Here is a 42,763-nt window from a genome sequence, read left to right as displayed (position 1 = left end):
GGGCACGTCGCAACGCAGCCGGTGCAAGTTCCTTGTGAAGGCGATCGCCCACCGCCCAGCCCACGACCCGTCGGGAGTACAGATCGAGGACCACCGCCCGGTACAGCCAGCCCGGTACAGCCAGCCCTCCCGCGTCCAGACGTAGGAGATGTCCGCGCCCCACTTCCGATCCGGCCCCGCCGCCGTGAAGTCCTTGGCGCGCCGGTTGGGGGCGACTGGAAAGGCGTGACTGCTGTCGGTGGTCGACCGGAAACGGCGCGGCTGGCGGGCCTTGAGCCCGTTCTCCCGCATCAGCCGGGTCACGCGCCGCCGAYGTGCCGCCCAACCCTGCTCGCGCAGCTCGTGTGTCATGGGCGGGCTGCCGTACGTCTCGTGCGAGAGCGTGAGGGCGGACCGGACGTGGGCAAGCAGCACGAGAGCCTCGCGCTGCCGCGTCGATGCCGGGCGGTTCTTCCAGGCGAAATAGCCGCTCGGGCTGACGGCGAGGACCTTGCACAGGCTCGCGACGGGGAAGTCCTTCCTCGCCGCGTCGATGAGGCGGAATCTCATCGACTTCCCTCCTTGGCGAAAAAAGCTGTGGCCCGCTTCAGGATCTCCCGTTCCTGACGCAGCACCTCGTTCTCGCGCCGCAGGCGCTTGAGCTCGGCGGCCATGTCCTCCTGCCGATCGGCCGGCGGGTGATCCATCTCCCGCTCACGCCGGCCCTCGATCCAGGTGCGCAGCGTCGAGAGCCCAACGCCGAGATCGGCGGCCACCTCGCGGCGGGACCGCCCGCTCGTCTGCGCTCATCGCACCGCCTCAGCGCGAAACTCAGGGGTAAAGGTCTGCTTCCGGTCCGCCATCGGAAACCCCCTCCTTCAGGAAAAGAGCTCTCCACTTTCGCGGGGCAAGTCCAATCGCTCGAGGGCGCCAGGCCTCTCCGCGCGCGCCGTCACGCCATCGCCACCACGGCCGCCACCACCGCCAACCCGACCGCCAGCCACGTCGCATAGTCCCCGATCAGGCCGCTGTGCAGCACCTCCAGGGTGCGCGTCGGCGCCGATTGCGTGACGCTCACGGGACGGACCACGAAAGCCGGCAGCCTCCTCCGGAACAGACCGTACCCCGCGCCCGCCAGGGCGAGGACGACGGACGTCCACGGCAACCACGCCGGCCCCTCCGCAAGTGCCCCCGCCATCGGCCGGTGCATGAAGTCCGATGTCGCCCGCGGCAGGGCGTGCGCGATCAGGTCCGCCGGAAGCCCGACATCGAGGGCGAGCAGCACGCAGCAGGGTGCGAGCATGAGCCAGAGGGGCCGGTTGGCCTTCTCGCGCTCGTCCTCGCTCGGCGCCCCGGCCTCGTCGCCGGGATCCGGTCCGAGGCCGAGGAAGATACGGCCCGCAGCCCGGAGCACCGCCGCCCCGGTCAGCGCCGCGCCGACGGCACCGGCGGCCAGGGCGATTGCGTGCCCCTGCTGGATCAGAGCGCCCTGGACGAGGCGTGTCCCCTGGTCGAGGATCCCGATCGGCAGGCCGCAGAGAAGGAGCCCGGCCAGCCCCATGGCGATCCCGGCCGGCCCGATGCCGCGCCCGAGGCCGCGCAGGGCGATCTCGTCGATGCTCGCCCGGGTGGCCAGCAGGATCCCGGCGATCATGAACAGGGCGCCCTTCACCAGCCCGTGGCCGACCACGTAGACCAGCATCCCGCCCGTCCCACCCGCCGAGAGGGCACCGAGGGCGGTGAGCATGATCCCGGCATGCGAGATCGTCGAGAAAGCGAGCATCCGTTTCAGGTGGCGCTGCAGCAGGGCCATCCAGCCGCCAAGGAGAGCGGTGAAGCCGCCGAGGGCAGTGAGCAGCGCCGGCAGCGCATGCTGGACCTGTTCGGCCCCCCCGAACACGACGGCGCTGACCTTCGCGAGGCCGAACAGCCCGAGCGAGACCATCGAGCCGGAAAAGATGACCGAGACCGGGCTCGGCGCCACCGCGTGGGCGTCGGCGAGCCAGAACTGGAACGGCACGATCGCGCCCTTGATCATCAGCGCGACCGCCACGAGGCAGAAGGCACCGGCCACGACCGGGTCGCGGCCGGCGCGCGCCACCGCGGCCGCGATCCCGTCGAAATCCAGCGTGCCGGTCTGCGCGTAGATCAACCCGATGCCGCCGAGCATCAGGAATCCGGCGAGGCTGTTGACCACCGTGAAGTTGATGGCACCAGCGAGCGCGGATTCCGCCAAGTGGTAGGCCGTGAGCGCGAAGGCGGCGACGCTCATCACCTCGAACCACACGAACATGTTGAACATGTCCCGGGTGAAGCAGAACCCGACCATGGCGGCCAGGAACAGCAGCATCAGGATGTGGAAGTGCCCGTGGGTGCGGCCGAAGAAGCCCCAGGCGAACACGAAGGTGAGGGCATAGAGCAGGCCGATGAAGGCCGCGACCCAGCCGCTCACCGCGTCCACCGAGAAGCCGATCCCGAGATGGACGCCGTCGCGGGGCTCCCAGCCCCCGAACCAGTAGACGAGGGGACCGTCGGCGGCATTTGTGGCGATCACGCCGGACAGGATCGCGACGCCGAGCGCGGCGAGCGTCGCCAGGATATCGGGGAGGCGGCCCGGCAGCAGATGGGCGGTCGCCAGCATCGTGGCGCAGACCACGAGGGGAAGGGCGACCGGCAGCGGGAGGAGCGCGGCGGGGAAGGCGGTCACGGGGTGGTCCGCTGGCTTCCGTCCACCCGGCCCGCTTCCTTGCCGCCCGGGGAGGGGCCGCCGGCGCGCATCGGCCGGAGCTTCTCCGGATCCAGGCTGCCGCCGCGCTTGTAGGCCTGGATGGTCAGGACGAGGAGGAGGGCGGTCAGCGTCGCGCCGACGACGATATCGGTGAGCACCAGCGCCTGCATCACGGGATCGACGGCGGGCGTGCCCGGCGGATGGTCATAGAAGATCGGGGCGATGCTGCCCCACCGGTAGCCGAGGCCGAGCAGCAGCACGTAAGTCGCGGACTGGCAGACGCCGAGGCAGCCCACGAGGTGAATGAAGTTGCGGCTCGTGGCGATGCCGTAGAGGCCGACGCCGAACAGCCACGCGGCAACCGCGTAGGGCAGCATACTCACGCGGATTCCTCTCCGGGCTCTTCGGGTTCGTCCGCCGCGCGGGTCTCTTCCATGAATTCCAGGAAGAGCTGCGTGAAGCCGCCGGCCACCGCCAGGGCGACGCCGAGGTTCTCGACCAGCATCAGGCCGCCGGAGAACAGGTCGCGGAAGGTGCCGAGCGGCAGGACGTTCTGCATGAAGGCGGCGCCGGTGAGCATCGGCGCCAGCCCGCACAGGGCGAAGAGCAGCGCTCCGCCGCCCTCCAGGGCGTCGAGCCAATGGCTGCGGATGGCGTCCCGCCAGCCGGCGTAGCCCTCGCCGAGGTAGATCAGCAGGGTCCCGGAGGCGAGGATCACGCCCCCCTGGAAGCCACCGCCGGGGGTGACCGTCGCGTGCAGCACCACGTAGAGCCCGAAGAGCGCCGTCAGCGGGCCGGCGATCCGGCAGGCGAGCACCGTGGCCTCCGAGCGCGGGATCACGGCGCGGCCGGGCCGGTGGAGGGCGCGCTCCGTGTTGCCTTCGCCACGGCGGCCCCGCAGCAGGACGACGGTGCCGGTGATGGCGGCGAGGAGCATGAATTCCTCGCCGAGGGTGTCGAGGCCGCGCAGGTCGAAGTTGATCGCGCTCACCATATTGGCGACGTGGCGCGCCTCCGGGGTGATCGCGTTGATGCGTTCGCCGTATTGGGCGATCGTCGCGCCGAACGGCGGCAGGCCGGCGATGACCGCGGCGGCGCCGGGCAGCAGGACGAGGGCCGACAGCGCCAGCAGCGCGACGCGGAGGCGCGGACTCACGATTCCTCCTCGGGCGGCTGGTTCCGCACGGCCATGAGCGCCACGAGGAACAGGAGCGGCACCGCCGCCGAGCCCACCGCCAGCTCCGACAGGGCGACGTCGGGGGCCTGCAGCGCGTCGAACAGGATCGCCAGCACGAGCCCGTTGACCGCGATGGCGAAGACCTGCCGGGCCGGGTCGCGCACCAGCACCACCGCCGTGCCGGAGACGGCGGTGAACAGGAAGAGAAGCGGCAGGATGACGGTCATCGGAGCGCTCTCATGCCGAACGGCCCTCGCGCATCAGCAGGGCGCGGCCGGACACGTGCGACAGCACCGCGGCCCAGACGAGGAAGACCACCATCATCAGCAGGATCTTCAGCGACCGTCCCGAGATGCCGTCCGCCAGGAAGGCCGCCACGGTCACGAAACCCGAGGCCGCGACGTTGAGGAAGGCGAGGGCGTGAAGCCGGTCCAGCGCCCGGGGCAGGCGCCAGAGGGCGAGCGCTGCGAGCCACGTCGCAGCCACCGTCAGGCCGAGGAGCATGCCGATCACGACGCTCATATCCAGCGCTCCAGGAAAACCGCGAGCAGCATCGTGCCCGGCAGGTTGAGCAGGACCAGGGTGAGGGCGAGATCGGTGATCGAGGCTTGATCGGTGGCGAAGGCGAGCAGCGTCAGGATCAGGACCGTGATGCTGCCGGCGAGCTGGTAGGCGGCGAAGCGCTGGCCGGGGCGGCCCCGCCACGCCATCGCCGCTGCCAGGGCCAGCGGGGGCAGCAGCGCCAGGATGGCCGCCGTCCAGATCGTCATCGCGCCACGTCCTCAAGGGCATGCGTCGCCACCGTGCCGTGGGTACGGTCGAGGGTCAGCACGTAGCTGTCGGGGGCAAGGGCGGCGGCGAGCAGCCCGACGGCACGCGCAGCCGGTGCCGTGTCCCCGGTGGGCGCCGCCCAGTCCGTTTCGGAGACGCTGCGCTCGCGGGTGACTCCACCCTCGGCGGAACCGAGCGCGACCCTCGCCAGGTGGAGGCCGACCCGTGCGGTCTGGCGGGGCATCCCGAGGAGGGCCGGCCCCATCGGCCGAAGGGCCGCCCGGTCGAAGCGGAACCGCACGCCGCCGCGCCGCCCCACTCCCCACCACCAGACCGTTCCGAGGGTGGCACAGCCGACGGCCGCCAGCCCCTCGTTCAGGCTCACCGAACCCGCGAACACCATGTAGACCAGGGCGAGGGCAATCCAGATTCCGACGCCGTCACGCGTCGATCGCTCGTGGAGGCTGCTGATCGGTCCTGCCCGCATCGAACCTGCTCACATCGATCCAGATCGGAGCGCGGCCTCCGGAAGCGTGCCCGTGCGCATGCCCCAGAAAACGGAGCCGCGGGCGTCGGCGTTCCCGGAACCCGACGACACGGTTCCGTGTAAGGACCTCGGTACCCGCTCAATGCACGCGGTCTGAACCCGCGACACCAGCCTGATGCCGACGCAGCGCAGCTGCGGCCTCGAAAGGTCTCGGGCGCGGGTTGGATTTCGGCGATCGAGCAGACCTTGCAGGCACAGGGACAAGCGATGAAGGCCGAGATCCTCGACATCCGGTTCGTGCACGAGGGCTGGAGCCGCTTCGGGATCGCGCGGGTCCGCCTCGCCGACGGCGCGGTGGTCGAGCGGGAGATCGAGGATCACGGCAATTCGGTGGGGATCCTGCCCTACGATCCCGCACGAAAGGTCGCGACCCTGGTGCGCGAGCTGCGGGTGCCGCCCCTCTTCGCGGCGGGCGAGCAGGTCCAGCTCGAGGCGCCCGCCGGCCTGATCGACGACGGCAGTCCGGCGGACAACGCCCGCCGGGAGGTCCTCGAGGAGGTTGGCTTGCGTCTGCACGATCTGGAATTCGTCGGCGCCACCTATTCCTGCGCGAGCCTGACCACCGAGAAGATCCACCTCTACCTCGCGCCTTATGGCCAGGCCGACCGCGCGGAGGCGGGCGGAGGCGCCGAAGGCGAACACGAGAACATCCGCGTCGTCGAGATGCCGTTGGCCGACCTCGCCGCCCTGGCCGACCGGGCCGCGATCACGGACCTGAAAACGCTTACCCTGCTTCTGGCGCTGCGCGCGCGTCATCCTGAGCTGTTCCCCGCGTGAGAATCCGCTATCGCGTGATCGCTCAAGGGTTGCTTACTGCACTGGTGCTCGCCGGAGCCGCGTGGATCGCCTTCCACCTGCGCTGATGGTCGGCGGAGACCGGGCTTCAGGGATCGATGGCATGAGCGAAGACGCCGGACACACCGAACCGCACGGGCTCGACCGCGGCCTGACCAATTACGGCGATCGCGACTTCGCCCGCTACCTGCGCCGCTCCTTCGCCCGCTCGATGGGCCTCTCGCCGAGCCTGCTGAGCAAGCCGGTGGTCGGCATCGCCATGACGCCGTCGGGCTTCAACAACTGCCATCGGGGCATGCCCGAGCTGGTTGAGGCGGTCTCCCGCGGCGTGCTGGCGGCGGGCGCCCTGCCGCGGCCGTTCCCGACGGTGTCGCTCGGCGAGGTTTTCCTCAACCCCACCAGTATGATGTACCGCAACCTGATGGCCATGGACACGGAGGAGATGATCCAGGCCCAGCCGATGGATGCCGTCGTGCTGATCGGCGGCTGTGACAAGACCGTGCCGGCCCAGCTCATGGGCGCGGCTTCGGCCGGCCTGCCGGCGATCCAGCTCGTGACCGGCCCGATGTCCACCGGCCGCCACCGGGGCCAGCGGCTCGGCGCCTGCACCGATTGCCGCGGCTTCTGGGCGAAGTACCGGGCCGGCACCGTCGACGCGGAGGAGATCGCCGAGGTCGAGGGCCGGCTTTCCGTGACGGCCGGCACCTGCGCGGTGATGGGGACAGCCTCGACCATGGCGTGCATCGCCGAGGCGCTCGGCATGTCGCTGCCGGGCACGGCCGCGATCCCGGCGGTGCATTCCGACCGGCTGGTGGCCGCGGAAGAATCGGGGCGCGCGGCGGTCCGGCTGATCCAGTCGAAGATCGTGCCCTCCCAGGTCATCACCCGGAAGTCGGTGGAGAACGCCGTCCGGGTGCTGATGGCGGTCTCGGGCTCGACCAACGCCATCGTGCACCTCACGGCGATCGCCGGGCGGCTCGGCATCCGCATCCCCTACGCGCGCTTCAACGCGATCTCCGACGAGACGCCGGTGCTGGTCGACCTGAAGCCCGTGGGCGAGGGCTACATGGAGGATTTCCACGCGGCCGGCGGCATGGGGGCGCTGCTGCGCGAGTTGCGCCCGCTCCTCCACCTCGACACCGTCGACGTGGAAGGCAGGACGCTGGCCGAGCGGTTGGACGAGCCCGCGGGCTGGGTCGACCGTGCGGTGATCCGCGCCTTCGACAACCCGGTCTCGGCCGTGGGCGGGCTGGTGGCACTCACCGGCAACCTCGCCCCCGAAGGGGCCATCTTCAAGCGCGCGGCGGCGACCCCGGAGCTGTTCGAGTCCGAGGGCCGGGCGGTGGTGTTCACCGGCCTGGAGGACCTGAGCCGGCGGATCGACGACCCCGACCTCGACGTGGCGCCGGGCGACGTGCTGGTGCTGCAGAATGCCGGGCCGCACGCGGCCGGGATGCCGGAGGCCGGCTACCTGCCCATTCCCAAGAAGCTCGCACGGGCAGGGGTGAAGGACATGGTGCGCATTTCCGACGCAAGGATGTCCGGCACGGCCTTCGGCTCCATCGTGCTGCACATCGCCCCCGAATCCGCCATCGGCGGGCCGCTGGCCGCGGTGCGCGACGGCGACCGGATCCGCCTGTCGATCCGCGACAAGCGCATCGATCTGCTGGTCGAGGACGACGAGATCGCCCGCCGGCTCGCGGACCATCGGCCGCCGCCGGTCCCGAGCCGGGGCTACAAGGCGCTCTACCGCCGCACCGTCACCCAGGCCCCCGAGGGCTGCGACTTCGACTTCCTGATGGGGGAGGAGGGCGGGAACTGAAGCGTCCGGCTTGATCGCCGGCCTCGGCAGCCCCATCGTCCGGACAGGACTCGGGAGGTCACGGAATGACGCGCGCCTGCATCGTGGGTTGGGCTCACACCCCCTTCGGCAAGCTGGAGGAGCCGGATGTCGAGGGTCTGATCGCCCGGGTCTCGGGCGAGGCGCTGGCGCATGCCGGGGTCGAGGAGGCCCAGGTCGACGGCATCTACGTCGGCTCGATGAACACCGGCTTCTCGAAGCAGGGTTTCGAGGGGTCCCTCGTGGCGGTGAACCGGCCGGGCCTCGCCCATGCGCCGGCGACCCATTTGGAGAACGCCTGCGCCACCGGCTCGGCGGCGCTCTATGCCGCCCTCGACTTCGTCGACAGCGGCCGCGGCCGGATCGCCCTGGTGATCGGCGCCGAGAAGATGACGGCCAAGACCGTGACCGAGACCGGCGACATCCTGCTCGGCGCCTCCTACCGCAAGGAGGAGGCCGAGATTGAGGGCGGCTTCGCGGGCGTGTTCGGGCGGATCGCGGCGGGCTACTTCCAGCGCTACGGCGATCGCAGCGAGGAGCTAGCGCGGATCGCCGCCAAGAACCACCGCAACGGCGTCGGCAACCCCTACGCGCAGCTGCGCAAGGATCTCGGCTTCGATTTCTGCAACCGGGTCTCGGAGAAGAACCCCTACGTGGCGGCGCCCCTGCGGCGGACCGACTGTTCCCTGATCTCGGACGGGGCCGCGGCTCTGGTGGTGGCGGACGCCGAGACCGCCGAGGGGCTGGAGCGGGCGATCGGCTTCCGCGCCCGGGCGCACGTCAACGACATCCTGCCCCTGTCCCGCCGCGACCCGACGGAGTTCAAGGGCGCACGGCTCGCCTGGGAGAAGGCGCGCGCTCAGGCCGGGATCGGCAACGACGACCTCTCCTTCGTGGAGACCCACGATTGCTTCACCATCGCCGAGCTGATCGAGTACGAAGCGATGGGGCTCGCCGCCCCCGGCGAAGGCTACCGCGTGGTGCGCGAGGGTCTGGCCGAGAAGGGCGGCCGGCTGCCGATCAACCCGTCCGGCGGCCTTAAGGCCAAGGGCCATCCGGTGGGTGCCACCGGCGTCTCGATGCACGTGATGGCCTGCCTGCAGCTCATGGGGGAGGCCGGCGAGATGCAGGTGCCCGGGGCGGACCTCGCGGGGATCTTCAACATGGGCGGGGCGGCTGTCGCCAACTACGTGTCGATCCTGGAGCGGCGTCGCTGAGGGGGCGTTTGCAGCGGCGTCGAAGAGCTAAGTGAGTCTGACCGGTGGCGTCTTTGCGAGCGCAGCGAAGCAACCCAGTGACGCCATGCCGACCAGACGCGCGGTAATCTGGGTCGCTTCGCTGCGCTCGCGATGACGGAGCGGGCGGAGGAATGCACGCGCCCGTTGATCGCGGGTGCCCCGCTCAGCCCAGCTTGTCCAGCGCCTGAACGAGATCGGCGATCAGGTCGGCCTCGTTCTCCAGCCCGATCGACAGCCGCACGGTCTCCGGCCCCACCTGCGCGGCGGCCTTCTCGTGCTCCGGCAGTTGCCGGTGCGTGGTGGAGGACGGGTGGATGGCCAGCGATTTGATCTCGCCGATGTTCACGAGGTGCGAGATCAACTCCAGCCCGGCGATGAACGTGAGCGCGGCCTGCTCCCCGCCCTTCAACGCGAAGGTGAAGATCGAGCCCGGCCCGTTCGGTGTGTAGCGCCGTGCGAGGTCCTCCCCGGGCTGCCCCGGCAACCCCGGATAACTCACCCAGGCCACCGCCGGGTGGTCCTTGAGGAAAGCCGCCACCGCCCGGGCGTTGGCGCAGTGACGCTCCATCCGCAAGGGCAGCGTCTCGATGCCCATCAGCGTCAGGAACGCGTTCATGGGCGACAGGCCGGGGCCGAGGTCGCGCAGGCCGAAGAACCGGCAGGCCGCCGCGAACGGCGTCGCCGGGAAGGCCTCCGTCAGGACGAGACCGTCGTAATCCGGCCAGGGCTCGGTGATGAGGTTGTAGCCGCCGACCTTCGCCCAATCGAAGCGGCCGGCATCGCAGATCACGCCCCCGATGGTCTGGCCGGAGCCGCCCAGGAATTTCGAGGTCGAGTGCACGACGATGTCAGCGCCGTGCTCGATCGGCCGGATGAGCGCCGGGGAGGCGAGGGTGTTGTCCACTACCAGCGGCAGGTTGTGGCGGCGCGCCACCGCGGCGATGCCGGCGAGGTCCATCACGGAGGCGCAGGGGTTCACGATCGATTCGCAGACGATCGCCCGGCAGTCCGGCGTGATCGCCGCCTCGAAATCCTCCGGGGTCATGCCGCGGGCGAAATGCGGTTTCAGGTCGTAGCGGCCGTCGAGGCGCCGCATGAGGCCGAGCGAGCCGCCGAACAGGCGCGGAGAGGCGACATAGGCATCGCCGCTCTTCATCAGCGTCATGAGCACGAGCAGCATGGCCGACTGACCGGACGAGACGGCGACCGCCGCCTTCGCGCCTTCGAGGTCGGCGATACGCCGCTCCAGGGCCGCCACCGTCGGGTTGGAGCCGCGCGAATACGAGAAGCCGGTCCGGCGTCCGGCGAAGATGTCCGCCGCCTGCTCGGTGGAGTCGAACACGAAACCGTTGGTGAAATAGATCGGCTGGACCCGTGCACCCGTGGCGGGATCCGGCGCGGCACCGGCATGGATGGCCCGGGTCGCGAAGCGGTGCGGTCGGTTCTTGTCCGTCATGGCTCTCGGTCGGGTGTTGCAGGCCCGGACCGGGGGTGACCCCGCGCGCAACCGGGCGTCACGCCGCGCGGCGTATGAAGGCCTGAAGGGTTCGGACCAGGGTGGTCGGCTCGTAGGGCTTCGGGATGAACCGCGCGCCCTCCGGCATGTCGTTGGGGCCGGGCGTGCCCATGCCGGACACCACCAGCACCGGAATCGACGGCCAGCGATGGGCCACGAGGCGGGCGAGGGCGAATCCGTCCATCGAGCCCTGCGGCATGTCGACGTCGGTCATCAGGACGCCGACGTCGTCGCGATTCTCCAGGACCTTGAGAGCCTTGTCGGCGTGGGTCGCCTCCACGACGGTGAAGCCCGCATCCGCGAGAGTGTCCGAGGCCTCCATCAACAGGAGGCCGTCGTCTTCCACCAGGAGCACCACGGGTTGGTCGGACGGGCTATCTGACATCAGACCTGCGAAGGTGAGTCTCAAATTCCGAAGCCCGCGCCGTATTCCCACGGGGCTCCCCGCGTCAAGGCAGGGGTCCCGGCTGCGTCAGGCTGCCTCTTCACGCTTGCCGAGGCGCTTATCGAGATAGGTGTCCACCGTCTGGGTCAGTTCCTCGACCTTTCCGTCGAAGAAGTGATTGGCTCCGTCGACCATCTGGTGCTCGATGATGACGCCCTTCTGGGTCTTCACTTTCTCGATCACCGGCATGACTTCGCGGGCGGGCGCCACCCGATCTTCCGAGCCATGCACGAACAGGCCCGAGGACGGGCAGGGCGCCAGGAAGGTGAAGTCGTAGCGGTTCGCCATCGCGGCGATCGAGATGAAGCCCTCAATCTCCGGCCGGCGCATCAGCAGCTGCATGCCGATCCACGAGCCGAACGAGACGCCGGCGATCCAGCACGACTTCGCCTCCGGATTGACCGACTGCACCCAATCGAGGGCCGCGGCCGCGTCGGATAGTTCGCCCGATCCGTGATCGAAGGAGCCCTGGCTACGGCCGACCCCGCGAAAATTGAAACGCAGGGCTGCGAAGCCGCGATTGGCGAAGGTGTAAAAAAGATTGTACACAATTTGATTGTTCATCGTGCCCCCGAACTGCGGGTGCGGGTGCAGGATGATCGCGATCGGCGCGCCGCGCTTCTTGGGGGCTTGATAACGGCCTTCCAGGCGGCCGGCCGGGCCGGTGAAGATGACTTCGGGCATCGCTCGTCTCTCGCTGTCGAGATCGCCAACCGGGCGATCGGCGCGGCGGCGCAGCAGCCTTGACTCATCGCGCGGGCATCATAAAAGCGCTCTTAGAATAGTTCTAGTCGATTAGAACTATTCTAAAAAAAGCCGCTCCGGCCCATCGCGTTGGCTGTCACGCCGACCGAACACGGCCGGGCGGGATTTCATTTTGTCGGCGCGCCTTAGCACGGCGAGCCGCCGCGCGGGCAAGGAATTGTGACGCGCCGCAACAGAGGCCTTAACGGAACACGGATGAGCCGGGCACGCGCCTATCTCGATTACAACGCCACCGCCCCGGTCCGCCCGGCCGTTGCGGACGCTGTGGCGCGCGCGCTGATGCTCCCCGGCAACCCGTCCTCGATCCACGCGGAGGGCCGTGCCGCCCGGGCCGCCCTGGAGGCCGCCCGCGCGCAGGTCGCCGCCCTGGTGAACGCACGGCCCGACCAGGTGGTGTTCACCAGTGGCGGGACCGAGGCGGCCAACGCGGTCCTGTCGGGGGCGCTGCGCGGCCGCGGGCAGCCCGGCGCGACGCGCCTGCTCCACGGGGCCACGGAGCACCCCTGCGTCGCGGCCGGCCACCGGTTCCCGGAAGCCGCCGTGGAGGCCTTGCCGGTCAACCGCGACGGTGTGATCGACCTCGCCGCGCTGGAGTCCCGCCTCGCGGAACTGGCGGAGGAAAGCGTGCTCCTCTCGGTTCACGCGGGCAACAACGAGACCGGTGCGGTCCAGCCGCTGGCCGATGTGGTGGCCCTGGCGCGGGCGCACGGCCGGACGCTTGTCCACAGCGACGCGGTCCAGGCGGCCGGCAAGATCCCCCTGGACATGACCGGTCTCGGCCTCGACGCGCTCACGCTGTCGGGCCACAAGTTCGCTGCCCCGAAAGGCGTCGGCGCCCTGGTGCTGGCGGACGGCGTCACCCTGGAGACCGCTTTCCTGCGCGGGGGCGGCCAAGAGCGCCGGCAGCGCTGCGGCACCGAGAGCCTGCCGGCGATCGTGGGCATGGGCGAGGCGGCCCGGATCGCCCGCGAGTCCCTCGACGCGGAAGCGGCGCGGCTGTCGGCCTTGCGCGACCGGATGGAGGCGCGCGTGCGGACTCTGGCGCCCGACGCCGTGGTGTTCGCCGCGGGAGCGCCGCGCCTGCCCAACACCCTGAGCTTCTCGGTCCCGGGCCTCGACGCGCCCGGCGCCCTGATCGCCCTCGACCTCGCCGGCGTGGCGGTGTCGTCGGGCTCGGCCTGCTCCTCGGGCAAGGTCACGCGCTCGGCGACGCTCGCCGCTATGGGCGTCGGTCCGGATCTCGCCGGGGGGGCGCTCCGCGTCAGCCTCGGCTGGAACACGGTGGACGAGGAGGTGTCATGCTTCCTCGACGCCTTCGAACGGGTCTTGCAGCCCCTATATAAGCGGAAAGGGCGCGCGGCCTGAACGCGGCCGTACCCCTCCGCTTTCCGACAGACGCTTCCCGGTCCTTGACGCCGGAGATGCCTAGGAGACGCTGATGCCTGCCGTGCAGGAAACCATTGACCGGGTCCGCTCGATCGACCTCGACCAGTACAAGTACGGATTCGAGACCACCATCGAGATGGAGAAGTCCGAAAAGGGCATCTCCGAGGACGTCGTCCGCTTCATCTCGGCCAAGAAGAACGAGCCCGCGTGGCTCCTGGAATGGCGCCTCGACGCCTACCGGCGCTGGCTGACCATGAAGGAGCCGGAATGGGCGCGGGTCTCCTACGACAAGGTCGACTACAACGACATCTACTACTACGCGGCGCCCAAGCGGCCGGCGGCGATGTCGCTTGACGAGATCGACCCCGAGATCCTGAAGACCTACGAGAAGCTCGGGATTCCGTTGCGCGAGGTCGAGGTGCTGGAGGGCATCGCGCCGGAGCGCCGCGTGGCGGTCGACGCCGTGTTCGATTCGGTCTCGGTGGCCACCACCTTCAAGAAGGAACTCTCGAAGGCCGGCGTGATCTTCATGCCGATCTCGGAGGCCGTGCAGGAATATCCCGAGCTGGTGCAGAAGTACCTCGGATCGGTCGTGCCGGTGACCGACAACTTCTTCGCCACGCTGAACTCGGCCGTGTTCTCGGACGGGTCGTTCGTTTACATCCCGCCGGGCGTGCGCTGCCCGATGGAGCTGTCGACCTATTTCCGCATCAACGAGCGCGACACCGGCCAGTTCGAGCGCACGCTGATCATCGCCGACAAGGGCTCCTACGTCTCGTATCTCGAGGGCTGCACGGCCCCGAAGCGCGACGACAACCAGCTCCACGCCGCAGTGGTCGAGCTCGTCGCCCTGGATGACGCCGAGATCAAGTACTCGACCGTCCAGAATTGGTACCCGGGCGACAACGAGGGCAAGGGCGGGATCTACAACTTCGTCACGAAGCGCGGCGACTGCCGCGGCGCCCGCTCGAAGATCTCCTGGACCCAGGTCGAGACCGGCTCGGCGATCACCTGGAAGTACCCGTCCTGCATCCTGCGCGGCGACGAATCGCGCGGCGAGTTCTACTCGATCGCGGTTTCGAACGGCATGCAGCAGGTCGACTCCGGAACCAAGATGATCCATCTCGGCAAGAACACGACGAGCCGGATCATCTCGAAGGGCATCTCGGCGGGCCGCTCGCAGAACACCTACCGGGGCCTCGTCTCGGCCCACAAGAAGGCCAAGGGCGCGCGCAACTTCACGAACTGCGACTCCCTTCTGATCGGCGACCAGTGCGGCGCGCACACGGTGCCGTACATCGAGTCGAAGAACGCCTCGGCGGTGTTCGAGCACGAGGCGACCACCTCGAAGATCTCCGAGGACCAGATGTTCTACTGCCAGCAGCGCGGCCTCTCCGAAGAGGAGGCGACCGCGCTCATCGTCAACGGCTTCGTCCGGGACGTGCTGCAGCAGTTGCCCATGGAGTTCGCCGTCGAGGCCCAGAAGCTGATCTCGATCAGCCTGGAAGGCTCGGTGGGCTGAGGGCTCTCGACGCGTGTGTACATCCGCTCTCCCCTTTGCGGGGAGGGCCGGGGCTGGGGGTGGTGCCGGATCAGATTCGGCGCTGCCTTCCGCTCCAACCCCAACTCCGGCTCCTCCCCGCACGGGGGAGGAGAGCGCGTCGCCCGTCATCACGCCAGGATGCGTGAGCGGCGAGGCCTCGGGGACGGGGGACAATCAGCGACTTCGAACAGGACTACCGGACAATGCTGGAAATCAAGAACCTCGTCGTGCAGATCGAGGACAACCGCATCCTCAACGGCCTCGACCTGACCGTGAAGGACGGCGAGGTCGCCGCAATCATGGGTCCGAACGGCTCGGGCAAGTCGACCCTCTCCTACGTCATCGCCGGAAAGTCGGACTACGAGGTCCTCGACGGCGAGATCCTGCTCGACGGCCACAACCTGCTGGAGATGGAGCCCGACGAGCGCGCGGCCGCCGGCGTGTTCCTGGCCTTCCAGTATCCGCTGGAGATCCCCGGCGTCGGCACCATGACGTTCCTCAAGGCCTGCCTGAACGCCCAGCGCAAGGCCCGCGGCGAGGGCGAGATCTCGACCCCCGACTTCATCCGCGCGGTCAACGCCGCCGCGGACCGGCTGGAAATCAACAAGGACATGCTCAAGCGCGCCCTCAACGTCGGGTTCTCCGGCGGCGAGAAGAAGCGCATGGAGATCCTCCAGATGGCGCTCCTGGAGCCGAAGTTCTGCGTCCTCGACGAGACCGATTCCGGCCTCGACATCGACGCCCTGCGCATCGTCTCCGAGGGCGTGAACGCCCTTCGCGGCAAGGGCCGCTCGTTCCTGGTGATCACCCACTATCAGCGCCTCCTGAACCACATCGTGCCGGACGTCGTGCACGTCATGGCGAAGGGCCGGATCGTGAAGACCGGCGGCAAGGAGCTGGCCCTGGAGCTCGAGGCGTCGGGCTACGCCGAATACAGCACCAGCGAGGCGGCCTGAGCCATGGCCGACGTCACCAACTTCCGCTCGCCTGCCGAGGCTGGCCTGTCGAAGCTGTTCGAGGCGGGTCGCCAGAGCTTCGCCAGCGAAACCGCGATCGCCCGTGAGGAAGCCTTCCGCTTCTTCGAGGCGGCCGGCCTGCCGAGCCGCCGGGTCGAGGCCTTCAAGTACACCGACCTGCGCGCCGCCATCACGGAGGCCGCTCCGCCCGCGGAGGCGCCGAGCCTCGACGTTGCGAAGGCGGCCGTCGCCGCGGCGCGGGGTTTCGCCGGCCTCGAGGCCGCGCGCCTGACCTTCGTGAACGGCCACCTCGTCCGCGCGCTGTCCGATCTCGACCGGATCCCCGAGGGCGTCACGGTGACCCCGATGTCCGAGGCGCTGACCAAGGGCGACGCCGCCCTGAAGCAGCTCGCACCGGTGTCCCAGGCCCGCGAGAACCCGGTCTATCAGCTCAACACCGCCTTCCTCGCGGACGGGGCTGTGATCACGGTCGCCCCCGGCGCGAAGCCGGAGCTGCCCCTGCACCTCCGCTTCGTCGGCACCGGCGATGCGCCGTTCTCGACGGCGACCCGCGTGCTGGTCCAGCTCGGCGAGGGTGCGGAATTCAGCCTGCTGGAGAGCCACGAGGGGCCGGACGGGCTGACCTGTCAGCCCAACGACGCCCTCGACGTGGTGGTCGGCCCCAGGGCCGCCTTCCGGCATACGCGCCTGAACATCGAGGGGGACGCCACGATCGCGCTCTCGACCCTGTCGCTCAAAGTCGAGGCCGAGGCGCAGGTCGAGACCGTCAACCTCGTGACCGGGGCCGTGCTGTCGCGCCACCAGATCTTCGTCCACGTCGCGGGCGAGGATACGAACGTGGTCGTCAACGGCGCCGCCATGCTGCGCAAGGGCCAGCTCGCCGATTCGACGCTGCTTGCGGACCATGCCTCCGTCGGCGGCGTCGGCCGCGAGCAGTTCAAGTGGATCATCGACGGCGACGCGACCGGCGTGTTCCAGGGCAAGATCATCGTCCGGCAGGCCGCCCAGAAGACGGACGGCAAGATGAAGTCCGACTGCCTCCTCCTTACCGACGAGGGGCAGATGATGAACAAGCCGGAACTGGAGATCTTCGCCGACGACGTCGCCTGCGGCCACGGGGCCACCTGCGGTGCGCCGGACGAGGATCTATTGTTCTACCTGATGGCCCGCGGCCTGCCGCGCCCCGTCGCCGAGAGCCTGCTGGTGCAGGCCTTCGTGGGCGAGGCGGTGGAGGCGGTCACGCACGAGGGCGCCCGCGCGGCGCTGATCGGCGAGATCGAAGCCTGGCTCAAGGCGCGGGGCTGACATCCCGGCCGGTCCCGCTCGGTGACCGGCCGCTTCTCCAGACCTGACTCCCATCCTGAGGCGCCCGCGGGAGCGGGTCTCCAGGGTGGGCGCCAGGCACCGCAACACCAGCCGGGGGGCTCCGAGGAGCCCCCCGCTCCGCTCCGGCACCTCAGGATGAGGGCTGTTCCCGGGATCGGCGAAGTCTTCCGAAGGTCGCGACCATGAACGCACCCGTCCTCACCCCCACCTACGACGTCGAGGCGATCCGCAAGGATTTCCCGATCCTGGCGCAGCAGGTCTACGGCAAGCCGCTGGTCTACCTCGACAATGCGGCCTCGGCGCAGAAACCCCGTCAGGTGATCGACGCGATGGTGGCCTGCATGGAGACGGGCTACGCCAACGTCCACCGCGGCCTGCATTTCATGGCGAATGCCGCCACCGAGGGCTTCGAGGGCGCCCGCGAAACGACGCGCCAGTTCCTCAACGCCGCCTCCACGGACGAGATCATCTTCACGCGCAACGCCACGGAGGCCTACAACCTCGTGGCCTCGTCGATGGGCTGGGCCGGGATGATCGGGGAGGGGGACGAGATCATCCTCTCGATCATGGAGCACCACTCCAACATCGTGCCCTGGCACTTCCTGCGCGAGCGCCGCGGCGCGGTGATCAAGTGGGCGCCGGTGGACGACCAGGGCAATTTCCTGGTCGAGGAGTACGAGAAGCTGTTCTCGCCGCGCACCAAGATGGTGGCGATCACCCACATGTCGAACGTGCTCGGCACGGTGACGCCCGCCGCGGAGATCGTGCGGATCGCCCATGCCCACGGCGTCCCCGTGCTGCTGGACGGTGCGCAGAGCGCCGTGCATCAACCCGTCGACGTCCGGGCGCTGGACTGCGACTTCTTCGTCTTCACCGGCCATAAGGTCTACGGACCGACCGGGATCGGCGTGCTCTACGCCAAGAAGGAATGGCTGGAGCGCCTGCCGCCCTATCAAGGCGGGGGCGAAATGATCCGCACGGTGAGCGAGGACGCGGTCACCTACAACGACCCGCCGCACAAGTTCGAGGCCGGGACCCCGGCGATCGTCGAGGCCGTCGGCCTCGGGGCGGCGCTCGAGTACATGATGAACCTCGGACGAGAGGCCATCGCGGCTCACGAGGCGAAGCTCACGGCCTACGCGCAGGAACGGCTCGGCGCGATGAATACCCTGCGCCTGATCGGCACCGCGGCCGGCAAGGGCGGCGTGATCGCCTTCGAGATGAAGGGGACCCATGCCCACGACATCGCAACGGTGATCGACCGGCAGGGGGTGGCGGTGCGGGCTGGGACGCATTGCGCCATGCCGCTGCTGAACCGCTTCGGCGTCACCTCGACCTGCCGGGCCTCGTTCGGCCTCTACAACACCACGGCGGAGATCGACGCCCTTGCCGAAGCCCTCGGCAGGGCAGAAATGCTGTTCACCTGATAGTCTGGTTGGAGCTGGTCCCGCCCGCGCGGGACCGGGGAGAGTGAAGCGATGACCACCGACGCCACCATCACGGGCGGCATGAACGCCCCCGCCGTCGCGGGCACCTCCGCGATCCCGCAGGCGGAGATGGACCGCCTGACGGACGACATCGTCGCCGCGCTCAAGAGCGTCTACGATCCCGAGATACCGGCCGACATCTACGAACTCGGCCTCATCTACAAGGTCGACATCGACGACGACCGAAAGGTCGCCATCGACATGACCCTCACGGCCCCTGGCTGTCCGGTGGCGGGCGAGATGCCGGGCTGGGTCGAGAACGCCGTCGGCGCGGTGGCCGGTGTCCAGTCCTGCACGGTGACCATGGTGTTCGATCCGCCGTGGGACCAGAGCCGGATGTCGGACGAGGCCCGCGTCGCCCTGGACATGTGGTAGGACGTCCGCGGCTCCACCCGTGCGTGGGGCCGCAAGCCCATGGCGTCACGGCGTTCCGAGGATCGCTCGGGGACGGCCCCCCGCGGGGGCCTGCCCGGAAAATATTACACTGCCTTCGAAACGGTTTAGCGCGCGGACTTCGGGCGCCGCGCGAACCGTCGCGCCGTCCGGTTCTGCGGCGATCTACGTAGCCGTTAAGACCCCGCTAACCACGACCGCGCAGATCGATCGGAGCCGCTGCGAGCCGCGGCCTCTCCCTCGATACGGTTGGTGGAAACGGATGGCATCGGGCTACGTGGTCGCGGCGTTCCTGGAATTGGTCGGGCTGGTCGGTCTCGTGATCGCGGTGCTCAGGATGCGGACGGAACGACAGGCACGGTCCGCCGAGTTGCGGAGCTTCCTTCGGTCCGGACAGATGCCGGCGACCGGCGCCGTCGGATCGCACACGGACGTTGCGTCGCGCGTCATCGCCATCCCGTTCGACCCCGCGCGCGGCAGCGCGGAACCTGCGCGCCCATCGGCCGCCCGTGCGGCGCTCGGGCGCGCCATCCCGACCCTGCGCAACGGACTGTCCGCAGCGATCAGCGCAGGATGATGTCGAGGCCGCTTCCGAACAGGACGACGGCGCTGAGCGTCAGCATGAACTTCAGGTCTTCCAGACGTGCGCTCATGATCGCCCCGCGTTGTTTGGCTGGCTGGCCGCTGCTTCGATGAGGCATCATCAGCGAAAGGACAGGTTTTGCGCGAGTCCTTTCAGGTTCCGTTAGGGATTTACCGACGCTTTCCATTTACTAAAGTTACCAATTGGTTAAATCGGGATCTGCGCGTACGCCCCGTTTCGGCCCGGACACGCACGTCCCCACCGGACGCCAGGAAAGTTCGCGTCATGTCTCCAACCCCGAGCACGACCATCGGGCGGATCGTCGATTGGCTCTTCCGTGACCGGAGGACCGGCGCGATCACCATCGCGCAATGGCCGAATCTGCCCCTCTGGCTGTTCGCCGGCTTCAGCCTGGCGGCCTGGCTCGCGCAGGGGCGGGGACCGGTCGAGTCCTGGCTGTCGCTCGGTGCCGACCTCGCGCTGGCGTGGTGGGCGGCCGACGAACTCCTGCGTGGCGTGAATCCGTGGCGTCGCATTCTCGGCGCAGCGACGCTGATCGGCCTGATCGCGCTCACCACGCTCCGACGCGTCGGCTAGCGCCGTTCCCGCTTGGGTTGGGAGAGGGGGCATGACGCGGCTGCCTGGACCGCAGTCCCCCTGCGTCCAAACCGTTGCGACACGATCGAGAACGGCTCAGCTCAGAAGCGACGATCTCGCGCTACCGACAATTGTATTTTTCAGCGGCGAATAAGCGCGGGCTCGGGGCCTGCGCCAGGGAAAGCGGATCACCGGCAGCCAATTGCCCGGTGCGCCTCCTCGCGGCCGGTCCGGCCGCAGACCCCGGAGATGCGGCAGCAACATAACGGCAGGTTGCACCCGCCGAAAAAGTGTGGATGGTCGTGCCGCGCGCCGTTTAGACGGCGCGGGTGTGCCATCCAGCGCCTTCGCGCTCGGCTGAAGGATTGGTTTCCGGGAAATCATGACGGACGCGGGTGGATTCGATCTCGACAGCAAGGCGAAAACCGCGCGCGAGCGCGAATCGCTGCTGCGCCAGATTGCCGAGGCCCTGGAGATCCCGATCTCGACCTTCCGAAGGCCGGCCGCCTCTCTGAGCCCCAACGGCCCGAGCGCCTCCGAGTGTGCCGCCCTGTTGTCGGCCTTCTCGCGGATCGAGGACCCGGAACTCCGCAAGGCGTGCGTGGTGCTGGCGGAGCGCTACAGTCGCGCCTGAGAGGCGAAGCCCCCCGCGGTGCGGTTGCGCACGCGGGCTCTGTGAGCGCCGCGATGTCGGCATGCTATAGGGGCCTCCGTTTCCGAAGGCGGCCCGCACGGTCGGCCCACCGCATGTCCGGAGCCGGAACGCCGTCGCCGTCTCCGCGCAAGCCCCAACTCGCTTCAGGCCCCGATGCCGATCCTCTCCATCTCGAAGCTGTCGAAGACCTACACGTCCGGTTTCACCGCCCTGCGCGACATCGACCTCGCCATCGAGCGCGGCGAGATCTTCGCGCTCCTCGGCCCGAACGGGGCCGGCAAGTCGACTCTGATCAACATCGTCTGCGGCATCGTCACGCCGAGTTCCGGCACCGTGCTGGTCGACGGTCATGACATCGCCGGCGATTACCGCGCCGCCCGCCGGGCCATCGGCCTCGTGCCACAGGAACTGACCACCGACGCCTTCGAGACGGTGGTGAATACGGTGAGCTTCTCCCGGGGGCTGTTCGGCCTGCGGCCAGACCCCGGCCACATCGAGCGCATCCTGAAGGCGCTCTCCCTGTGGGACAAGCGCGACAGCCGGCTCATGACCCTGTCGGGCGGCATGAAGCGCCGCGTCCTGATCGCCAAGGCCCTATCGCACGAACCCCGGATCCTCTTCCTCGACGAGCCCACTGCGGGGGTCGACGTGGAGCTGCGCCAGGACATGTGGCGCCTCGTGCGCGAGCTGCGCCAGCAGGGCGTGACGGTGATCCTCACCACCCACTACATCGAGGAGGCCGAGGAGATGGCCGACCGGATCGGCGTGATCCGCCGCGGCGAGATCATCCTGGTCGAGGAGAAGGCGGCGCTGATGCACAAGCTCGGGCGCAAGCGGCTGACCCTGCATCTCCAGCAGCCGATCGCTTCCGTTCCGTCGGAACTTGCCGATTACGAGCTGGCGCTTGCCGGGGACGGACACGCGCTGATCTATACCTACGACACGCGGGCGGAGCGGACCGGCATCACCGGGCTGCTGACCGGACTCTCCGCGGCGGGCATCCGCTTCAACGACCTCCACACCGAGCAGAGTTCCCTGGAGGACATCTTCGTCGGCCTCGTCCGCGGGGACGACGCACGGTCAGGAGTACCGGCATGAGCGCGGCCTTCAGCATGAACTGGCCGGCGGTTCGGGCGATCTACCTGTTCGAGATGGGCCGTTTCTGGCGCACGGCAGGGCAGAGCATCCTCGCCCCGGTGATCTCGACAACCCTGTATTTCGTGGTGTTCGGGGCCGCGATCGGCTCCCGGGTCTCGGCCGTGGACGGCGTGCCCTACGGGCTGTTCATCGTGCCGGGCCTGATCATGCTGTCGCTGCTCACGCAGAGCATTTCCAACGCCTCGTTCGGCATCTACTTCCCGCGCTTCGCCGGGACGATCTACGAGATCCTCTCGGCGCCGATCTCACCTCTTGAGGTGGTGCTGGGCTTCGTCGGCGCGGCGGCCTCCAAGTCGATCCTGATCGGCCTGATCATCCTGGCGACCTCGGCGCTGTTCGTACCGCTGCGGATCGACCATCCCTTCTGGATGCTCGGGTTCCTGCTGCTCACCGCGGTGACGTTCAGCCTGTTCGGCTTCGTGATCGGGCTCTGGGCCGACGGGTTCGAGAAGCTTCAGCTGGTGCCGCTCCTCGTGGTGACGCCCCTGACCTTCCTGGGCGGCAGCTTCTACGCCATCGGCATGCTGCCGCCGTTCTGGCACGCGGTGAGCCTGCTCAACCCGGTCGTCTACCTGATCAGCGGATTCCGCTGGGCATTCTTCGGCAGCGCCGACGTGAGCATCGCGATCAGCCTCGGCATGACCGCCCTGTTCCTGTGCGTGTGCCTGGGCCTCGTCACCTACATCTTCCGGACGGGCTACAGGCTGAAGAGCTGAAGGCTCAAGGCTGGGCGGCGAGGAAGGCCAGCACGCCGTCCCGATGCGGCTTGGCTCCGACCGCCGTGGAGTGGTCTTTGCCCTCGATCTCCAGGGCGCGCGCATCCGGCATCAGGGCGGCGAGAGCCGGACCGGATCCCGCCACGGTGTCGAGGGTGCCGACCGAGACCAGCACCGGAACCTCGATCTGCCCGAGTTCGGCCCGGCTGAGCGTCTGGCGCGAGCCGCGCATGCAGGCCGCCAGGGCGCGCAGGTCGCTGCGGGTCTGCTCGGCGAAGGTGCGGAAGGCGGCGGCCGTCGGGTTCGGCGCCGGCGTCCCGGCCGGCGCCTCCAGCGCCTCGGCGATCCCGGAGGGCAGTCCCTTGCCTTCGACCAGATGCATGCCGAGGCCGCCGATCAGGGCCGACCGTACCCGGTCCGCGTGGTCCAGGGCGATGTGGGCCGTGATCCGGCCGCCCATCGAATAGCCCATGACGTGGGCGCGTTCGATGCCGAGATGGTCGAGGAGCCGGATCGCGTCGCCCGCCATCGCTTCGGAGCTGTAGGCGGCCGGGTCGTAGAGCTTCTCGCTCTCGCCGTGGCCGCGATTGTCCAGCGCGATCGCCCGGTAGCCGGCCTGGGTCAGCGCGCGGACCCACTGGGTGTTCACCCAGTTGACCGCGTGGTTCGACGCGAAGCCGTGGATCAGCAGGACCGGCTTGCCTCCTCCGTCCGCAGGCGGCACGTCGATATAGGCGATCCGCACGCCGTCGGAATTGAAGGATTCCATGCCGGGCACCCTGTGTTCATCAAGCTCGGCCACGGCTTAGACCAAGCGGGCGCGCCGGGGCAACGCGGATCGATCCGCTTGCGGGGCGGAGCGCCGGCTGGCAAACCGCGGCGGTCATGACGGACACGCAGCCCTACGGCACCTACGAACCGGCCGGCCTCGTGGCGGCGATCACCCGCCGCACGAACCGGATCCCCGCCGAATCCTGGTACGGGCGGCGCCTGGCGCTGTTCCTGCGCCGGATCGCGATCTCGCGCCTGGGGGGCAAACCCCTCGACGTGATCCGTTACGGGGCGCGGATGCGGCTGCATCCCTACAACAACAACTGCGAGAAGAAGGTGCTGTTCACCCCGCAGTTCTTCGATCCGGAGGAGCGGGCGCTGCTGCAGGCGCGCCTGCCGAAGGACTGCGTGTTCCTCGACATCGGCGCCAATATCGGCGCCTACGCCCTATGCGTCGCGGCGTTCTCGGGTCCGGCGGCCCGGATCGTGGCCGTCGAACCGCAGCCCGACGTGTTCGACCGCCTGACCTACAACATCGCCCAGAACCCGTTCCACACCGTCAAGGCCGTCGCCTGCGCGGTGGCCGACAAGGCCGGCGAGCTGACCCTGTTCATCGATCCCCGCAACCGCGGCGAGTCGAGCCTGCGCATCGTCGGCACCAACGAAGGCGCGCGGATCACCGTCCCGGCGGTCACGCTGCTGGATCTCCTGCGCAGCGAAGGCCTGAGCCGGGTCGACGCGATCAAGCTCGACGTCGAGGGCGCGGAGGACCTGATCCTGGAGCCGTTCCTGCGCGAGGCGCCTGAGGCGCTGCTGCCGCGGATGCTGCTGATCGAGAACGGCAGCGGGCAGTGGCAGCTCGACCTGCCGACCCATCTTGCGACCTATGGCTACCGCGAGATCTCGCGGTCGCGGCTGAACCTGATGTTCGAGCGTCCCGACGTCAGGGCGGGGTGATCACCGGAATCTCCGCGGCGATGGCGACGCCCTCCGGCCCGACGGCGCATCGATAGGCGTGGACCGCCACACCCGCCGCCCGGGCCTCCCGGAAAGCCCGGTCGAAGGCGGGGTCGATGTCCCGGGCGACATCGAAGGCCTCGGCCTGCATCTGCACGACGATGACCACCAGCGCCCGGCCGCCCTCGGCCACGACCTGGGCGAGGTCGCGCATGTGCCGGGCGCTACGGGCGGCCTTGCAGTCCGGAAACTCGGCGAGGCCGGCCTGGCGCATCAGGTGGCAGTTCTTGACCTCGACGTGGCATCCGCCCTCGGCCGCGCCGCTCGCCAGGAAGTCGACCCGGCTCGCCTGCGCGTAGCGAACCTCCGGCTTCAGCACGTCGTGACCGGCGAGGGCCGCGATGGCGCCGGCCCGGAAGGCCTCGGCCACGAGGGCGTTCGGGCGCATTGTGTTGACGCCGACCCATTGCGCACCGCCGGGCAGGTCCGCCTCCACGAGTTCCCAGGTCAGCGGCAGCTTCCGCGCCGGATTGCCCGACCTGGAGAGCAGCACCTGCGCCCCGGGCGTGTTCAACCCGAGCATCGCCCCGGGGTTCGGGCAATGGACCGTCACCCGGCCGTCATCGGTATCGATGTCGGCCAGGAAGCGCTTGTAGCGCTGCACGAGCCGTCCGGGCAGGAGCGGCGCGGCGAACTGCATCGGATCCTCGGGGTTTGCGTAGTCGTGGGCTGCGGTCGCGCTATCTGCCTGCGAGACCAGCCCGACGCCAGAGTTCCATGACCCAGCCCTCCGATTCCGTCACCGCCGCGATCCTCGTCATCGGCGATGAGATCCTCTCCGGTCGCACCAAGGACAAGAACATCGGCACGATCGCCGACTTTCTCACCGCCGCCGGGATCGACCTGCGGGAGGTGCGGATCGTGCCCGACGAGGCCGCCATGATCGTCGAGGCGGTCAACGCGCTGCGCGCCCACTACACCTACCTGTTCACCACCGGCGGGATCGGCCCGACCCACGACGACATCACGGCCGATTGCGTGGCCGAAGCCTTCGGGGTCGGCATCGATGTCGATGAGCGCGCCCGGGCGATGCTGCTGGAGCGACACAAGCCGGAGGATCTCAACGCGGCGCGCCTGCGCATGGCGCGGATTCCGTTCGGGGCCGACCTGATCGCCAACCCGGTCTCGAAGGCACCCGGCTTCCGGATCGGGAACGTCCACGTCATGGCCGGCGTCCCGAGCATCATGCAGGCCATGCTCGATTCGATCGCGCCGACCCTGAAGGGTGGGGACGCGATGCTGTCCGAGACGATCGAGGCCGCCGGCGTGGCCGAGGGCACCTACGCGGGCGAACTCGGCGCGATCGCCAAGGCGCACCCGTCGGTCTCCATCGGCTCGTACCCGGCCATCACGCCGGAGGGGTTCCGCAACCGGATCGTGGTGCGCAGCCGCGACGCGGAGGCGCTCGCGAAGGCGCGGAGCGCGGTCGAAGCCCTGGTGGGACGGCTGTCGGCCTGAGTGACGGACATCCGTTCGGATCGAGTGGTGTAGCGAGGCTGAGTGGATGGTTCGGGACAAGGACAAGCGGGCTGATCCGGAGGTCCGGCGCGACGAGTTGCTGAAGGAAGTCTCCGAGATCGGGCGACCGGACGCCTACGTGCTGCACGAGGTCATCCGCCTCGAGGGCGACGAGGAACTGCGGCGCCACGGGGTCGCGCTGTTCCTGTCGGCCTTCGCGGCCGGTCTGAGCATCGCCCTGTCGCTGATCGTGCCGGGCGTCCTGCGGAGCCACCTGCCCGAGACCGACTGGGCGAAGATCGTGAGTTCGATGGGCTACGCGGTCGGGTTCCTGGTCGTCGTGCTGGGTCGGCAGCAGCTGTTCACCGAGAACACCATCACGCCGATCCTGCCGCTGCTGCACGACCGCTCGGTGAAGACGGCCCTGCGGGTCATACGGCTCTGGGCCATCGTCCTGTCCGGGAACATCCTCGGCACGCTCGCCATCGCGACGGTTCTGGCGCACGCCGGCGCCTTCGAGCCGCCGGTGCTCAAGGCCTTCGCCGCGATCAGCCACGACGCCATCGCGCACCCGTTCTGGGCGACGTTCGTCAAGGCGGTGTTCGCCGGCTGGATGGTCGCCCTGATGGTCTGGTTCCTTCCGGCCACCGGCAGCGCCGCCCCCTTCGTGATCCTGTTGATGACGTGGCTCGTGGCGCTCTGCAGCCTCGCGCACATCGTCGCCGGCTCCGTGGAGGCGTTCTACCTCGTCGTCACCGGCGCGGCTTCGATGGCCGATTACGGGCTGAAGTTCTTCCTGCCGACGCTGCTGGGAAACCTGTTCGGCGGCGCAACCCTGGTGGCGGTGCTGAACTACGGTCAGGTGGCTCCGGAGGTGGAGGAGACCAAGGCGGTGGAGGGCGAGCGGCCCGATTGAGGCGGAGGCGCCCGTCGACGCGCAGGGGCGAGCCGACCGGACAGTCCGGGTCATCCCGGACCTGCAGCACACGAGCCTGAACGGTCTTCGTATGTCACGGGCGGACCCGGCGCTCGCGCCCTCCAGGATCGGGGATGCATCCGACGTTCCAGTCCACACCATGGCGACGCTGAAAGAAAAAGCTCTTCTCTCGTCACCACATCCGGCCTGACGGCCTCGCTTCTTCATCAAGGAGCTGGCCCGATGTCCGCCTTGTCCGCAGCCTTCCTCCGCGACGAAGCCGCAGCGTCCGTCAAGCTGGAAAGCACTGACGTGGTAGCCGACATAAAGCCTGCGACGATCCGGCCGATCATCGCGGCCGACATCGTCAAGGAAGCGCGCCCACACGGACGGGTCCGACATCTGACGCGACGGTCGGCGTCACCTTCACTAATCCCAGAAGACCGCTGAGGGCACCAGGAAGCGGTCCGCGGCATCGTCCACACGAACACCGTTGTGGGCCACTCCTCCATGTTGAAACATAGCATGAGGGGCATCTACCCACATTGCGGCAAGCAGCACCTCCACCGCTATCTCGCGGAGTTGGACTTCGTGCACACGTTCCGCCCTCGCGTGCTCCCTCAACGGCGAAACAGGCACCGACCGGCCATCCCGCACGATATCTATTGTTTCGCGCTGCGTGGGGCTGGGGCTAGCTAGGACGAGGTTGGTTTTGATGCCATGCTGAAGCCGGTAGCGAGGCCCCGTAATGCTGCCTCTGGAAGACCCTGAAGCATCGGGGCGCTTGGTCAGGCGGCGTGATTTGGACGCCTTCAACGCCTTCCGCGCTCCATTCCATAGCGAGCACGATTGCACTTGCCGGCGATGTCCGCGTGACCGAGCGGAGACCGTCCGGCCCCTTGCCTGAAATAACGAAGGGCATGGTTGCGCTCCAAGCTTGTAAGCGGGAGCGCACGTCTCTCTCGGCCGTCAGCGCCTACGGTTCGGTTGCTGACGATCTAGGTCAACGGTCCTGAACGCCGTTTGTTACGCAGATCAGAAATTGGCAATCGTTTCGCCAGCCGCGAAGCCTCGCTGAGGCGTCTGTGCGAACGGTATAATGGCCAAAGAAAAAGCCGCCCGGAGGCGGCTTCTCGATGCGTCGGAGCGTCCGGATCAGGATCGCATGCGGGTCCGGACCTCGCCGAGGCTCGAACGGATCAGACCTTGAGCGGCCTCGCCCTGCATCCGCTCGCGCAGGATCGTCTCCGACACCTTCACGGCCGCTTCCGCGGCGGCGGCGCGGACCTGGGCTTCGGCCTGAGCTTCGGCCTGGGCGATCTTGGTCTCGGCGGCCTTCGTGCGGCGGGCGAGGAAGTCGTCGAGCTTCCGATGACCCTCCTCGGCGGCGCGCTTGGCCTCCTCGCGGGCGCTGGCGACGATCGACTCGGCCTCCTTCTCGGCCTCGGCGCGGCGGCGCTTGTAGTCGGCGAGGACGGCAGCCGCCTCCTCGCGGAGGCGCTTGGCCTCGTCGAGTTCGTGACGGACACGGCTGGCGCGGCCGTCCAGGCCTTTGGTCATCGCCGAGAAGCCGCCGGCCTTCCAGGCGATGCCCATGAAGATGACGAACGCAACGGCGACCCAGAATTCGGCTTCGAGCAGCATCGTGGGATCCCGTCTAGTGTGCGGTGGCGTCGAGGGCGCGGTCGAGGGTCACCCGGTCGGGGACCTGACCGGTCAGACGCTCGACGATCGCCGACGCGGCCTCGCCCGCGATCGAGCGGACGTTGCCCATGGCGGCCTCGGTCCGGGAGCGGATGGTCGCTTCGGAGGCGGCGAGCTTGGCGTTCAGCTCCTCCTCCAGCGCCTTGCGCTTGACCTCGGCCTCGGCGGCCAGTTCGCCCCGGGTGGTCTGAGCGATGTCGCGCGCCTTGCCCTGGGCGTCCCGAAGAGCGGTTTCGAAGGCCACGCCGGCGGCATCCGCCTCGGCCTTCATCGCCTGCGCTTGATCCAGGTCGGCCCGAAGGCGCTCGGCGCGGGCGTGCAGGATCGACTGGATCCGCGGCAGCGCGATCTTGTCCATCAGGTAGTAGAGCAGCCCGAAGGCCAGGGCGAGCCAGATCAGCTGCGACAGGAACCCGGAGCTCTCGAAGGGCGGGAACGCGCCCGTATGCGCTTCCGAGTGCTCGGTATGGCCCGGCACGATCTGCGTGTCGGCGCCCGGAGGCGGCGTGGTGAGGGGGTTGGGCTGCGCCATGAGACCGCTACACTGACACCGTTCGCGTAGGTCACCGCGGCGCGGTGACCGAAGAAGGCGGACGCCCCGTCAGGGAGCGCCCACCCGTTCGTCGGGTGTCGGACACCCGTTGGAGACCGCGGGAACCGCGGCCTCCGGCGCCGATCAGACGGCGAAGAGCAGCAGCAGGGCGATCAGCAGCGAGAAGATGCCGAGCGCCTCGGTGAGGGCGAAGCCCAGGAGCAGCGTGGCGCGCTGGCCGTCGGCCGCGGAGGGGTTGCGAAGGGCGCCGGCAAGGAACTGACCGAACAGGTTGCCGAGGCCGATGCCCGCACCCGCCATGCCGAGGCAAGCGAGGCCGGCGCCGATGTACTTCGCAGCGACGGGATCCATGGTAACTCCTGAGGTCTCTTCAGATCGAAACGTGCAGTGACGTTTGCGGCGGGTGGAGCCGGCCAGGTCTGGTGACTAGTGGCCGGGGTGAAGGGCGTCGTTCAGGTAGATCGCCGTCAGCGTCGCGAAGACGTAGGCCTGAAGCGCCGCAACGAGGAATTCGAGAGCGGTCAGCGCGATCGTCAGGAACAGCGGAAGCGGCGATAGCACGCTCCATGCACCCGCGAGAAGAAGCTGGACCACGAAGAACGCGAAGATCTTCATCGCGATGTGTCCGGCCAGCATGTTGGCGAACAGACGGACCGACAGGCTGATCGGGCGCGAGATGAACGAGATGATCTCGATCGGCACCAGGATCGCCAGCAGCACCTTCGGCACGCCCGACGGCACGAAAAGGCCGAAGAAGTGGGTGCCGTGCTTCATCACGCCGAAGATCACTACGGTGGAGATCACGAGGGCGGCGAGACCGAAGGTGACGATCAGGTGGCTGGTCACCGCGAAGGCGTAGGGGATCATGCCGAACAGGTTCAGGATCAGCACGAACATGAACAGCGAGAACACCAGCGGCATGAACCGCTTGCCGCCGTCGCCGGTGGCTTGGTGCAGCGTGTCGGCGATGAATTCGTAGAAGATCTCGGCCAGCGACTGCATGCGGCCCGGCACCACCGAGCGCGAGGCGGTCGCCACGATGGTGATCAGCGCGATCACGCCGACGGCGGCGAACATGTAGAGGGCGGATTGCGTGAACGCGAGTTGCTGATGGCCGATATGGCCGAGCGAGACGAGCGGCTTCAGCTCGAACTGCTCGATCGGGTCGATCGTGACCGCCATTCCCGCTTCCGCCCTTCTTGTCCGGCGCGCCGACGGATGTCGGCCGCCCCACATTCCCTACCGATCGGCGCGCCTTATGGCTCCTGCCGATCGCGCCGTCCCGGACGCGCGCCGGCGAAACCCGACACCCGCATCACGTTGTAGATCCCCGCCACGAACCCCAGCATCAGGAGGACGATCAGACCCCAGGGCTTCGTCCCGAAGACATGATCGACGATCCAGCCGAGTACGCCCCCCGCGATCACGCCCGCAACGAACTCCGTGGAGATCGTCATGGCCTGGCCCAGCGAGGATGGCCCGCCGTTCCGAGGGCGCGTGGAAGGATCGGGAGCAGCCTGCGGCCGCTTCCGTTCGATCTGCGTCTCGAGACGTCTGAGCCTCGCGGAGAGTTCGCTGTCCGTCGGCGTCTGCTCGGTCCCTTTCCCGTCCCTCGGGTCGTCGCCGTTCACGGCTCAAAGCTCATCGGGCGGGAGGATCTGGAACCGGCTGGACACCCCCAGCAAGCGGGGCGCACCATAGTTTCGCCTATCTTGAGTGTCAAGGCGAGCCCCATACACGGTAAGTCTTTGATTTTGAGTTGGTATTTCAGCTTCGAGCGCGGCGCCGCAACCGCGCTTCTCACGAGGCTGCGAGTGGGCGATCAGGCACCGATGAGCGGCTTGATCACCTTCTCCATGCCCTCGACGGTCATCTCGCCGGTGTAGCGCTCGCCGTTGATGAAGAAGGTCGGCGTGGAATCGACCTTGAACACGTCGAGGCCGCGCTGCTTCACGGCATTGACCGCGCCGTAGACCTTCTGGTCCTTCAGGCAGGCCTCGAAGGTCTGCTTGTTGTAGCCGGCCTGCCGCAGCATCTGCTCCAGGGCATCCACCGGCTTCGGGGTGAAGGCCCAGGCCGGCTGCTGGTCGAACAGCAGGTCGGTGATCGGATAATATTTGGCATCGCCCTCGCAGCGCGCCAGCATGAAGGCCGCGGTGGCGAGGGGGTCCAGGGGGAACTCGCGGAGCGTGAACCGCACCTTGCCGGTGTCGATGTAGCGCTCCTTCAGCGTCGGCCATGTGGTCCGGTGGAAGGCGGCGCAATGCGAGCAGGTCATCGAGGCATACTCGATGATCGTGCATTTGGCATCCGCCGGGCCGAGCCAGACATCGCCCAGCGGGCCGGGCTGGAGCAGCGCGGCCATGTCGGTGCCCTGCGCCTGGGCGCCGCGCGAGAGGTAGGGCAGGGCGAGGCCGGCGCCGAGGGCGAGGCCGGAAAACTTGAGAGCGTCGCGTCGCGTCGTCATCGGGCAGGCTCCGCCGGATTGAACACTCATGGCGTCCGGATGCGGGTACTCGGGCGCGACCGTCCTGGCAAGGTGACCGAATCGACTGCTCACCGCTCCGGGCGCGTCGCCACGGCGGCGGTGCCGAGTCGGTCGAGGGCGGCGCGCAGGCCGTCATCGGCGATCCCCGCCACGGCGCGCTGGACTTCGCTGGCGGCGGCCGGATCGATGCGGGCGCGCGACGGGGTGCGCCCGAGGCGCCCGACCCGGTCCTGCTGCAGCACGATGCGGGAGACGCAGGCCCAGCCGTAATGGGCGTTGATCCGCTGGATCACCACGGGGGCGAGGTGCTGCAGTTCGAGGGCGAAGACACCCTCCACGCGCACCACCAACGTCCCGGATTCGGGGGCGTCGGCCTCCTTCCGGCGGCGCCTCGGCCATTCGAGCTTCGAGGGCCGGCAATAGCGCGCGAGCCGCTCGCCGACGATCTCCGGCCAAGCGGCCAGGATGTCGGTCGAGGCGAAGCCTTGCGCCGCGAAGGCGGGCCCGATGCAACCCTCGATCAGTTCGGCCAGCGGTTTGACGCGCGCCATGGTGGTTCCGGCCCTGTGGATCCGCGCAGGTTAGCGCAGGATGGTTGACGAAGGGAGGACGCAGCCGCGCTTTCGCCGCCCTATGATCGAAGCGGGGCACCGGCTATGCAGCGCGACCCCTGTCGACCTGCTCATGCCGCTTCGCACCGCCACGGATCCCGAGCCCGGTCCCGGACCGAGCGCCGTAGACCTGCTCGCCTGGTACGACCGGCATCGGCGCGTGCTGCCCTGGCGTTCGCGCGCCGGTGAGGTGCCCAATCCCTACCGGGTCTGGCTCTCCGAGGTCATGCTGCAGCAGACGACGATCGCGGCGGTGAAGCCGTATTTCGAGCGCTTCCTGACTCGTTTCCCCGACGTCTTCGCCTTGGCCGAGGCCCCCGATGAGGCCGTGATGGCGGCCTGGGCCGGCCTCGGCTACTATTCCCGTGCGCGCAATCTCCATGCCTGCGCGAGGGCGGTCGCGGCGGGCGGCGGGCGGTTTCCGGACACGGCCGAAGGACTGCGCAAGCTCCCGGGGATCGGCGCCTACACGGCGGGCGCGATCGCAGCGATCGCCTTCGACCGGCCGGAGGCCGCCGTCGACGGCAACGTCGAACGCGTCCTGAGCCGGGCCTATGCGATTGACGCGCCGCTGCCGGGCAGCCGGCCGGAGATCCGCCGCCTGACCCAGGCGCTGGTACCCGACGACAGGCCGGGCGACTTCGCCCAGGCGCTCATGGATCTCGGCGCAACGATCTGCACGCCCAAGCGTCCCGCCTGCGCGCTCTGCCCCTGGATGGCGCCCTGCCGAGCCCGGGCGCTGGGCACCCAGGAGACCTTCCCGCGCAAGATCAGGGTCGCCAAGGGGGCGCTCCGGCGCGGCGCGGCCTTCGTCGCGATCCGCAGCGGCGATGAGGCGGTGCTGTTGCGGACGCGGGCACCCGAGGGCCTGCTCGGCAACATGGCCGAGCCTCCGGGCAGCGCCTGGGAGCCGGGCTACGATCTGGCGGCCGCGCTGCTGGACGCCCCCCTCGACGCCCGCTGGAAGCGGGTTCCGGGGCTCGTGCGCCACGGCTTCACGCATTTCCCGCTGGAACTGACGGTGTTCGCGGCGCGGGTGGCCCTGTCGACGCCGGCGCCCGCCGGCATGCGCTTCACGCCGGGCAGCGCCCTCGACGCGGAGCCGCTGCCCGGCCTGATGCGGAAGGTCCTGGCCCACGCCTTCGACCCGAAGCCGGAGCCCGAGAAGAAGTCGCGGGGCCGTCCCCGAAAGGAGCCGCCGCCGATGCCGCTGTTGGCCGCGATGGAGGCCCCTGTCTCGATGCCGGATCCCGAGCCGCGCCCGAGCGTCCGGGCCGTACCCAAGCCGCGGCCTAAGCCGGCACCCCCGCCGCCACCCGAGGCGGACGATCTGCTCGAGGGGGAGGTGGAGCAACCGGTTGCTCCGGCGCGTGCCCGATCGTCGGCCCGGCGGACGGGGCCGGCCCGGAAGCGGTAGCACCACCGTCATCGCCAGCGGAGCGACGCGACCCAGGGCAGCGCGACACCGACAGGCGTGGCGCCGACTGGGTTGCTTCGCTCGGCTCGCAAAACTGGAGCGGATGTCAGCCGTTCGCCATCGCCTGCCGGAGGCCGGCCCGATAGCTGTCGATCACCACCGGCCTGCCGCCGCGCTCGACATGCCAGAAGGTCCAGCCGTTGCAGGCCGGCAGGCCCTGGACCAGGGCACCGATCTTGTGGATCGAGCCGATGACGAGGCCGTTGTCGAGTTGGCCGTCCGGGCGCACCGTGGCGCGGAACCGGCGGCGCTCGTCGGTCACGGTCTCGCCCGGCCGGATATGACCCGCCTCGATCACCGAGAGGAACGGTACCCGCGGCTCGGCCCGCTTGGTCGGCGCCACCATCAGGGCGGCCTTCGACAGGGTCTCGACACCCGCGATCCGTGCACGCGCCGCCTCGGCGTAGGTGGCCTCGCGCTCGATGCCGATGAACCGTCGCCCGAGGCGCTTGGCGACGGCGCCGGTGGTGCCGGTGCCGAAGAACGGGTCGAGCACAACGTCGCCGGGATTGGTTGCGGCCAGCAGCGTCCGGGCGAGCAGCGCCTCGGGCTTCTGGGTCGGGTGGACCTTGCGGCCGTCCGAATCCTTCAGCCGCTCGTCGCCGGTGCAGAGGGGGATGAACCAGTCCGAGCGCATCTGGAGGTCCTCGTTCCCCCCCTTCAGCGCCTCGTAATGGAACGTGTAGCCCTTGGATTCCGCCGAGCGCGAGGCCCAGATCAGGGTCTCGTGGGCATTGGTGAAGCGCTTGCCGCGGAAGTTCGGCATCGGGTTGGCCTTGCGCCAGACGATATCGTTGAGGATCCAGTAACCGAGATCCTGCAACGCGCTCCCGACCCGGAAGATGTTGTGGTATGACCCGATCACCCAGAGGGTCGCGTTCGGCTTCATCACGCGGCGACAGGCGGCGAGCCAGTCCCGGGTGAAGGCGTCGTAGGCCTCGAAGGTGGCGAACTTGTCCCAGTCGTCGTCGACCGCGTCGACGCGGCTCTGGTCCGGGCGCAGGAGGCCGGCCTCACCGAGCTGGAGGTTGTAGGGCGGGTCGGCGAACACGCAGTCGACGCTCGACGCCGGAAGGGCGTTCATTGCCGCAATGCAATCCCCGACGAGAACCTGGTCGAGGGGCAGAGAACGCTGGGCGGGTACGAGACCCATCCGTGGCGCCAACGCGGGCCGCCCGGCACGCGAGACCTGTTTCCGGGCGACGGCGTCGGCAGCCACGGTACGCGGGGAAGCCATGGCAAACACCGGTTACGCGACTGACCGGCAGACCATGCCCCGGATACGGTAAAGGTCGCGTTGTCGGATTCGGCCGCCGGGCGTCCCGTTCTGGGGCTGCAGATTTTGCCGATCACGCGGCCGGGCAGTGTTCGGACAGATTAAACGACGGTTACCGTCGCGCTCTAGACAGGCCGCACGCCACGGGACGCGGGTTCGTCTGCGCACACCCGGGCACTCCGGCAGACTGTCCTTCCCAAACAGCCAGGCATGACAATCATCGCCGCCGGTGGCCCGACCGCGCGTCGCGCGTCCACCTCAGCGGGATGCAGGGTCACCGTCAGTGCAGACCTCAGGAAATTCGGCCTATTCACCGCCTCCATAAGCCGGCACGCGCAGATCTTGCGAAATACATGCGACGACGGACCGATGCACAGCTGGCAACAAGAGCGGAAATAAACTGTAACAAACGCCCATGTATTCAGAATGACCAGGAAAAAAAGGACCAAAATGTGACGTCGTCCGACCAAAAAATCCCGCCATAATCCGGCCGACTTCCGACACGACTGGCGCCGCCCCGACAACAACACAGGGAATGCGTCGAGAATGTCGTTTGGTTTCGGAAAGCTCGTTGTCTCGCTTGGAATGCTGTCCACCGTCGTCGGAACAAGCCTCCCAGCCGCCGCGCAGAGCGGAGCGGCCTCCTGGTACGGGAGCGGCCATCGCACCGCAAACGGTGAGCATTTCAACCCCAACGGACTGACCGCCGCCCATCGCAGTCTGCCCTTCGGCACGCGCGTCCGCGTCGAGAACAAGCGGACCGGCCGTTCGGTCGTGGTGCGCATCAACGACCGCGGTCCCTTCGTGCGCGGCCGCATCATCGATCTGTCGCGCGGCTCTGCCCGCGCCCTGGGCATGGGCGGCACGACCTACGTGTCGCTGCAGGTCGTGCACTGAGCCAATCGAGCATCATGCGGTGCCCGGCCGCCCTCGTCCCGAGAGGGCGGGGGCGGCCCGGGCGTTGTCTGCCGCGCCCTGAGGCCCCATCTGCTGCCGGGTTCAGCCCCGGATCAGCCGCCCATGCCCAAGCCCCTCATCGTCGACATCCCGCATGACCTCGGCCGCGACGAGGCCAAGCGGCGCCTGGAACAGGGGACCGAGCAGGCGCGGGCGTTCCTGGCCAAGAGCGGCATCGCGGTGGATCAGCTCGCCTGGACGGGCGACCGGCTCGATTTCGGCGTATCCGCCATGGCGCAGAAGATCGCCGGCACGATCGACGTGGGTGCTGAGAGCGTGCGGCTGGAGGTGAAGCTGCCGTTCCTGCTCGCCCTGTTCGCCGAGAAGATCCAGAAGGTGGCGAGCAAGGAGGGCAACCTCCTGTTGACCAAGAAGTAGGAGCCCGGAACCGGATCGGCCGGGCCTTGTTTCCGCCGGACCGGTGCGGGTTCGCACCGTCGGTCTCGCGGAGGATAACGGTGCCCGACTTCACCCTCGCCGATCCGGGGCAGGTCCCCGAGGTGCCGCCGCAGCCGGCTCCGGTGCCGGACCGCCCCTACGATCCGCCCCAGGCGCCGACGCAGCCGCCCGGTCCGGAAATTCCCGGGAACAGCCCGACCGAGTCGCCCGGCATCCAGCCCCCCGAGATTCCGGTCAGCGATCCGGGCGTGCCGGAGATCAGCCCGCCCACAGGGCCGGCCAATCCGATTGCCTGAACGGGCGCGGGTCGCGCGGGGCGGGACCGTTTGAACAGGCCGCCCCGCGCTGCCATAAGCCCCGCCCATGGCCGCTCCCCCGCTTCTCACCCTCCAGGACGTCGCGCTGACTTTCGGCGGCACGCCGCTGATCACCCGCGCAGACCTCGCCATCGCGCCGGGCGAGCGGACCTGCCTCGTCGGCCGGAACGGGTCCGGCAAGTCGACGCTGATGAAGATCGCCGCGGGCTTGGTCGAGCCCGACAGGGGCCGGCGCTTCATCCAGCCCGGTACCACGATCCGCTATCTCGCCCAGGAACCCGATTTCTCGGGCTTCGCCACCACCCTCGATTTCGTCGAGGCGGGCCTGCCGCCGGGCGAATCCACTCACCGCGCCCGCTACCTGCTGGAAAGCCTGGGGCTCACCGGCACCGAGGATCCGGGCACGCTGTCGGGCGGCGAGGGGCGGCGCACCGCGCTCGCCCAGGCGCTCGCCCCCGAACCCGACGTGCTGCTCCTCGACGAGCCCACCAACCACCTCGACCTGCCGGCGATCGAGTGGCTCGAAGCGGAGCTGAAGGGGACCCGCGCGGCCCTCGTACTGATCAGCCACGACCGGCGCTTCCTCTCGGCCCTGTCGCGGGCGACGATCTGGCTCGACCGCGGCGAGACCCGGCGGATCGACCAGGGCTTCTCCAGTTTCGAGGCATGGCGCGACGCCTTCTTCGAGGAGGAGGAGCGGGAGCAGCACAAGCTCGACCGCAAGATCGTCGCCGAGGAGCACTGGCTGCGCTACGGCGTCACCGCCCGGCGCAAGCGCAATGTCCGCCGCCTCGGCAATCTGCACGCGTTGCGCCAGGACCGCCGCGAGGTGCGCCGCCCGGTGGGCAGCGTCAGCATGCAGGCCTCCGACGCGGAATCCTCGGGCAGCCTCGTGGTCGAGGCCCGCGACATCGGGAAACGCTATGGTGACCGGACGATCGTCGACGGCCTGTCCCTTCGGGTGATGCGCGGTGACCGGCTCGGCATCGTCGGGGCGAACGGCGCCGGAAAGAGCACGCTGATCAATCTGCTGATGGGCCGGCTCGCGCCGGATTCCGGACAGGTCGTGCTGGGCACCAACCTGCTCCCGGTGGTGCTCGACCAGGCCCGGGCCGTTCTGGAGCCGGGCATGACCGTGACCGACGTGCTCACCGGCGGACGCGGCGACAGCGTCATCGTCAACGGCCAGAGCCGGCATGTGATCGGCTATCTCAAGGACTTCCTGTTCGCCCCCGAGCAGGCGCGCACGCCGGTCTCGGTGCTGTCCGGCGGCGAGCGCAACCGGTTGCTGATCGCCCGGGCGCTGGCCCAGCCGGCCAATCTCCTGGTGCTCGACGAGCCCACCAACGACCTCGACCTGGAGACCCTCGACCTGCTGCAGGAGATGTTGGGCGACTACCAGGGCACGCTGATCCTGGTGAGCCACGACCGCGACTTCCTGGACCGCGTGGCCGGCAGCGTGCTGGTGTCCGAGGGATCCGGCCGCTGGGTCGAGTATGCCGGCGGCTACAGCGACATGCTGGTCCAGCGGGGGCAGGGCGTCGAGGCGCGGAGCGTCGCCCCGAAAGCCAGGGAGCCGCGGGAGCGGACCTCCGCGCCGGCGGCCCAACCGGCCGGAAAGCCCAAGCTCGGGTTCAAGGATCAGCACGAGCTGAAGACGCTCCCGGCCCGCATCGAGAAGCTCGAGGCCGCGATCGGGCAGTTGAAAGCGATTCTGGCCGACCCCGACCTCTACGCCCGCGACCCCGCCCGCTTCGACAAGGCCTCGGCCATGCTGGCCCAGGCCGAAACCGAGCTGTCGCAGGCGGAGGATCGCTGGCTGGAGCTGGAGATGCTGCAGGCGGGCTGAATGCCGCCGCGCATCCTGCGAGACGAGACCGCACCGGAGAACGCATGAGCGCCTATCAGACCCTCGAACAGCGCTTCGCGCGCCTCGCCGCTCTCGAAGGCGCGGCCGGGATCCTCGGCTGGGACGCGCAGACCCTGATGCCGGACGGCGCCGCGGAGGCGCGGGGCGACCAACTCGCGATCCTGCGCGGTCTCGCCCACGAGATGCTGACGGCCCCCGCGACGGCCGAGGACCTCGACGCGGCCGAGCGGGCTGGGACCTCCGATGCGGGCCTCGATCCCTGGGCGGCCGCCAACCTGCGGGAGATGCGTCGCGCGCAGGCGCACGCCACGGCCGTCCCCCGCGACCTCGTCGAGGCCAGCTCGCGGGCCGTCTCGCGCTCCGAGATGGTCTGGCGCGAGGCGCGGCGGGACTCGGATTTCGCCAAGCTGGAACCGCATCTCGCCGAGGTGCTGCGACTCCAGCGGGAGATCGGGCAGGCGAAGGGCGCGGCCCTCGGGCTCGATCCCTACGACGCGCTCCTCGACAGCTACGATCCCGGCATGCGCCGTGCCGCGATCGACCCGCTCTTCGCGGATCTGACGGGTTGGCTGCCGGCGCTGATCGCCCGCGCCCGGGAGCTTCAGGCGTCGCGGCCGGCGCCGCTGCCGCTCGACGGCCCCTTCGACGTGGCGGTGCAGCGTGACCTCGGCTTGAAGCTGATGGAGGCGGTCGGCTTCGACTTCAGCCGCGGCCGCCTCGACATCAGCCTGCACCCGTTCTGCGGCGGCGCCACCGACGACGTCCGGATCACCACCCGCTACGACGCGGCCGATTTCGGCCGCGCCCTGATGGGCGTCCTGCACGAGACCGGCCACGCCCTCTACGAGCAGGGCCGCCCGGCTTCGTGGCGGAACCAGCCGGTGGGCTCGGCCCGGGGAATGAGCCTGCACGAGAGCCAGTCGCTCATCGTGGAGATGCAGGCGTGCCGGAGCCGGCCGTTCTTCACCTTCCTGGCGCCGCTCCTGTGCGAGGCATTCGGGCGGTCGGGGCCGGAATGGTCGTCGGAGAACCTGCACGCGCTCAACACCCGGGTCGCCCCGGGCTTCATCCGTGTGGATGCCGACGAGGCGACCTACCCGGCCCACATCCTCCTGCGCTACCGGCTGGAGACCGCGATGATCGCCGGTGACCTCGCGGTGCGCGACCTGCCGGGCGCGTTCAACGACGGCCTGCGCGAGCTCCTCGGCCTGACCGTGCCGGACGACCGGGTCGGCTGCCTGCAGGACATCCACTGGCCGAGCGGGGCCTTCGGCTACTTCCCGACCTACACGCTCGGCGCCCTGGCGGCGGCACAGCTGTTCCGCGCCGCCCGGGCGTCCGATCCGGCGCTGCCGGACTGCCTCGCGCAGGGCGATTTCGCGCCCCTGCGGACGTGGCTGCGCGCGAACGTGCACGAAGTCGGCAGCCTGCTTGAGACCGACACGCTGCTGACCCGCGCCACGGGCGCGCCGCTCGGCACGGACGCGTTCCGGGCGCATCTGGAGGCGCGGTATCTCGGGGCGTGAAGGGAGCCCCGGCAGACTGGTACGTCTGCCCGGGAGGAAACCGAGGGCGGGCTCCGCCTCTCTTTTTCCGCAACGGTCGCCGCTGTTCAAACTTCGCGGGCCGTGACGCTCGCTCCTCCCCCTTGCGGGTCCGAGTTGGAGGCAGGGTAGTGCCGGATTGAACGGGTCGGCGCCGTCCGCGCCATCCCCACTCCTGCCTCCTGCACGCGAGGGCGAGGGGGAGATGCGGAGCCGATTGCCGCTCCTCCGACGCCGCGCGCGACCATCGCGGCGCGCTTCCGCGGAGACACGGTCCCTACAGCGCCACGATGTCGACCGCGTCCCCCAGCCGCGTCCGGGCGATGTCGGCCACGTGGCGGTGGTGGGTGAACAGGATCGGCTGCACCGTGGCGCCGATCTCCGCCAGAGCATCCAGCCCGAAGCCGGTCCGCGTCTCGTCGAAGGTCGAGAACAGGTCGTCGCCGATGAACGGCGCCGGCTCGGCGCGCCCGGCGTAATCCTCCAGGTAGGCCAGCCGCAGGGCCAGGTAGAGCTGGTCCCGGGTGCCCTCGCTCATGCCCTCGATCGTCACTGTGCCGCCCCCGGCGCGCTGGCCGGCGAGCTTGGGCGTGTCGGCCTCGTCGTAGGTCTGGGCGAGCCCGGAGAACGCGCCGCCGGTGAGGGCGGCGAACAGCGCCCCCGCCCGGGCCACCAGCGGATCCTGCTGCCCGGCCCGGTGGCGGGCCACCGCCTGCCCCAGCATCAGCCCGGCGAGGCGCAGCACCGCCCAGGACCGGGCCGCCGTCTGGAGATCCGCCTCTGCGGCCTTACGATCGGCCAACGCCAGTTCGGCGCCGGTGCCGCCTTCCAGCTCTGCCCGGCGCCGCTCGGCGCGGTCGCGGTCGGCGAAGATCACCTGACCGCGCTCCGCCTGTTCGTCGGCCTCCAGCGCGAGCCGCGCCAGCTCCGCCTCGATGGCCTCCGACGCCAGCGTCGCGAGACTATCGCGCAGCTCGGCTTCGGGCACGCCGTCGGCAGCGCCCGCGAGGCTGCCGCGGAGCCGCAGATGCTCGGCGCGCAGCTGCTCCCGGGCGCTCAAGCGGGCGAACAGGATCTCGATGTCGGTCACTGCGGCCTCGGCGAGGTCCGGCAGCGCTCCCGCGACCAGCCTTCCGAGCGCCGTCCGGGCCGCGTCACGGAGGTCGGCGGCACCGCCATGGGCCGTCTCGGCCTCGTCGCGGCGGCGATCCAGCTCGGCCCGCCGGGCCTCGCGGGCCTGTGCGGCGACGAGCCGGCCGTGCAGGGTGCGGATCGCACCGGCGGGCGTCGCGTCCGCGAGGTCGGGCGCCAGGTCTCCGACGAGGGCGGCAGCGGTCGCCCGGAACCCCTCCATGTCCCGGCGGATCCCGGCCGACCGGCGCAGCAGCGCGGCGCGCTCTGCCAGGCGGTCCGGCACGGTGCGCCAAGCTTCCAGGGCACCTTCGGCCTCCTCGGGTCGCGCCGTGCCGTCCAGTCCGAGGGACAGCATCGCGGCCGCCCATTCGGTCTGCCATGCGGCGCGGCGGGACTCGGCCGCGACGAGCGCCGCCTCCAGCCGCTCGGCGGCGGCCTCGGCAGCGCGCAGCGAGCCGCCGGTCTGAAGATGGGCCTCCCAGCGGCTCGCCAGGGCGGCGACCCGCGCCTCCAGGCTTTCCAGGGCGGCGGCGACCTCCAGATCCGGCGCCGCGTCGAGCCCGGAGCGGACGCGCAGATCGGCCAGGGGTGCGCGGGCCGCCTCGATCCGAATCCGGAGACGATCCGCTTCGATCCGCTGCTCCGCGAGGCGCTGCTCGGCCTCGATCAGGTTCTCCACTTCGGCGAGCCATGCCGCCATCTCGGCCGGCGGACCGGGCACGAGCCCGGCCGGCCGCCACGCCTCCCGCCAGGCCGCCTCGCCCGCGGCGATCTCGGCGGCGAGCCCGGCGAGGATGGCATCGGCCTCGCGGGCCTCGGCCTCCTCGGCGGCGAGGCGCTCGAGATCGGCCGCATGGGCGGCGACCCGGGCGGCGTCGGCGGCCCGATCGTCCGCGATGCGGTCCGCCTCGAGCAGAGCCCGCTCGAAGGCCGCGATCTCGGCGATGGCGGCCGCGCGGCCGGCCGCGAGGGCGTCCCGGAGGGGCACGAAGGCCGCGTCACGGGTCGCCCGCACCGCGTCGAGCCGCTCCCGGGTGGCGACGGGTCGGCCGGCCTCGCGCTCGCGCAGCCGCGCCCGGGTAGCGGCGACCTGCCGGAGGGTCGCGTCGCGACGGTCGGCGGCCCGCTCGTGCTCGCGGGTCTTGGTATCGAGACTCTGCCGGTAGCGCGCCACCGTGTCGGGGCCGGGCAGGGGCGTCCGGACAAGGGCGGCAAGGTCGGCGACGGGGGCCGACAGACGCCCGGCCTGATTGCGCAGCAGCGCCGTCTCCCGGCGGATCGTGGCGTCGAGGGTCTCGTGGGCGGCGATCCGCTCGTGCAGGCGGGCGAGGGGCTTCAGGGCCTCCCGCAGGGGCGTCGGATCCCGGGTCGCGTCGGCAGCCTCCACGGCCCTGGCCAGCCGCTCCCGCTCGGCGCGTGCGGCAGTCAGGTCGCGGGCGAGCTGGTCCTCCGCGGCCGCCAGGGTCCGCGCCTCGCGGATCAGGCGCTCGATCCGGGCACGGGCGGCGTCCGGTGGCTGCCGGACCTCCAGCGCCGCGAGATCGGGCACGCCGATCCGGGCGCGCAGCCGTTCCAGATCCAGGCCGACCTTGTGGGCGTCGCCCTCGATCCGCGGCAGGTCGGTGGCCCCCTTCTCGAATTCCCGGGTG

Annotated in this window: 44 protein-coding genes and 2 pseudogenes (1 of these 46 only partly in view); 24 read left to right on the top strand and 22 right to left on the bottom strand. The window is 69.6% G+C overall.

The features are described from left to right. The 8 genes and pseudogenes from ACXJKQ_RS10925 to ACXJKQ_RS10890 all read right to left on the bottom strand — a co-directional run. Positions 1-842, bottom strand: a pseudogene (locus ACXJKQ_RS10925) (IS3 family transposase); the annotation flags it as partial. A gap of 89 nt (positions 843-931) precedes the next feature. Then, on the bottom strand, positions 932-2,686 hold the full coding sequence (locus tag ACXJKQ_RS10920) for a complex I subunit 5 family protein (RefSeq protein ID WP_457105771.1): 1,755 nt from the start codon (positions 2,684-2,686) through the stop codon (positions 932-934). Continuing rightward, the gene (locus ACXJKQ_RS10915) at positions 2,683-3,084 is read right to left on the bottom strand and encodes a sodium:proton antiporter (RefSeq protein WP_457105774.1); all 402 of its coding nucleotides are present in this window, start codon (positions 3,082-3,084) and stop codon (positions 2,683-2,685) included. Before ACXJKQ_RS10915 ends, ACXJKQ_RS10920 begins: the two co-directional genes overlap by 4 nt. Positions 3,085-3,086: 2 nt before the next feature. Next, positions 3,087-3,863, bottom strand: a complete 777-nt coding sequence (locus ACXJKQ_RS10910) for an MnhB domain-containing protein (RefSeq protein WP_457105770.1) — start codon at positions 3,861-3,863, stop codon at positions 3,087-3,089. Continuing rightward, positions 3,860-4,111 (bottom strand): Na(+)/H(+) antiporter subunit B, encoded by a 252-nt coding sequence (locus ACXJKQ_RS10905; protein WP_457105769.1) that lies wholly within the window; start codon positions 4,109-4,111, stop codon positions 3,860-3,862. Before ACXJKQ_RS10905 ends, ACXJKQ_RS10910 begins: the two co-directional genes overlap by 4 nt. Positions 4,112-4,121: 10 nt before the next feature. Beyond that, entirely contained in the window at positions 4,122-4,406 is a 285-nt protein-coding gene (locus ACXJKQ_RS10900) for a monovalent cation/H(+) antiporter subunit G (RefSeq protein WP_457105768.1), read from the bottom strand. Next, on the bottom strand, positions 4,403-4,654 hold the full coding sequence (locus ACXJKQ_RS10895; RefSeq protein WP_457105767.1) for a monovalent cation/H+ antiporter complex subunit F: 252 nt from the start codon (positions 4,652-4,654) through the stop codon (positions 4,403-4,405). Before ACXJKQ_RS10895 ends, ACXJKQ_RS10900 begins: the two co-directional genes overlap by 4 nt. Beyond that, positions 4,651-5,142, bottom strand: a complete 492-nt coding sequence (locus tag ACXJKQ_RS10890) for a hypothetical protein (RefSeq protein ID WP_457105766.1) — start codon at positions 5,140-5,142, stop codon at positions 4,651-4,653. The genes ACXJKQ_RS10895 and ACXJKQ_RS10890 overlap by 4 nt, the downstream gene beginning before the upstream one ends. Before the next feature lie 267 nt (positions 5,143-5,409). Here ACXJKQ_RS10890 and ACXJKQ_RS10885 point away from each other — a divergent pair, with 267 nt between their 5' ends. From ACXJKQ_RS10885 to ACXJKQ_RS10875, 3 genes are all read left to right on the top strand, one after another. Beyond that, complete coding sequence (locus ACXJKQ_RS10885; RefSeq protein ID WP_457105765.1) at positions 5,410-5,979, top strand: NUDIX domain-containing protein; 570 nt, start codon at positions 5,410-5,412, stop codon at positions 5,977-5,979. A 121-nt stretch (positions 5,980-6,100) separates the two neighbouring features. After that, positions 6,101-7,819, top strand: a complete 1,719-nt coding sequence (locus ACXJKQ_RS10880) for an IlvD/Edd family dehydratase (RefSeq protein ID WP_457105764.1) — start codon at positions 6,101-6,103, stop codon at positions 7,817-7,819. Positions 7,820-7,884: 65 nt separating this feature from the next. Continuing rightward, complete coding sequence (locus tag ACXJKQ_RS10875) at positions 7,885-9,054, top strand: acetyl-CoA acetyltransferase (protein WP_457105763.1); 1,170 nt, start codon at positions 7,885-7,887, stop codon at positions 9,052-9,054. A gap of 184 nt (positions 9,055-9,238) precedes the next feature. Here ACXJKQ_RS10875 and ACXJKQ_RS10870 read toward each other — a convergent pair whose 3' ends face one another. From ACXJKQ_RS10870 to ACXJKQ_RS10860, 3 genes are all read right to left on the bottom strand, one after another. Next, positions 9,239-10,531: an O-acetylhomoserine aminocarboxypropyltransferase/cysteine synthase family protein gene (locus tag ACXJKQ_RS10870; protein WP_457105762.1), complete on the bottom strand. Its 1,293-nt coding sequence runs from the start codon at positions 10,529-10,531 to the stop codon at positions 9,239-9,241. A gap of 58 nt (positions 10,532-10,589) precedes the next feature. Beyond that, positions 10,590-10,976, bottom strand: coding sequence for a response regulator (locus ACXJKQ_RS10865; protein ID WP_012317698.1), 387 nt, complete (start codon positions 10,974-10,976; stop codon positions 10,590-10,592). A gap of 87 nt (positions 10,977-11,063) precedes the next feature. Then, complete coding sequence (locus ACXJKQ_RS10860) at positions 11,064-11,720, bottom strand: alpha/beta hydrolase (RefSeq protein ID WP_043351944.1); 657 nt, start codon at positions 11,718-11,720, stop codon at positions 11,064-11,066. Between the two features lie 276 nt (positions 11,721-11,996). Between ACXJKQ_RS10860 and ACXJKQ_RS10855 the strand changes: the two genes are divergently transcribed. From ACXJKQ_RS10855 to ACXJKQ_RS10805, 11 genes are all read left to right on the top strand, one after another. Next, entirely contained in the window at positions 11,997-13,166 is a 1,170-nt protein-coding gene (locus ACXJKQ_RS10855) for a cysteine desulfurase family protein (RefSeq protein ID WP_457105761.1), read from the top strand. A gap of 73 nt (positions 13,167-13,239) precedes the next feature. Beyond that, positions 13,240-14,709: a Fe-S cluster assembly protein SufB gene (sufB, locus tag ACXJKQ_RS10850; RefSeq protein ID WP_457105760.1), complete on the top strand. Its 1,470-nt coding sequence runs from the start codon at positions 13,240-13,242 to the stop codon at positions 14,707-14,709. Positions 14,710-14,933: 224 nt separating this feature from the next. Then, a complete protein-coding gene (gene sufC / locus ACXJKQ_RS10845; protein WP_457105759.1) occupies positions 14,934-15,686 on the top strand; it encodes a Fe-S cluster assembly ATPase SufC in 753 nt (250 codons plus the stop codon). Positions 15,687-15,689: 3 nt separating this feature from the next. Continuing rightward, positions 15,690-17,012: a SufB/SufD family protein gene (locus ACXJKQ_RS10840; RefSeq protein ID WP_457105758.1), complete on the top strand. Its 1,323-nt coding sequence runs from the start codon at positions 15,690-15,692 to the stop codon at positions 17,010-17,012. 203 nt (positions 17,013-17,215) lie between these two features. After that, positions 17,216-18,460 (top strand): cysteine desulfurase, encoded by a 1,245-nt coding sequence (locus ACXJKQ_RS10835; protein ID WP_457105757.1) that lies wholly within the window; start codon positions 17,216-17,218, stop codon positions 18,458-18,460. 51 nt (positions 18,461-18,511) lie between these two features. After that, positions 18,512-18,895: an SUF system Fe-S cluster assembly protein gene (locus ACXJKQ_RS10830; RefSeq protein ID WP_457105756.1), complete on the top strand. Its 384-nt coding sequence runs from the start codon at positions 18,512-18,514 to the stop codon at positions 18,893-18,895. Positions 18,896-19,190: 295 nt separating this feature from the next. Further along, a complete protein-coding gene (locus ACXJKQ_RS10825; protein ID WP_457105755.1) occupies positions 19,191-19,490 on the top strand; it encodes a hypothetical protein in 300 nt (99 codons plus the stop codon). A gap of 291 nt (positions 19,491-19,781) precedes the next feature. Next, positions 19,782-20,093 (top strand): hypothetical protein, encoded by a 312-nt coding sequence (locus tag ACXJKQ_RS10820; RefSeq protein WP_457105754.1) that lies wholly within the window; start codon positions 19,782-19,784, stop codon positions 20,091-20,093. Positions 20,094-20,475: 382 nt separating this feature from the next. After that, positions 20,476-20,727 carry a hypothetical protein gene (locus ACXJKQ_RS10815; protein WP_457105753.1) on the top strand — a complete coding sequence of 84 codons (252 nt, stop codon included), beginning with the start codon at positions 20,476-20,478 and terminating at the stop codon, positions 20,725-20,727. A 174-nt stretch (positions 20,728-20,901) separates the two neighbouring features. Beyond that, positions 20,902-21,846, top strand: a complete 945-nt coding sequence (locus tag ACXJKQ_RS10810) for an ABC transporter ATP-binding protein (protein WP_457105752.1) — start codon at positions 20,902-20,904, stop codon at positions 21,844-21,846. Between the two features lie 14 nt (positions 21,847-21,860). Continuing rightward, complete coding sequence (locus ACXJKQ_RS10805) at positions 21,861-22,622, top strand: ABC transporter permease (protein WP_457105773.1); 762 nt, start codon at positions 21,861-21,863, stop codon at positions 22,620-22,622. A 4-nt stretch (positions 22,623-22,626) separates the two neighbouring features. On the opposite strand, the gene ACXJKQ_RS10800 is transcribed toward ACXJKQ_RS10805, so the two are convergent. Then, the gene (locus ACXJKQ_RS10800; RefSeq protein ID WP_457105751.1) at positions 22,627-23,391 is read right to left on the bottom strand and encodes an alpha/beta fold hydrolase; all 765 of its coding nucleotides are present in this window, start codon (positions 23,389-23,391) and stop codon (positions 22,627-22,629) included. Positions 23,392-23,507: 116 nt separating this feature from the next. Between ACXJKQ_RS10800 and ACXJKQ_RS10795 the strand changes: the two genes are divergently transcribed. Then, positions 23,508-24,350, top strand: a complete 843-nt coding sequence (locus ACXJKQ_RS10795; protein ID WP_457105750.1) for an FkbM family methyltransferase — start codon at positions 23,508-23,510, stop codon at positions 24,348-24,350. On the opposite strand, the gene sfsA is transcribed toward ACXJKQ_RS10795, so the two are convergent. Beyond that, on the bottom strand, positions 24,337-25,050 hold the full coding sequence (gene sfsA / locus ACXJKQ_RS10790) for a DNA/RNA nuclease SfsA (RefSeq protein WP_457105749.1): 714 nt from the start codon (positions 25,048-25,050) through the stop codon (positions 24,337-24,339). The two genes, ACXJKQ_RS10795 and sfsA, sit on opposite strands and share 14 nt — an antisense overlap. Positions 25,051-25,127: 77 nt before the next feature. Here sfsA and ACXJKQ_RS10785 point away from each other — a divergent pair, with 77 nt between their 5' ends. The 3 genes and pseudogenes from ACXJKQ_RS10785 to ACXJKQ_RS10775 form a co-directional block, all read left to right on the top strand. Then, the gene (locus ACXJKQ_RS10785) at positions 25,128-25,868 is read left to right on the top strand and encodes a competence/damage-inducible protein A (RefSeq protein ID WP_457105748.1); all 741 of its coding nucleotides are present in this window, start codon (positions 25,128-25,130) and stop codon (positions 25,866-25,868) included. Positions 25,869-25,914: 46 nt separating this feature from the next. Then, positions 25,915-26,784 carry a formate/nitrite transporter family protein gene (locus tag ACXJKQ_RS10780; protein ID WP_457105747.1) on the top strand — a complete coding sequence of 290 codons (870 nt, stop codon included), beginning with the start codon at positions 25,915-25,917 and terminating at the stop codon, positions 26,782-26,784. A 471-nt stretch (positions 26,785-27,255) separates the two neighbouring features. Next, positions 27,256-27,483 (top strand): annotated as a pseudogene (locus ACXJKQ_RS10775) (transposase); the annotation flags it as partial. Positions 27,484-27,939: 456 nt separating this feature from the next. Here the strand turns inward: ACXJKQ_RS10775 and ACXJKQ_RS10770 are convergent. The 7 genes from ACXJKQ_RS10770 to ACXJKQ_RS10740 all read right to left on the bottom strand — a co-directional run bounded on the left by ACXJKQ_RS10770 (position 27,940) and on the right by ACXJKQ_RS10740 (position 32,080). Further along, entirely contained in the window at positions 27,940-28,425 is a 486-nt protein-coding gene (locus tag ACXJKQ_RS10770; protein WP_457105772.1) for a F0F1 ATP synthase subunit B family protein, read from the bottom strand. A gap of 16 nt (positions 28,426-28,441) precedes the next feature. Further along, a complete protein-coding gene (locus tag ACXJKQ_RS10765; protein WP_457105746.1) occupies positions 28,442-29,020 on the bottom strand; it encodes a F0F1 ATP synthase subunit B family protein in 579 nt (192 codons plus the stop codon). 144 nt (positions 29,021-29,164) lie between these two features. Then, positions 29,165-29,392 (bottom strand): F0F1 ATP synthase subunit C, encoded by a 228-nt coding sequence (locus tag ACXJKQ_RS10760; protein WP_007566773.1) that lies wholly within the window; start codon positions 29,390-29,392, stop codon positions 29,165-29,167. A gap of 75 nt (positions 29,393-29,467) precedes the next feature. Beyond that, on the bottom strand, positions 29,468-30,223 hold the full coding sequence (locus ACXJKQ_RS10755; RefSeq protein ID WP_457105745.1) for a F0F1 ATP synthase subunit A: 756 nt from the start codon (positions 30,221-30,223) through the stop codon (positions 29,468-29,470). Positions 30,224-30,297: 74 nt separating this feature from the next. Next, positions 30,298-30,672, bottom strand: a complete 375-nt coding sequence (locus ACXJKQ_RS10750; RefSeq protein ID WP_457105744.1) for an AtpZ/AtpI family protein — start codon at positions 30,670-30,672, stop codon at positions 30,298-30,300. 191 nt (positions 30,673-30,863) lie between these two features. Then, complete coding sequence (locus ACXJKQ_RS10745; RefSeq protein WP_457105743.1) at positions 30,864-31,508, bottom strand: DsbA family protein; 645 nt, start codon at positions 31,506-31,508, stop codon at positions 30,864-30,866. A gap of 89 nt (positions 31,509-31,597) precedes the next feature. After that, positions 31,598-32,080, bottom strand: coding sequence for a DUF721 domain-containing protein (locus ACXJKQ_RS10740; protein ID WP_457105742.1), 483 nt, complete (start codon positions 32,078-32,080; stop codon positions 31,598-31,600). 133 nt (positions 32,081-32,213) lie between these two features. Between ACXJKQ_RS10740 and mutY the strand changes: the two genes are divergently transcribed. After that, positions 32,214-33,557: an A/G-specific adenine glycosylase gene (gene mutY, locus ACXJKQ_RS10735; RefSeq protein WP_457105741.1), complete on the top strand. Its 1,344-nt coding sequence runs from the start codon at positions 32,214-32,216 to the stop codon at positions 33,555-33,557. Between the two features lie 106 nt (positions 33,558-33,663). On the opposite strand, the gene ACXJKQ_RS10730 is transcribed toward mutY, so the two are convergent. Then, positions 33,664-34,854, bottom strand: a complete 1,191-nt coding sequence (locus ACXJKQ_RS10730; protein WP_457105740.1) for a DNA methyltransferase — start codon at positions 34,852-34,854, stop codon at positions 33,664-33,666. A gap of 585 nt (positions 34,855-35,439) precedes the next feature. Between ACXJKQ_RS10730 and ACXJKQ_RS10725 the strand changes: the two genes are divergently transcribed. From ACXJKQ_RS10725 to ACXJKQ_RS10705, 5 genes are all read left to right on the top strand, one after another. After that, positions 35,440-35,790, top strand: a complete 351-nt coding sequence (locus tag ACXJKQ_RS10725; RefSeq protein ID WP_457105739.1) for a septal ring lytic transglycosylase RlpA family protein — start codon at positions 35,440-35,442, stop codon at positions 35,788-35,790. Between the two features lie 123 nt (positions 35,791-35,913). Then, the gene (locus ACXJKQ_RS10720; RefSeq protein ID WP_457105738.1) at positions 35,914-36,228 is read left to right on the top strand and encodes a polyhydroxyalkanoic acid system family protein; all 315 of its coding nucleotides are present in this window, start codon (positions 35,914-35,916) and stop codon (positions 36,226-36,228) included. Positions 36,229-36,308: 80 nt separating this feature from the next. Next, positions 36,309-36,545, top strand: coding sequence for a hypothetical protein (locus ACXJKQ_RS10715; RefSeq protein ID WP_457105737.1), 237 nt, complete (start codon positions 36,309-36,311; stop codon positions 36,543-36,545). 67 nt (positions 36,546-36,612) lie between these two features. Then, positions 36,613-38,415 carry an ATP-binding cassette domain-containing protein gene (locus ACXJKQ_RS10710; RefSeq protein ID WP_457105736.1) on the top strand — a complete coding sequence of 601 codons (1,803 nt, stop codon included), beginning with the start codon at positions 36,613-36,615 and terminating at the stop codon, positions 38,413-38,415. A gap of 44 nt (positions 38,416-38,459) precedes the next feature. Continuing rightward, a complete protein-coding gene (locus ACXJKQ_RS10705; protein WP_457105735.1) occupies positions 38,460-39,962 on the top strand; it encodes a carboxypeptidase M32 in 1,503 nt (500 codons plus the stop codon). 295 nt (positions 39,963-40,257) lie between these two features. Here the strand turns inward: ACXJKQ_RS10705 and ACXJKQ_RS10700 are convergent, their stop codons facing one another. Further along, positions 40,258-42,763, bottom strand: partial view of an AAA family ATPase gene (locus ACXJKQ_RS10700; RefSeq protein WP_457105734.1) — the 3' portion only. 971 nt of this gene lie beyond the right edge of the window; only the last 2,506 of its 3,477 coding nucleotides appear in the window; its start codon lies beyond the right edge, outside the window; it ends in the stop codon at positions 40,258-40,260.

This window comes from Methylobacterium sp. P5_C11 (genome assembly GCF_054049775.1).
This window is presented reverse-complemented; position numbering and strand designations above follow the sequence as displayed.

Bases quoted from the DNA above. Each gene is read 5' to 3' on its own strand.
- ACXJKQ_RS10800 (WP_457105751.1), bottom strand. From the start codon at position 23,391: ATGGAATCCTTCAATTCCGACGGCGTGCGGATCGCCTATATCGACGTG.
- ACXJKQ_RS10895 (WP_457105767.1), bottom strand. From the start codon at position 4,654: ATGACGATCTGGACGGCGGCCATCCTGGCGCTGCTGCCCCCGCTGGCC.
- ACXJKQ_RS10720 (WP_457105738.1), top strand. From the start codon at position 35,914: ATGCCCAAGCCCCTCATCGTCGACATCCCGCATGACCTCGGCCGCGAC.
- mutY (WP_457105741.1), top strand. From the start codon at position 32,214: ATGCCGCTTCGCACCGCCACGGATCCCGAGCCCGGTCCCGGACCGAGC.
- ACXJKQ_RS10745 (WP_457105743.1), bottom strand. From the start codon at position 31,508: ATGACGACGCGACGCGACGCTCTCAAGTTTTCCGGCCTCGCCCTCGGC.
- ACXJKQ_RS10765 (WP_457105746.1), bottom strand. From the start codon at position 29,020: ATGGCGCAGCCCAACCCCCTCACCACGCCGCCTCCGGGCGCCGACACG.
- ACXJKQ_RS10855 (WP_457105761.1), top strand. From the start codon at position 11,997: ATGAGCCGGGCACGCGCCTATCTCGATTACAACGCCACCGCCCCGGTC.
- ACXJKQ_RS10820 (WP_457105754.1), top strand. From the start codon at position 19,782: ATGTCTCCAACCCCGAGCACGACCATCGGGCGGATCGTCGATTGGCTC.
- ACXJKQ_RS10840 (WP_457105758.1), top strand. From the start codon at position 15,690: ATGGCCGACGTCACCAACTTCCGCTCGCCTGCCGAGGCTGGCCTGTCG.
- ACXJKQ_RS10835 (WP_457105757.1), top strand. From the start codon at position 17,216: ATGAACGCACCCGTCCTCACCCCCACCTACGACGTCGAGGCGATCCGC.
- ACXJKQ_RS10810 (WP_457105752.1), top strand. From the start codon at position 20,902: ATGCCGATCCTCTCCATCTCGAAGCTGTCGAAGACCTACACGTCCGGT.
- ACXJKQ_RS10900 (WP_457105768.1), bottom strand. From the start codon at position 4,406: ATGAGCGTCGTGATCGGCATGCTCCTCGGCCTGACGGTGGCTGCGACG.
- ACXJKQ_RS10880 (WP_457105764.1), top strand. From the start codon at position 6,101: ATGAGCGAAGACGCCGGACACACCGAACCGCACGGGCTCGACCGCGGC.
- ACXJKQ_RS10740 (WP_457105742.1), bottom strand. From the start codon at position 32,080: ATGGCGCGCGTCAAACCGCTGGCCGAACTGATCGAGGGTTGCATCGGG.
- ACXJKQ_RS10890 (WP_457105766.1), bottom strand. From the start codon at position 5,142: ATGCGGGCAGGACCGATCAGCAGCCTCCACGAGCGATCGACGCGTGAC.
- ACXJKQ_RS10730 (WP_457105740.1), bottom strand. From the start codon at position 34,854: ATGGCTTCCCCGCGTACCGTGGCTGCCGACGCCGTCGCCCGGAAACAG.
- ACXJKQ_RS10795 (WP_457105750.1), top strand. From the start codon at position 23,508: ATGACGGACACGCAGCCCTACGGCACCTACGAACCGGCCGGCCTCGTG.
- ACXJKQ_RS10905 (WP_457105769.1), bottom strand. From the start codon at position 4,111: ATGACCGTCATCCTGCCGCTTCTCTTCCTGTTCACCGCCGTCTCCGGC.
- ACXJKQ_RS10875 (WP_457105763.1), top strand. From the start codon at position 7,885: ATGACGCGCGCCTGCATCGTGGGTTGGGCTCACACCCCCTTCGGCAAG.
- ACXJKQ_RS10860 (WP_043351944.1), bottom strand. From the start codon at position 11,720: ATGCCCGAAGTCATCTTCACCGGCCCGGCCGGCCGCCTGGAAGGCCGT.
- ACXJKQ_RS10830 (WP_457105756.1), top strand. From the start codon at position 18,512: ATGACCACCGACGCCACCATCACGGGCGGCATGAACGCCCCCGCCGTC.
- ACXJKQ_RS10755 (WP_457105745.1), bottom strand. From the start codon at position 30,223: ATGGCGGTCACGATCGACCCGATCGAGCAGTTCGAGCTGAAGCCGCTC.
- sufC (WP_457105759.1), top strand. From the start codon at position 14,934: ATGCTGGAAATCAAGAACCTCGTCGTGCAGATCGAGGACAACCGCATC.
- ACXJKQ_RS10725 (WP_457105739.1), top strand. From the start codon at position 35,440: ATGTCGTTTGGTTTCGGAAAGCTCGTTGTCTCGCTTGGAATGCTGTCC.
- ACXJKQ_RS10815 (WP_457105753.1), top strand. From the start codon at position 20,476: ATGACGGACGCGGGTGGATTCGATCTCGACAGCAAGGCGAAAACCGCG.
- ACXJKQ_RS10885 (WP_457105765.1), top strand. From the start codon at position 5,410: ATGAAGGCCGAGATCCTCGACATCCGGTTCGTGCACGAGGGCTGGAGC.
- ACXJKQ_RS10865 (WP_012317698.1), bottom strand. From the start codon at position 10,976: ATGTCAGATAGCCCGTCCGACCAACCCGTGGTGCTCCTGGTGGAAGAC.
- ACXJKQ_RS10710 (WP_457105736.1), top strand. From the start codon at position 36,613: ATGGCCGCTCCCCCGCTTCTCACCCTCCAGGACGTCGCGCTGACTTTC.
- ACXJKQ_RS10705 (WP_457105735.1), top strand. From the start codon at position 38,460: ATGAGCGCCTATCAGACCCTCGAACAGCGCTTCGCGCGCCTCGCCGCT.
- ACXJKQ_RS10780 (WP_457105747.1), top strand. From the start codon at position 25,915: ATGGTTCGGGACAAGGACAAGCGGGCTGATCCGGAGGTCCGGCGCGAC.
- ACXJKQ_RS10805 (WP_457105773.1), top strand. From the start codon at position 21,861: ATGAACTGGCCGGCGGTTCGGGCGATCTACCTGTTCGAGATGGGCCGT.
- ACXJKQ_RS10915 (WP_457105774.1), bottom strand. From the start codon at position 3,084: ATGCTGCCCTACGCGGTTGCCGCGTGGCTGTTCGGCGTCGGCCTCTAC.
- sfsA (WP_457105749.1), bottom strand. From the start codon at position 25,050: ATGCAGTTCGCCGCGCCGCTCCTGCCCGGACGGCTCGTGCAGCGCTAC.
- ACXJKQ_RS10785 (WP_457105748.1), top strand. From the start codon at position 25,128: ATGACCCAGCCCTCCGATTCCGTCACCGCCGCGATCCTCGTCATCGGC.
- sufB (WP_457105760.1), top strand. From the start codon at position 13,240: ATGCCTGCCGTGCAGGAAACCATTGACCGGGTCCGCTCGATCGACCTC.
- ACXJKQ_RS10760 (WP_007566773.1), bottom strand. From the start codon at position 29,392: ATGGATCCCGTCGCTGCGAAGTACATCGGCGCCGGCCTCGCTTGCCTC.
- ACXJKQ_RS10870 (WP_457105762.1), bottom strand. From the start codon at position 10,531: ATGACGGACAAGAACCGACCGCACCGCTTCGCGACCCGGGCCATCCAT.